General features: G+C 62.5%; 53 protein-coding genes and 3 pseudogenes (1 of these 56 cut by a window edge). 31 read left to right on the top strand and 25 right to left on the bottom strand.

Annotated features, from left to right (window positions below; all coding sequences use genetic code 11):
* Window positions 1–170 precede the first annotated feature (170 nt).
* Window positions 171–347 (top strand): hypothetical protein, encoded by a 177-nt coding sequence (locus L0U81_RS31710; protein ID WP_233809816.1) that lies wholly within the window; start codon window positions 171–173, stop codon window positions 345–347.
* 165 nt (window positions 348–512) lie between these two features.
* Here the strand turns inward: L0U81_RS31710 and L0U81_RS31705 are convergent, their stop codons facing one another.
* Window positions 513–1004, bottom strand: a complete 492-nt coding sequence (locus L0U81_RS31705; protein ID WP_233809814.1) for a MarR family winged helix-turn-helix transcriptional regulator — start codon at window positions 1002–1004, stop codon at window positions 513–515.
* A 297-nt stretch (window positions 1005–1301) separates the two neighbouring features.
* On the opposite strand from L0U81_RS31705, the gene mhpT reads away from it, so the two are divergent.
* From mhpT to L0U81_RS31690, 3 genes are all read left to right on the top strand, one after another.
* Window positions 1302–2546: a 3-(3-hydroxy-phenyl)propionate transporter MhpT gene (gene mhpT / locus L0U81_RS31700; RefSeq protein WP_233809812.1), complete on the top strand. Its 1245-nt coding sequence runs from the start codon at window positions 1302–1304 to the stop codon at window positions 2544–2546.
* A gap of 67 nt (window positions 2547–2613) precedes the next feature.
* Window positions 2614–3756 carry a porin gene (locus L0U81_RS31695; RefSeq protein WP_233809810.1) on the top strand — a complete coding sequence of 381 codons (1143 nt, stop codon included), beginning with the start codon at window positions 2614–2616 and terminating at the stop codon, window positions 3754–3756.
* Window positions 3757–3766: 10 nt separating this feature from the next.
* Window positions 3767–5491 (top strand): tannase/feruloyl esterase family alpha/beta hydrolase, encoded by a 1725-nt coding sequence (locus L0U81_RS31690; RefSeq protein WP_233809808.1) that lies wholly within the window; start codon window positions 3767–3769, stop codon window positions 5489–5491.
* A 137-nt stretch (window positions 5492–5628) separates the two neighbouring features.
* Here L0U81_RS31690 and L0U81_RS31685 read toward each other — a convergent pair.
* The 3 genes and pseudogenes from L0U81_RS31685 to L0U81_RS31675 form a co-directional block, all read right to left on the bottom strand.
* Window positions 5629–5990, bottom strand: a pseudogene (locus L0U81_RS31685) (IS6 family transposase); the annotation flags it as partial.
* A gap of 63 nt (window positions 5991–6053) precedes the next feature.
* Window positions 6054–6356, bottom strand: coding sequence for an acylphosphatase (locus L0U81_RS31680; RefSeq protein WP_233809806.1), 303 nt, complete (start codon window positions 6354–6356; stop codon window positions 6054–6056).
* Between the two features lie 529 nt (window positions 6357–6885).
* Window positions 6886–7173: a GYD domain-containing protein gene (locus L0U81_RS31675; RefSeq protein ID WP_233809804.1), complete on the bottom strand. Its 288-nt coding sequence runs from the start codon at window positions 7171–7173 to the stop codon at window positions 6886–6888.
* A 222-nt stretch (window positions 7174–7395) separates the two neighbouring features.
* Here L0U81_RS31675 and L0U81_RS31670 point away from each other — a divergent pair, with 222 nt between their 5' ends.
* Window positions 7396–9324 (top strand): WD40 repeat domain-containing protein, encoded by a 1929-nt coding sequence (locus L0U81_RS31670; protein WP_233809802.1) that lies wholly within the window; start codon window positions 7396–7398, stop codon window positions 9322–9324.
* A 205-nt stretch (window positions 9325–9529) separates the two neighbouring features.
* On the opposite strand, the gene L0U81_RS31665 is transcribed toward L0U81_RS31670, so the two are convergent.
* Entirely contained in the window at window positions 9530–10441 is a 912-nt protein-coding gene (locus L0U81_RS31665; RefSeq protein ID WP_233809800.1) for a haloalkane dehalogenase, read from the bottom strand.
* Window positions 10438–11028 carry a TetR/AcrR family transcriptional regulator gene (locus L0U81_RS31660; RefSeq protein ID WP_233809798.1) on the bottom strand — a complete coding sequence of 197 codons (591 nt, stop codon included), beginning with the start codon at window positions 11026–11028 and terminating at the stop codon, window positions 10438–10440. Before L0U81_RS31660 ends, L0U81_RS31665 begins: the two co-directional genes overlap by 4 nt.
* Window positions 11029–11336: 308 nt before the next feature.
* Here L0U81_RS31660 and L0U81_RS31655 point away from each other — a divergent pair, with 308 nt between their 5' ends.
* The gene (locus L0U81_RS31655) at window positions 11337–11603 is read left to right on the top strand and encodes a hypothetical protein (RefSeq protein WP_233809796.1); all 267 of its coding nucleotides are present in this window, start codon (window positions 11337–11339) and stop codon (window positions 11601–11603) included.
* A gap of 442 nt (window positions 11604–12045) precedes the next feature.
* Here the strand turns inward: L0U81_RS31655 and L0U81_RS31650 are convergent, their stop codons facing one another.
* Window positions 12046–12399, bottom strand: coding sequence for a hypothetical protein (locus tag L0U81_RS31650; RefSeq protein WP_442793473.1), 354 nt, complete (start codon window positions 12397–12399; stop codon window positions 12046–12048).
* Window positions 12400–12664: 265 nt separating this feature from the next.
* On the opposite strand from L0U81_RS31650, the gene L0U81_RS31645 reads away from it, so the two are divergent.
* Window positions 12665–12853 carry a DUF3008 family protein gene (locus L0U81_RS31645; RefSeq protein ID WP_233809792.1) on the top strand — a complete coding sequence of 63 codons (189 nt, stop codon included), beginning with the start codon at window positions 12665–12667 and terminating at the stop codon, window positions 12851–12853.
* A gap of 159 nt (window positions 12854–13012) precedes the next feature.
* The gene (locus L0U81_RS31640) at window positions 13013–13216 is read left to right on the top strand and encodes a CsbD family protein (protein WP_233809790.1); all 204 of its coding nucleotides are present in this window, start codon (window positions 13013–13015) and stop codon (window positions 13214–13216) included.
* Between the two features lie 121 nt (window positions 13217–13337).
* On the opposite strand, the gene L0U81_RS31635 is transcribed toward L0U81_RS31640, so the two are convergent.
* Complete coding sequence (locus L0U81_RS31635) at window positions 13338–14549, bottom strand: MFS transporter (RefSeq protein ID WP_233809788.1); 1212 nt, start codon at window positions 14547–14549, stop codon at window positions 13338–13340.
* Between the two features lie 162 nt (window positions 14550–14711).
* Entirely contained in the window at window positions 14712–15104 is a 393-nt protein-coding gene (locus L0U81_RS31630) for a DUF3175 domain-containing protein (RefSeq protein ID WP_233810093.1), read from the bottom strand.
* A 238-nt stretch (window positions 15105–15342) separates the two neighbouring features.
* On the opposite strand from L0U81_RS31630, the gene ku reads away from it, so the two are divergent.
* Together ku and ligD are read left to right on the top strand one after the other, a co-directional pair.
* Window positions 15343–16284 carry a non-homologous end joining protein Ku gene (gene ku / locus L0U81_RS31625; RefSeq protein WP_233809786.1) on the top strand — a complete coding sequence of 314 codons (942 nt, stop codon included), beginning with the start codon at window positions 15343–15345 and terminating at the stop codon, window positions 16282–16284.
* 33 nt (window positions 16285–16317) lie between these two features.
* Entirely contained in the window at window positions 16318–19014 is a 2697-nt protein-coding gene (ligD, locus tag L0U81_RS31620; protein WP_233809784.1) for a DNA ligase D, read from the top strand.
* 126 nt (window positions 19015–19140) lie between these two features.
* Here ligD and L0U81_RS31615 read toward each other — a convergent pair whose 3' ends face one another.
* Window positions 19141–19329, bottom strand: a complete 189-nt coding sequence (locus L0U81_RS31615; protein WP_233809782.1) for a hypothetical protein — start codon at window positions 19327–19329, stop codon at window positions 19141–19143.
* A 348-nt stretch (window positions 19330–19677) separates the two neighbouring features.
* On the opposite strand from L0U81_RS31615, the gene L0U81_RS31610 reads away from it, so the two are divergent.
* Window positions 19678–19833, top strand: coding sequence for a hypothetical protein (locus L0U81_RS31610; protein ID WP_233809780.1), 156 nt, complete (start codon window positions 19678–19680; stop codon window positions 19831–19833).
* Window positions 19834–19896: 63 nt separating this feature from the next.
* Here L0U81_RS31610 and L0U81_RS31605 read toward each other — a convergent pair whose 3' ends face one another.
* Window positions 19897–20208 (bottom strand): high-potential iron-sulfur protein, encoded by a 312-nt coding sequence (locus L0U81_RS31605; protein ID WP_233809778.1) that lies wholly within the window; start codon window positions 20206–20208, stop codon window positions 19897–19899.
* 318 nt (window positions 20209–20526) lie between these two features.
* Between L0U81_RS31605 and L0U81_RS31600 the strand changes: the two genes are divergently transcribed.
* Window positions 20527–20694: a Tn3 family transposase gene (locus L0U81_RS31600; RefSeq protein WP_233809776.1), complete on the top strand. Its 168-nt coding sequence runs from the start codon at window positions 20527–20529 to the stop codon at window positions 20692–20694.
* Between the two features lie 744 nt (window positions 20695–21438).
* Complete coding sequence (locus L0U81_RS31595; RefSeq protein WP_233809774.1) at window positions 21439–23403, top strand: beta-galactosidase; 1965 nt, start codon at window positions 21439–21441, stop codon at window positions 23401–23403.
* 45 nt (window positions 23404–23448) lie between these two features.
* On the opposite strand, the gene L0U81_RS31590 is transcribed toward L0U81_RS31595, so the two are convergent.
* Together L0U81_RS31590 and L0U81_RS31585 are read right to left on the bottom strand one after the other, a co-directional pair.
* Entirely contained in the window at window positions 23449–25410 is a 1962-nt protein-coding gene (locus L0U81_RS31590; protein WP_233809772.1) for an enterotoxin, read from the bottom strand.
* A gap of 431 nt (window positions 25411–25841) precedes the next feature.
* On the bottom strand, window positions 25842–26822 hold the full coding sequence (locus L0U81_RS31585) for a helix-turn-helix domain-containing protein (RefSeq protein WP_233809771.1): 981 nt from the start codon (window positions 26820–26822) through the stop codon (window positions 25842–25844).
* A 132-nt stretch (window positions 26823–26954) separates the two neighbouring features.
* Here L0U81_RS31585 and L0U81_RS31580 point away from each other — a divergent pair, with 132 nt between their 5' ends.
* The 9 genes and pseudogenes from L0U81_RS31580 (at window position 26955) to L0U81_RS31535 (ending at window position 33395) form a co-directional block, all read left to right on the top strand.
* Complete coding sequence (locus L0U81_RS31580) at window positions 26955–27488, top strand: 2,4'-dihydroxyacetophenone dioxygenase family protein (RefSeq protein WP_233809769.1); 534 nt, start codon at window positions 26955–26957, stop codon at window positions 27486–27488.
* Between the two features lie 40 nt (window positions 27489–27528).
* A pseudogene (locus L0U81_RS31575) lies at window positions 27529–27657 on the top strand (MFS transporter); the annotation flags it as partial.
* Between the two features lie 151 nt (window positions 27658–27808).
* The gene (locus L0U81_RS31570) at window positions 27809–28318 is read left to right on the top strand and encodes a MarR family winged helix-turn-helix transcriptional regulator (protein WP_233809767.1); all 510 of its coding nucleotides are present in this window, start codon (window positions 27809–27811) and stop codon (window positions 28316–28318) included.
* On the top strand, window positions 28302–29669 hold the full coding sequence (locus L0U81_RS31565) for an MFS transporter (protein ID WP_233809765.1): 1368 nt from the start codon (window positions 28302–28304) through the stop codon (window positions 29667–29669). Before L0U81_RS31570 ends, L0U81_RS31565 begins: the two co-directional genes overlap by 17 nt.
* 73 nt (window positions 29670–29742) lie before the next feature.
* Window positions 29743–30501, top strand: coding sequence for an SDR family NAD(P)-dependent oxidoreductase (locus tag L0U81_RS31560; RefSeq protein ID WP_233809762.1), 759 nt, complete (start codon window positions 29743–29745; stop codon window positions 30499–30501).
* Between the two features lie 51 nt (window positions 30502–30552).
* Window positions 30553–31056: a thiamine pyrophosphate-dependent enzyme gene (locus tag L0U81_RS33630; RefSeq protein WP_267957354.1), complete on the top strand. Its 504-nt coding sequence runs from the start codon at window positions 30553–30555 to the stop codon at window positions 31054–31056.
* Window positions 31057–31092: 36 nt separating this feature from the next.
* Window positions 31093–32544, top strand: a complete 1452-nt coding sequence (locus L0U81_RS31545) for an aldehyde dehydrogenase (protein WP_233809760.1) — start codon at window positions 31093–31095, stop codon at window positions 32542–32544.
* A 231-nt stretch (window positions 32545–32775) separates the two neighbouring features.
* On the top strand, window positions 32776–33009 hold the full coding sequence (locus L0U81_RS31540; protein ID WP_233809758.1) for a type II toxin-antitoxin system Phd/YefM family antitoxin: 234 nt from the start codon (window positions 32776–32778) through the stop codon (window positions 33007–33009).
* Entirely contained in the window at window positions 33006–33395 is a 390-nt protein-coding gene (locus tag L0U81_RS31535; RefSeq protein ID WP_233809756.1) for a type II toxin-antitoxin system VapC family toxin, read from the top strand. The genes L0U81_RS31540 and L0U81_RS31535 overlap by 4 nt, the downstream gene beginning before the upstream one ends.
* A gap of 100 nt (window positions 33396–33495) precedes the next feature.
* Here L0U81_RS31535 and L0U81_RS31530 read toward each other — a convergent pair whose 3' ends face one another.
* Window positions 33496–34536, bottom strand: coding sequence for a LacI family DNA-binding transcriptional regulator (locus tag L0U81_RS31530; RefSeq protein WP_267957353.1), 1041 nt, complete (start codon window positions 34534–34536; stop codon window positions 33496–33498).
* Between the two features lie 227 nt (window positions 34537–34763).
* Here L0U81_RS31530 and L0U81_RS31525 point away from each other — a divergent pair, with 227 nt between their 5' ends.
* The 5 genes from L0U81_RS31525 to L0U81_RS31505 all read left to right on the top strand — a co-directional run bounded on the left by L0U81_RS31525 (window position 34764) and on the right by L0U81_RS31505 (window position 41084).
* The gene (locus L0U81_RS31525) at window positions 34764–35909 is read left to right on the top strand and encodes an ABC transporter ATP-binding protein (protein ID WP_233809752.1); all 1146 of its coding nucleotides are present in this window, start codon (window positions 34764–34766) and stop codon (window positions 35907–35909) included.
* Between the two features lie 20 nt (window positions 35910–35929).
* The gene (locus tag L0U81_RS31520) at window positions 35930–37165 is read left to right on the top strand and encodes an ABC transporter substrate-binding protein (RefSeq protein ID WP_233809750.1); all 1236 of its coding nucleotides are present in this window, start codon (window positions 35930–35932) and stop codon (window positions 37163–37165) included.
* A 16-nt stretch (window positions 37166–37181) separates the two neighbouring features.
* Entirely contained in the window at window positions 37182–38129 is a 948-nt protein-coding gene (locus L0U81_RS31515) for a carbohydrate ABC transporter permease (protein ID WP_233809748.1), read from the top strand.
* A gap of 15 nt (window positions 38130–38144) precedes the next feature.
* Window positions 38145–38996, top strand: coding sequence for a carbohydrate ABC transporter permease (locus L0U81_RS31510; protein WP_233809746.1), 852 nt, complete (start codon window positions 38145–38147; stop codon window positions 38994–38996).
* Window positions 38997–39080: 84 nt separating this feature from the next.
* Complete coding sequence (locus tag L0U81_RS31505; RefSeq protein ID WP_233809744.1) at window positions 39081–41084, top strand: beta-galactosidase; 2004 nt, start codon at window positions 39081–39083, stop codon at window positions 41082–41084.
* A gap of 354 nt (window positions 41085–41438) precedes the next feature.
* Here L0U81_RS31505 and L0U81_RS31495 read toward each other — a convergent pair whose 3' ends face one another.
* Window positions 41439–41801 carry a hypothetical protein gene (locus L0U81_RS31495; RefSeq protein WP_233809742.1) on the bottom strand — a complete coding sequence of 121 codons (363 nt, stop codon included), beginning with the start codon at window positions 41799–41801 and terminating at the stop codon, window positions 41439–41441.
* An 85-nt stretch (window positions 41802–41886) separates the two neighbouring features.
* Here L0U81_RS31495 and L0U81_RS31490 point away from each other — a divergent pair, with 85 nt between their 5' ends.
* Complete coding sequence (locus tag L0U81_RS31490) at window positions 41887–42309, top strand: hypothetical protein (RefSeq protein WP_233809740.1); 423 nt, start codon at window positions 41887–41889, stop codon at window positions 42307–42309.
* Between the two features lie 248 nt (window positions 42310–42557).
* Here L0U81_RS31490 and L0U81_RS31485 read toward each other — a convergent pair.
* Window positions 42558–42749 (bottom strand): annotated as a pseudogene (locus tag L0U81_RS31485) (helix-turn-helix domain-containing protein); the annotation flags it as partial.
* A 132-nt stretch (window positions 42750–42881) separates the two neighbouring features.
* On the opposite strand from L0U81_RS31485, the gene L0U81_RS31480 reads away from it, so the two are divergent.
* The gene (locus L0U81_RS31480; RefSeq protein ID WP_233809738.1) at window positions 42882–43277 is read left to right on the top strand and encodes a DUF4280 domain-containing protein; all 396 of its coding nucleotides are present in this window, start codon (window positions 42882–42884) and stop codon (window positions 43275–43277) included.
* Window positions 43278–43325: 48 nt separating this feature from the next.
* Here L0U81_RS31480 and L0U81_RS31475 read toward each other — a convergent pair whose 3' ends face one another.
* From L0U81_RS31475 to tssB, 9 genes are all read right to left on the bottom strand, one after another.
* A complete protein-coding gene (locus L0U81_RS31475; RefSeq protein WP_233809736.1) occupies window positions 43326–43892 on the bottom strand; it encodes a toxin-antitoxin system YwqK family antitoxin in 567 nt (188 codons plus the stop codon).
* A 7-nt stretch (window positions 43893–43899) separates the two neighbouring features.
* A complete protein-coding gene (locus L0U81_RS31470) occupies window positions 43900–45888 on the bottom strand; it encodes a type VI secretion system Vgr family protein (RefSeq protein ID WP_233809734.1) in 1989 nt (662 codons plus the stop codon).
* A gap of 42 nt (window positions 45889–45930) precedes the next feature.
* Window positions 45931–48594: a type VI secretion system ATPase TssH gene (gene tssH, locus L0U81_RS31465; protein ID WP_233809732.1), complete on the bottom strand. Its 2664-nt coding sequence runs from the start codon at window positions 48592–48594 to the stop codon at window positions 45931–45933.
* Complete coding sequence (gene tssG / locus L0U81_RS31460; protein ID WP_233809730.1) at window positions 48591–49718, bottom strand: type VI secretion system baseplate subunit TssG; 1128 nt, start codon at window positions 49716–49718, stop codon at window positions 48591–48593. Before tssG ends, tssH begins: the two co-directional genes overlap by 4 nt.
* A complete protein-coding gene (gene tssF, locus L0U81_RS31455) occupies window positions 49682–51469 on the bottom strand; it encodes a type VI secretion system baseplate subunit TssF (protein ID WP_233809728.1) in 1788 nt (595 codons plus the stop codon). Before tssF ends, tssG begins: the two co-directional genes overlap by 37 nt.
* Complete coding sequence (gene tssE / locus L0U81_RS31450) at window positions 51453–51947, bottom strand: type VI secretion system baseplate subunit TssE (RefSeq protein ID WP_233809726.1); 495 nt, start codon at window positions 51945–51947, stop codon at window positions 51453–51455. Before tssE ends, tssF begins: the two co-directional genes overlap by 17 nt.
* 18 nt (window positions 51948–51965) lie before the next feature.
* The gene (locus L0U81_RS31445) at window positions 51966–52463 is read right to left on the bottom strand and encodes an Hcp family type VI secretion system effector (protein WP_233809724.1); all 498 of its coding nucleotides are present in this window, start codon (window positions 52461–52463) and stop codon (window positions 51966–51968) included.
* A 113-nt stretch (window positions 52464–52576) separates the two neighbouring features.
* Window positions 52577–54046 carry a type VI secretion system contractile sheath large subunit gene (gene tssC, locus L0U81_RS31440; RefSeq protein WP_233809722.1) on the bottom strand — a complete coding sequence of 490 codons (1470 nt, stop codon included), beginning with the start codon at window positions 54044–54046 and terminating at the stop codon, window positions 52577–52579.
* A 22-nt stretch (window positions 54047–54068) separates the two neighbouring features.
* A complete protein-coding gene (gene tssB / locus L0U81_RS31435) occupies window positions 54069–54632 on the bottom strand; it encodes a type VI secretion system contractile sheath small subunit (protein WP_233809720.1) in 564 nt (187 codons plus the stop codon).
* A 601-nt stretch (window positions 54633–55233) separates the two neighbouring features.
* On the opposite strand from tssB, the gene L0U81_RS31430 reads away from it, so the two are divergent.
* Window positions 55234–55650 (top strand): hypothetical protein, encoded by a 417-nt coding sequence (locus L0U81_RS31430; protein ID WP_233809718.1) that lies wholly within the window; start codon window positions 55234–55236, stop codon window positions 55648–55650.
* A gap of 33 nt (window positions 55651–55683) precedes the next feature.
* On the top strand, window positions 55684–56636 hold the 5' portion of the coding sequence (gene tssK, locus L0U81_RS31425) for a type VI secretion system baseplate subunit TssK (protein ID WP_233809716.1). 415 nt of this gene lie beyond the right edge of the window; the window shows 953 of its 1368 coding nt (coding positions 1–953); it begins with the start codon at window positions 55684–55686; the stop codon falls past the right edge of the window.

The following is a 56636-nucleotide window of genomic DNA, read 5'->3' as shown; positions in this document are numbered from 1 at the left end:
CTGGCATGTACGGCAAATGTATCGGGGTAGCGTCGGCGGGCGGCGGGCACCGGCCAACTGACAGAATAGACCATGCCACAGGCCAGGGCTGATGCGGCCGGTCGAATCCCTTCGACTACGTCACATGAGCAACCTGGTATCTGATCGGACTCGGCGCGGCTGCGATCATCATGGCCATGTTCTTTCCGCAGGGCCTATGGGGATTCATCTCGCGCCGGTTCGACCTGCATATCTTTCCCGTGAGCCGGCGCCTGCGTTTTCTCGAGATGCCCCAACCGGCTGCTGCGAACGACGCACAGCATCACGCGATTGCGGCGCCGGTGCACGGGCCGTCGCTCGAAAAGTGACCTTCTGGGGTTTTGTCGCGAAGAGGATCGAGGAGCGGCGCCCTGCGCCTGAAGTATTCCGGATCGATTCATCTCGACGACGTCGCCGCTGACTTTCCCGACACGGAGATGGTGCTCGCGCATGCTATCCGCCTGCTCAAACTGCAAAGGGCTGCGTAAGCGCTTTCAGCTTTGGCGCAGATTGCGCACGAAAAGTTCGAGGTTCACGCGCGTGGCGGTCGCACTCGCCGCGTCCATGCCGTTCAGCATTTGCTCCTCGACAGCCTGCACCGCTTTCATGCCCTGTCGCACCACATCGCGCCCTTCCTCGGTGAGCCGCAACACGACGATGCGTCCGTGATTGGGGTCCGGCTCACGGCTAATCCAGTTGCGCGACACCATCACACTGATCACCTCGTTGGCCGACTGCGGCGTAATGAACGAACGCTCGGCAAGCTGGGCGTTCGACGCTTCGCCGCGCATCTCCAGCACGGATAGCGCTGTGAACTGCGAAAGCGTGAGCCCAAGCGGAGCGATCGCCGCCGCCAATTCGCGGCGCAGGATCCGGTCGAGACGGCCGATCAGGTAGGTCAGCCGTGGCGCCGCGGTCTTGCGCCCCCTGGCGGATGCGCGGGCCGTGCTTACTGACGTCGTTTTTGTGGAAACCTTGTCGTTCATTGCGTCGGTTGAGGGCTGTCGATGGAACGCGCAATGTTACCGCAACGCTAACCGCCCATGGCCTGCCAGGGACCGCGACACCGCGCGGAATAACCGTTTAAGACACCACCACCTGGGGTATTCACCGAACACAATCAGCTTGCGCTATCAGGATGCCTGAGATTAAATTCGGGCTGTCACGACGGCAGGCGCGTTTTCAGCAACGCGCTTTATTTTGCCCACATTATCAGGTTTCCTGATATCAATAATGGGCCCCGCGGTGACTTCCAAAACTAAAACTACCACCAGGCGACAGATATGAGATCGACCAGAACGGCACTATCAGGAGACGACGTGGCAACGCGACCCATCGCGGGTAGCGGTATCGCCACGACATTAGCCCTTTGTTTCGCGGTTGCCCTGCTCGAGGGGCTGGACCTGCAGTCGGTCGGCGTCGCCGCGCCTCGCATGGCGCGCGAATTCGGCCTCACGGTGTCGCAGATGGGGCTCGCATTCAGCGCCGGCACGTTCGGTCTTCTGCCCGGCGCGATGTTCGGCGGCCGGCTCGCCGATCGCATCGGGCGCAAGCGCGTGCTGATCCTCTCCGCCGGCATATTCGGCATTCTCTCGATCGCTACCGCGCTCGTCAGCAGCTTCGAGATGCTGGTGCTGGTTCGCGTCCTGACTGGCATTGGTCTCGGCGGCGCATTGCCAAACCTGATCGCGCTCTGTTCGGAAGCCGTCTCGCCGAAAGCGCGCAACACGGCGGTGAGCGTGATGTATTGCGGCATTCCGTTCGGCGGCGTGATCGCCTCGCTGATTGGCATAGTCAGCGCCGGCGACGCCGAATGGCGCCATATCTTCTATGTCGGCGGCGTCGGACCGCTCATTCTGGTTCCGCTTCTGATGGCTTGTCTTCCGGAATCCAAAGCATTTCGATCGACCTCGCCCGATATGCCGATTACGCCTTCTCCGGTTGGCGAGGTGCTGTTCGGCGCAAATCGCGGGCTCTCCACGCTGCAGATCTGGATCAGCTACTTCTGCACGCTTATCGTGCTCTATTTCCTCCTCAACTGGCTCCCTTCGCTCATGGCCGCACGCGGTCTCGGCCGCGGCGACATTGGTCTCGTGCAGACCTTCTTCAATATCGGCGGCGGTCTTGGCGCGCTTTGCATTGGCATGTTGATGGATCGTCTGCGCGGCGGCCTCGTAGTTTCCGGCATGTATATCGGCATCATCGCGTCGCTCGCCGGATTGTCAGTTGCGCCGCACCTCGGTTCGCTCGTGGTGTCGGCGTTCTGCGCGGGGATGTTCGTGATCGGCGGCCAGTCGGTCCTCTACGCGCTTTCCGCAGCGTTTTATCCCACCCATATGCGCGGCACGGGTGTGGGTGCGGCAGTGGCCGTCGGACGCCTCGGCTCCGTGGTCGGGCCGCTCGCCGCCGGTCAGCTGCTGGCCATGGGGCGCAGCGCCTCCACGGTCATCGGCGCCAGCATTCCCGTCACGCTGATCGCCGCAATTGCAGCACTGATGCTGCTGCGGCGGCCGCGTGCGATGGACTGAGTTCACCGTTTGGAAGATTCACAGCCGTAGTTCAAAAAAAGTACACAACTGGTTCGGAGATACCAACATGCAATTGAAGTCGACTCACGTCCTGATCTGCGGCGCGCTATGCGCGCTGAGCACTGGAACCTTTGCGCAATCGAGTGTGACGCTGTACGGCATCGTGGACACGGGCATCGAATTTGTTTCGCACGCCAACGCCAATGGCGACCACGTGTTCCGGATGCCCGGCGTGACCGGTGAAATGCCGTCGCGCTGGGGGCTGCGCGGCAACGAAGACCTGGGCGGTGGCTACAGCGCGGTGTTCACGCTCGAAAGCGGCTTTAACATGCGCGACGGCAGCTCCGGCCAGGGTGGGCGGCTCTTCGGACGCCAGGCGTTCGTCGGCATCAAGGGCCCGTATGGAACGCTCGCGTTTGGCCGCCAATACACGATGACTTATCTCGCGGTTCAGGGCGCGGACATCATCGGACCCGACATCTATGGCATGGGCTCGCTTGACGCTTACGTGCCCAACGCGCGCACCGACAACTCCGTCACCTACCTTGGTTCCTACAAGGGCTTCACGCTCGGCGCGGGCTACTCATTCGGACGCGACGCTGCGGGCACCGGCAACTCACCGGGGCAAGGCACGTGCACGGGCTCGGTGCCCGGCCACGCCACGGAATGCCGCGACTGGTCCGTGATGCTCAAGTACGACTCGCAATACTTCGGCGCCGCGGCCTCGTACGAGGAGCAGCGCGGCGGTGCGACGGCAGCTGCCAACTTCTTCGACGGCGTGGCGCCGACGCCGCTCACCAACGCAGCCGACAAGGACGCGCGCACGCAACTCAGCGCATATGCGCAGTACGCCGGAGCGAAGATCGGCGCGGGCTGGTTGGGACGCCGCGTGGTCACCGATTCGCCAGCGGTGCCCAACGTCCGCTCGAACCTCTTCTTCATGGGCGCGTCGTACATGGTCACGCCCGCGTTCCTCGTCGATGGCGAAGTGTTCCGCATGATCAATAGCGACCACGACACGCGCGCCACGATGGGCACGCTGCGCACCACCTATCTCCTCAGCAAGCGTTCGTCGGTCTATGCGCAGGCTGCGTATCTCGCCAACAGCACGAAGGCGCGCTATTCGGTGAGCGGCGGCGGCGGCGGAACCACGCCTGCCGCTGGTGTGGGTCAGACCGGCGTCATGGTCGGCGTCAAACACCTGTTCTAGGAGAGCGCAAATGAAAAGAACCACAATAGCGATGTGCGTATCGGCAGTATCGGCGTTGCTCGCGGCCTGCGGCGGTTCCGTCTCGTCGTCCAGCGATGCGGCGCTCCTGCCCCAGCTTGCCGCGGCGCAGCCCGCGACGCTCTCTGCGACCTGCGACACGCTGGCCGCAAAGCTCTCGTATGCGAACACGACTTTCACGAGCGTCCAGGATGTGCCGGCCGGCACGCTGACCGTCGCCAGCAAGCCGGTCCCCGAACATTGCGTGATCCAGGGGCAGATGAACCAGCGCGTGAGCACCGTTGATGGTAAGACCTACGCGATCGGCTTCGAAATGCGTCTGCCCGTCGCTTGGAATGGCCGCTTCTTCTATCAGGCGAACGGCGGCCTCGACGGCAACGTGTTGACGGCGGCGGGCACCATCAGCGGAGGTGGTCCGCTCAACAACGCACTGAACATGGGCTTCGCCGTGATCAGCTCCGATGCGGGCCATTCGGCTTCGCAAAACCCGCTGTTCGGCCTCGATCCCCAGGCCCGTCTCGACTATGGCTACAACGCCGTCGCGACGCTCACGCCGATGGCCAAGCAGGTCATCAAGACGGCCTATGGCAAGGGTCCTGACCGCAGCTACTTCGAAGGCTGCTCGAACGGCGGTCGTCATGCGATGGTGGCCGCGACCCGGTCGTTCGCGGACTATGACGGGATCATCGCGGGTGACCCCGGCTTCCATCTGCCGAAGGCTGCGATCGGCCAGATGTGGAGCGCCCAGCAACTGGCGACCGTCGCCACCACCACGACGGCAGCCGGCGTAGCCGATATCACGACGAGCTTGACGAGTACCGAGCGGCAGCTCATCGCGTCGAAGATCATCGCCAAGTGCGACGCGCTGGACGGTGTCGCCGACGGCATGGTTCACGATATCAAGGCTTGCCAGGCCAACTTCAATCTCGCGACGGATGTCCCGACCTGCGCGAGCAATGTGCGCGACGGTACCTGTCTGACTACCGCGCAGAAGCAGGCGGTCGGCAACATCTTCTCAGGCGCGCAGAACAGCGCCGGTACCGCACTCTATGCGAGCTTCCCATATGACGTGGGGATCAACGGGTCCGGCTGGTCCGGCTGGAAACAGAGCAACTCGATCAGCCTCGATCCTGCCGCAGCAGCCTTCGTGTTTACGTCGCCGCCGCAAAGCGCGTCGATCCTCGGCACGATTGCGTCCTACGCGTTGAACTTCAGCATGGACAACGATGCGCCGAAGATCTTCGCGACGAGTGGTGTCTATTCGGAGTCGTCGTGGTCATTCATGACACCGCCGAATGAAACGGACCTGAGCGGCCTGAAGAACCGCGGCGCGAAGCTGATCGTCTATCACGGCACGAGCGACCCGGTGTTCTCGTCCAACGATACGACAGATTGGTATCAGCGTCTCACGACGGCAAACGGTAACGATGCGACGAACTTCGCACGCCTTTACACGGTGGCGGGTATGAACCATTGTAGTGGCGGCCCGGCGGCCGACCAGTTTGACATGCTCACGCCCATGGTCGCCTGGGTCGAGCAAGGGCAAGCACCGGATCGCGTGATCGCAACGGCTCGCGACGCGACAAACGCGATTCCGAATAGCGAGGTCCCGTCAGACTGGGGCGCGGGACGGACCCGTCCGCTGTGCCCGTATCCGAAGGTGGCCCGCTATACCAGCGGGGACGTCAATTCAGCAAGCAGCTTCACTTGCAGCTAAGCGGCTGATTGCGCGAGGGAGGTCACCGAAACCCCATCGGTCGGATTCGTTGGCATTCTCCCTCGCGCGTCAACGGCACGCGTTCCCGCAAGCGCGAATCGACGCGCTTGCGGCACTCCTCCCATACCGTGTCTCAAGTAACGCTGGGCCGCAGTCTTGTCCCGATGGGCGCGCAGCAGAAAGTCGATGGTGTTGCCGGCCTTGTCGAGGGACCGGTAAAGATATCGCCAATCGCCCTTGATGCGAATGTACGTCTCGTCCATCCGCCAGCTCTTGGCGAATTCAACTGGTTCCAGCGCTTGACAAACCCCGGCGTGTAGCGCTTCACCCAACGCAGGATCGGACTGTGGGCGAGGGATAGGCCGCGCTCAGCCATCGCCTCGACAAGATCGCGCAAGCTGAGCCTGTAGCGCAGATACCACCGCACGCAAAGGACGATGACTTCGCGCTCGAAATGACGCCCGTTGAACGACCATTCGAGATCATTCAGCTTGCTCATTGGCTCGCGGTCGTCAAAAGCTCGAGGGTAAGAGACCGACGCATCGGCATTGCACCACAACCTTTACAAGGTTGGCAGGCGGTCGAATTCATCAAAGCGGGCAAACGGCGGTGGCACTTCTGTCACCTCAAGCTCTTCGACGAGTGCCGCGGGTATTCCTTCACTGAGCCACGCGCACATGTCGGCAAGTTGCCCTGGGGCGCCCTGAAGCATGACCTCGACGGAGCCGTCCATGCGGTTGCGCACCCAGCCCGTGACAGCCAGGGCCTTGGCGCGGCGCACACACGCTTCGCGGTATCCGATGCCCTGCACCTGGCCGCGCACCCGCACGAACCTGGTCTCGAGCATTCCGTGGTCTGAGTTCATATAAGGTCTTCTGAGTCGCTGGTACTACCTTGCCGCGTCAATGTGTGGCTCCACGGGGCGGGCAGTCCGAACTTCTCCACTTTCCGGCTTCGGTAGCGTCATCCGTCACGCCGGACTGGGCCGGTACGCGCCAGATGACAATTGCTCGCGTATTCCCGGCCACGTGGTCACCAACTGGCTTACGGTTTGATAGATGTCCCAGGTCGAACCTGGGGGCAGATGGACACTGGCGCAGCGTCTCCTGAGGAAACGGGTCGTTCCGGCCATAGCTGTCTTATCCGGCAGTAAATTGCACCTAGGTGCATTGATCCCTTCCTTCCGCCTCCGCCTTTGTGGCTTCCGCATACCAGACCGCCTTGCCGCGACAGAATCGAACGCCATCCTGCATGTGACGTGTTAGGGCCGCATCTGGCACGGCGTTTCACAGGCGGGCGCGTCGACACAAACACCGTCGGTCGCGGAGGCGCCTTGTCACGAAAAGTCCCCTGAAACGAGCCGGGTCCGGTACGCCTTCAGACGAGCAGCACTGCTACAGCGCGCCGATGAAATCGTTCCACACTGTCGCATGCATCGTCTCGGTGGCGGCATGCCCATAACCCCGGATGATCAGCGCCGCGAGCTCAAGCTGTTTCAGATCGTTCGTCTCGACAATGTCCACGACGTCGAATCGCCCGAGTGTCAGATAGCTTTGTGTCCAGGTAACGGCAGGGCACTCGGCTTTGATCTTCTCCGCCACGGTGGCGGCAATCTGTTTGAGTTCCTTGGGATCCTTGAACGCGTCAGGAGCGAGGCGGCTGAGGATGACATAGGTAGCCATGGGGTACCTCCATGCAAAAATGCTCCGCGCTCAGGTACGGCAGTCACACTAAAGCCGGCAGCTACCTGTCAGGCGGCGCGTTCCTGTGCCTCTTGATTATAGTAAGGATTCCGTCCTTAACGTTTGAGGCCGCCCGCGTCGCTGGACGATTGTCGGCGAGCGCAGGTGGTCACGCCGCGGCATCCGGCGATGTGAAATGGGGCGTCAGCCACATTGAGAAATATGAGCACGTTACCAACAGGGCGCGCGCAGCGACGCATCCAGGTATTGTTGGGTGTAATCGCGCTCATTGTGATTGTGACGGGTGGGTGGATCATTCACCGGACTCGGACGGTCGCACGTCAGACTTCCCTTGTATTGGCGTCGGCCGCGACGGCCGCGAATGACGCGGGAAATTATGATCGCGGGATGCGTTTCGCCATGCTGGCGATGGGGAAGGGGTGGCTTTCACCGGGATCGGTAGAGGCAGAGCTGGAACTGATGCGCGGCGCGCAGGCATCAATGCAAACTGCGCTGCTCAGCGGGCATCAGGATGCGGTTGATTCCGCCGTCTTCAGCCCTGACGGCAAGCGGGTGGTGACCGCATCCTGGGACGGAACCGCGCGGGTGTGGGACGCGGCTACAGGCAAACAGATCGCGCTGCTCAGCGGGCATCAGGCGTGGGTTTATTCCGCGACCTTCAGCCCGGGAGGTCAGCGTGTGGTGACCGCGTCGCGGGATAGAACCGCGCGGGTGTGGGTCGCGGCGACGGGCAAGCAGATCGCGCTGCTCGGCGGGCATCAGGATCTGGTTTATTCCGCTGCCTTCAGCCCGAACGGCCAGCGGGTGGTGACCGCGTCCGCGGACAGGACCGCGCGGGTGTGGGATGCGTCGACCGGTCAGGTGATCGCGCGGCTCACCGGGCATCAGCGACCGGTTTTCTCCGCCGCCTTCAGCCCGGACGGCCGGCGGGTGGTGACCGCGTCCGCGGACAGGACCGCGCGGGTGTGGGATGCGTCGACCGGCCAGGTGATCGCGCAGCTCACCGGGCATCGCGGGCCGGTGAGTTCCGCCGTCTTCAGTCCAGATGGTAAGCGGGTGGTGACCGCGTCCGCGGACAAAACCGCGCGCGTGTGGGACGCGGTTACGGGCAAAAAGATTGTGCAGTTCAGCGGGCATCAGGATCTGGTTTACTCCGCCACCTTCAGCCCGGACGGCCGGCGGGCGGTGACCGCGTCCGCAGACGGTACCGCGCGGGTGTGGGATGCGGCCACCGGCCAGGTGATAGCGCAGCTCACTGGGCATCAGGGACCGGTGAGCTCCGCCGCCTTCACCCTCGACGGCCGGCGGGTGGTGACTGCGTCCGATGATAAAACTGCGCGGGTGTGGGATGTGGCGACGGGCCAGGTGATCACGCAGCTCGCCGGACATCAGGGGCCGGTGAACTCTGCCAGCTTCAGTCCGGACGGCCGACGGGTGGTGACCGTGTCGGTGGATCGGACCGCGCGCGCGTGGGACGCGGCGATGGGCAACCAGATCTTGCCGCTCAGCGAGCGTCAGGTTTCGGTTGTTACCACCGCCTTCAGCCCGGACCGTCATTGGATGGTGACTTGGTCCGGTGATAGGGTCGCGCGCGTGTGGGATGTGTCCACGGGTAAACAGATCGCGCAGCTCACCGGGCATCAGGGGCCGGTTAGGTCCGCCGCGTTCAGCCCGGACAGCCAACTGGTGGTGACCGCGTCCGCGGATGGGACTGCGCGGCTGTGGGACGCGGCCACGGGCAAACAGATCACGCAGCTCAGCGGGCATCAGGGGCCAGTAAATTCCGCCGCCTTCAGCCCGGACGGCCGACGGGTGGTGACCGCGTCCGATGACAAAACCGCGTGGGTGTGGGACGCGCCCACGGGCAAACAGATCGCGCAGTTCATCGGCCATGACGGGCCGGTTTGGTCCGCCGTCTTCAGCTCGGACGGTGAACGGGTGGTGACCGCGTCCGCGGATCACACCGTGCGGGTGTGGCCTATCCGATGGCTCGTGGAGAATCGAGGTCGGAGCCTCGCTGAAGCCGTTTGCAAGGAGAAACTCGTGGGCGCAAACCTGCTCACGACCGAGGATGAAGCTGCCCTTTCTCTCATACGGGGACGCAAGGGGGAGAATGTGTGCGGATCGTAACTCGCCGATCCGCACGGAGTGTCCAGTCACGATACGTGCGCCACGAATCATGGCTACCGCTACCAACCGATTCCTTTCACATGTTCACGAAGCGCTGCGGCTGGGCTCTCGTGTGCCGAAGCGCGCTGCAGCGTGCGGCTGCCGTCTTTAGGGCTCTGTCAACATGCCGGCATGTCGGCTTTCGCCCGAGACATCGGTGATGTCCTTAAAGCGCTAGCCTTTGTTTCGGGCTGGAAGAATCTGCTCCCAGTCCAATTAGCCACTCGCTTAGTTTGGCTCCGATTAAATCTGGATGATCTTCCTGCAAGTAGTGAATTCCCGCTCCAAGATCTACAACGTGGCACTCCTTAATGTTACTTGCAAAACGTTTGGCGACCGAGGGCGCTACCAAGGCGCCAGGCGTCGCGGTGAAAAGCAGCTTCGGGTAAGAAGACTGCGCTAGCGCACGGTGTGCGCTTTCCAGGGTTGAGTACACATCTGCTGGTTGCCCCTCAATTGGTAGCTCGTTCGGGAAACGCCAGATGGGTCGCCGTGAATCGGCGGTAGGAAATGGTGCGCGATAAACAGACATCTCTTCTTCCGTGAGTTTGCGTACCGTTCCTCCGGGAAGAACCTGTTCCACAAAAGCGTTGTCTTCCAGAATCATCTGCTCGCCCACCACTGGTGTCCTGAACTTCTGGAAAGTTTCCCGTGCATTCGCGTGAAAATAATCCCATGTCGGCATTGGCCAAATGAACTCCATGAAGGCAAGCCCGCGCATGAACTCCGGACGCCGAGCCGCCAGGTGAAAGGCCAAGGCTGTCCCCCAGTCCTGCGCGATGACGAATGCTGATGAGACTCCCGCTTTGGCGAGAAACGCGTCCAGGTATCGGACATGATCCGCAAATCGATACTCGATGCCTGGCTTTCCCGATTGGCCGAATCCGATGAGATCCGGTGCGATGCAGTGTGCGACGGGAGCAACCCGCGGGATGATCTTCCGCCATATGTACGACGAGGTCGGGTCTCCATGCAGAAAAAGCGCGACCGCTGCTTCCGGGTTTCCCGCTTCCCGATAGGCCATGGTGGAATCGAGAACATTCACATGGGGCAATTCAACATCAAAAAGCGGAGTCATTTCTGTTCCTTGAATATGGTCGCAAATACGATGTTCTTGAAGCGCTCGAGTGCGGCAGGTCCACGTTCGACCTTCATACGAAGAATTGCGCCTTCCCATGAGGCAAGCAGAAATTCGGCGAGATCAACCGGATCAAACGCTGAATCAATTTCACCGGCGCCTTGAGCCTCGGCGATGCACGACGAGAACGGACCGCGCCATTCCTGGAATATTGCCTCCAGCCTTTCGCGCAAAAGTTCGCTCTGCGAAACGGTCTCAAGGCTGAAGTCGCCGATCAGACAACCGCGATTCCAATTGTCGTCTGCCAATACTGCGCTGATGATGTCGAGATACTGGCGCAGCCGCTGCCGCGGAGTCAGGGCTTGGTCGCACAACGCTTGATTGACTAGCTCTTTTGTATGCGCGAAGTAGCGGTTGAGTACCTCCTCTGCAAACGCCTCCTTGGAGCGGAAGTGATTGGTGAAGGAACCGTGTGGAGCGGCCGCCGCTGCGCAGATGTCGCGCACGCTCGCTCCCTCGTATCCCGTCTGGAGCATGACCTTGAGGCCTGCATTCAGAATGTCTTCACGAATTGATCGTCTGCTCATGACGGTAATACAGTCGTGCGTATTGAGCAGAAATATAGTCGTGCGTACTCTGATGTCAAGTTGTATTTTTGGGCGATACGAGATGTCGGCTTAGGCAGGGAATGTTCGTTCGTTGCAGCGTTCAAAGCCGCGCTTCAGGTGGCTGAAATGCGGCCAGAAGCTGTAGTCGCCCGGCCGGGCCGACTCTCGCCAACAAGCCGGACGTCGCTGGGTCATCAGTTGCGGCATGATGTCGCCGAGTACCCGGCCATGAAGGCGTGTCGTGGGACAATCGGTTTCATCCACCACTAGTCTGGAGAGCGAACGCCATGGATTCGTCGTACATCAATCTGACAACCCCGATCGTCGCCGGCCAGTCAACGCTGTGGTTCTCTGCGTACGGCTTCGGGTGGGGGTATTGCGCCTTCGAAATCAGACCGGATGTTATTTGCCAGTACCTCGGAGCGGCAGACGACAGCCAGAAACAGTTGCTGCTCGCGTTCCAGTTGGGAAAGCGAAAGCTCGCGGGAGTCGCGGAACGCAAAATGCCTCCACCTGGCGGAGAGCGCATTGAGATTACCGGCCACGATCTTTAAAGCGCGCCGCAGCGGGGCTTGCTGTCCAGGAAACCGTAAAATTTCCATATGGCAGTTAATTGGTTTAATTATTGCCATATCGAACTTTTACGGTTTACTAGACAAAGTAGTAGAGGAACTCGATTGGCTTCCGGAAAATCAACCAAATAACTTCCGGTTTGGCCGAATTTTGAGGTCAAAATCCGGCCCTCGGCACCGGGTCTGTTACTCAAACAACTTGCGAGATCGACGAATTTCAACCGTAAATCTTCCATCGTCGTAAACGGTCGTCAACCGGCGCTGCGCGCTGGCCCCATGAGCGTCTTTGAGGTTCCCACGCAAGAACGTCCACGCCGAGCGTCACAAGGTCGGTGCGGACGTTCGTGCGTCGAAACTGATTGCACCGCTGACTGGTTGCGCATCCCGTGTGCGCTGCATTGTCTCGTTGCCTCTGCACTCGCCCTCACTGGCCCTTTTGTAGAGTATCCGGCTGCTGGGACGGCCCGTTCATGCCGTTGCTGTTCGCGCGGTTCGGATAGGTGGAATTCGAGCCGCCCGGCGTCATCGTGTTGGGCGAAGCACCGGTGCCGGTGCCTTGACCGCCGCCGGTCGCGGTGTCTCCGGGACTGCCGTAGCCGCCCTGATTCCCTGCTGGAGCCGTGCCAGGCCGAGCCATGGTTCCGCCGCCGGCGCCTACGCCGTTGCCTGCGCTATTGCCACCGCCTGCGCCCATGCCGCCGCCATTGCCACCGCCTGCCTGTGCAGACGCGCCGCCGGCAATTGCCATCATCAGCGCCGAAATAACCAGTCTCTTCATTGAAGTTTTCATGGTCGGATACTCCTGAAGTCAGGATTACGTTCCAGTGAACTTTTGACAACCCGTACCAGCAGGCGCGCAAGGCCTATGCCTCACCACCTTGCGCGCACGCAGTACGTTCAATCTCGCCGGAACCTCGAGCGGGCGGCAGCGGGACGCAAAACGCCCGCCGACAGGTACAGGGCTTGCGAGCCACGAGGCGTGGGCCGCCGGTGCCGCCGCGGCAGCAGGCGGGCACCACAGGTATGAACAGACGGAGGTCGAAATGCTAGCAAGATCCAAGGCACAGCAAATGGCCGCCGGCGCCGCTCTTTCCGCAAAGCGCGGCGAAAGACCCCCCGGCTCGCTGAAAGGCGCTTCGAAATCGATGTACGAGTCGATGAGCGAGGCACAACTCGAGGAATTCGCCTCAACGAAGCAGAAAGGCAAGCCTCAGCATAAATCCGGACATTGAACGAAAGAGTCATCCCAAGCTGGGTGCATCCGACGGCTGGAGTAGATTCAATTCGTCATGCAGAGCATTCATTGCGGGACCTGATAATGCGGACCAGTATTCTAACGGGGTGCCTTCCCGAGGCTTCCGCCAGGATTCAATATCTCAAAGGAGAGTAACGTGAACGACGACATCGCAGCTGGCAAGTGGAAACAACTGATCGGCAAGGCAAAGGCCGCGTGGGGCGAGCTGACAGACGACGAGCTTACCCGGGCCGAAGGGCGTGTCGAGCGCCTTACCGGGATAATCCAGGAGCGCTACGGCAAGACTCGCGAAGAAGCGCGACGGGAAGTCCGTCGCTTCTTCGATGCAAACCGGGACTAGCTGCGGCTAGGGCATTTTCGTCATCGCTCACCAGCCAGTACGATCACCTTCGAGCGCACCGGTGCCGATATCGAGCGCTGACGATCGCGGTCCCGACGAGGCACGGTGCCGGAAGGTGCGGTCACTGCGGCAGCCGAGCCTGGTGACGATCCACCGCCAGTGCGATCGCCGCAAGCACAACGGATATTGCCGAGAATGTCGCATTGGCCCAGAAGTGTCCGGCGGAGCGCGACAGCAACGCGATGCCCACCACCGGCAGCGAATTGCCGGTATAGCAGCACAGCAGATAGGCGGAGAGTAGCTCGGCTCGCCGCTCTGCGGGCGCCATCCTGTTCGCTTCCTGAAGACTGCCGCGAAAGCCGAGCGCACAGGCGACGCCGCAGAGTCCTGTCGCCGCGATCAACAGTGCGAGCGATCCTGCTGCCTGGGCCCATAGCAGCAGAGCAAGGCTTGGCGGGAGCAGCCACAGACCTGCCCTCATTGCAGTGCGCGCGGCAAGCGCCGACGTTGCGACCACGGTGATTGCGCTCGTGGCGAACAGCTCCGCCACCACAGCGCCGCTCAATGCGGCGCTGTGCGCGTGCATGCTGTTCTCGAGCAGGTTGGGTAGTAGCGCCGCGTAGAATCCGAGTAGCGAAAAGGTGGCGAAGGCCGTGACAGCGGGAGTAATGAACGGCACGCGCAGTTGGGCCGGCACACCGATACGAAAGTCGATCGACAGTTTCCCGATTCTGCGCACGCGCTGTTGCACCGTTTCCCTCGACAGTGCGGTCAGTGCGGCCATGGCGGCGAGAATCGCCAGATAGACGACAAAAACGGTGCGTAGCGGCGAGGGCGCAAACTGCGCGAGCAGACCTGCGAGCAACGCGCCCGCTGCAAGACCGGCAAGATTGATTGCTGCGGCGAGGCGGCTCGCGGGCGCTGCGTCGGTGGCCGGATGCAGCTCGGTGATCCATGCCGTTGCCGTCGCCGCGCCGACGCCAATCGCGAGGCCGCTCGCCGCCCGCGCAATGAAGAGCCACGCGGGACCCGTGGCGAACAGGAACAGTAGGCTGCTGACCATCGCAATCGCAAGCATCAGCAGGCTGACCGGTCGACGGCCTGCCTTGTCTGACACACGGCCGAACAGGAATATCGCGCCGAGATTGCCGATGACGTAGGCAGCGTAGATGAGCGTCACCGTCAGCTCGGACAGCGCGAATGCGCGCTGATAGAGGGGATAGAGCGGGGTGACCAGCGGGCTGCCGGCATATAGCACGCCAAGCAGGGCGGTCGCCGAAGTCAGCGACGCCTGGCGATCCAGCGTGACGCGCGGGTGCAAACGCGAATCCATGCCTGTCTCCCACAGTTCGCACTGCGCAAAAGCACGCAATCGACATTCCCGGGCTTCACCGCCAATGGCAAGCAGAAGCGGCCGTCATCACTTCGGGGGCCGGGCCTTCGCCCCTGCTGCCGCGCACGGTTTTCGCACCGCTCGCGCGGCCACTCGGCAGATTCATCGCGAGCCACGTCCGAACGCTTCGCGCAGCCTGCGCTTCGCCTGTTGCAGCACGTCGCGCCGTGCCTGGGGCAGATTTCTGCCGGCCCGGTTCACGTAGAAGTTCAACATCGACATTGCCGATTCAAACGGCGTGCCCTTGCGCCGCCTGCTTCGTGTAGAAGAACGCTTCAACGATTGCGCGATTTCTTCCGCGCTGCCTGACTTGAAGATTCCCGCCTCGATATCCATCGCGTCGCTGGTTTCCATCACCTGATGCGACCAGCGATTGGACGACTGGCTCGCGCTCTTCCGGCCGGGTTGGGCGTCGCCTGCGCGCGTATGGCGTTGACGTGGCGGGCGGCCAGCGCGGCGGCGTGTCGAAGGATGGGCGGACGGTGAGCGTGACATGGTGCCCTCATCTGAACCAGGGTGGCGTTGCGGGAATACCGGATACGCGCAATCCACATGCCAGAACTCGCCGGCACGTGCGTCACGGCAGGTCCGCCAAAAGCCGAAGGAGCGGCAGGCGCGGGCACCCGGTTTGCTTATCCGACAGAAAGCCGCTGCGCGACGCAGCGACAGGCCGAACCAGACAGTCGTTCGTCGTCGCCGATGAGGATGCCCGACGGACGCGGCAGGAGGCATCATGACGCGCGCAATCTGGAAGGGAGGTATCAGCTTCGGTCTCGTCTATGTGCCGGTGCAGATCTATCCGGCGACGACGACGCGGCACACGAGCTTCAACCTGCTCGACAGACACTCGATTGATCCGATTGGCTACCGGCAGATCAACAAGCGTACCGGCAAGGAAGTCGCACCCGAAAACATCGTGCGCGGCTTCGAGTACGAGAAGGGCAAGTACGTCGTGCTTGAAGACGACGAGATCCGGGCTGCAAATCCGGAATCGACGCAGAGCGTTGACATCCTTGCCTTCGTCGACGCTTCCGAGATTTCTTTTCTCTATCTCGATACACCTTATTACCTGGTACCGGAGCGCCGTGGCGAGAAAACCTACACGCTGTTGCGCGATGCGCTTTCCAGTACCGGCAGGATCGGCATTGCGAGCGTCGTGTTGCACAGCAAGCAGCATCTGGCGGCGTTGATTCCGGCGGGACGCATGCTGGCGCTCGATACGCTGCGCTGGTCCGACGAGGTCCGTCCGCTCGACGGCATGCACCCGCCGGACGAGCGTGCAACGAAGACTGGCGTGACGGCGCGCGAACTCAGCATGGCGAAGAAGCTGATCGACGACATGACGACGGCGTGGAACCCTGACGACTATCACGATACGTTCCACGACAAGATTCTTGCGCTCGTGGACAGGAAGATCAGGGCAGGCAAGACAAAGGAGGTCGGCGCCACTGAAGCGAAGGCGGCGTCCCGTACGCGGCAGACGGCGGAAATCGTGGATCTGTCGGAACTGCTCAAGCGCAGTCTGGGCCGGCGCAATGTAAAGGGCGGCGGGACTGCCAGGGATGAAACCGGAGCCGGCGAACTGTCGTCCGCGCGAGGCAAGCGCGGCGCGACACACAGTGTGCGCCGATCCAGCCACCACACGACGTCGGCACGTAGCCGCCGTGCGCAGTGATGACATGCATGAACGCAACCATGGCTTTCGATCATGACGCAAAAACTGGAAACGTACCGGCGCAAACGCCGCTTCGACGAAACGCCAGAACCCGCCGGCACAGCGCGTGGCAGGCGCATCACCGTGCGCGCGGGAGGTAACGGCAAATCGAATCGTCATGCGCTCTCGTTCGTGATTCAGGAACACGACGCACGGCGGCTCCATTACGACTTCCGTCTTGAATTGGACGGCGCACTGAAGTCGTGGGCGATCCCGAAAGGGCCGAGCCTCGATCCATCGGTGAAGCGTCTCGCGGTTCACGTCGAGGATCATCCGCTGGAGTACGGATCGTTCGAAGGCGAGATTCCCGAGGGCAACTACGGCGCGGGCACGGTGCTCGTGTGGGACCGTGGCACGTGGGAACCGGCGGACGGCGAACGCGCAGCGCACGACGCCTACGCAGCCGGCAAACTGAAGTTCCGCCTCGACGGCGAAAAGCTGCATGGTGGCTGGATGCTCGTGAGGAGCCATATGCGCGGCAGCGGCGAGAAGGAGCAGTGGCTGCTGATCAAGGAGCGAGACGACGCGGCCCGCAGCGAGGACGAGTTCGACGTACTGGCCGAGCGGCCGGGTAGTGTGCTCTCGCATGCAGAAAATAAAGGCGCCCGCAGGACTGGGAGGCAAGCAATGCAGCGCGCGGCGAAGCACAAGAGTCGCTCGACATCGTCGGCGGCTCGTTCGGATAACGGGAAATCCAGCCGCCCCGACACCGTCGCCACGCGCAACGTGTCGTCGCTGCGCGAGCTAGCGGCATCGCCGTCGGTCGAAGGTGCCGTGAAGGCCGCACTGCCGGTTACGCTCAAACCGCAACTCGCGACGCTCGTCGACACGGTGCCGCAAGGCGACGACTGGTCGTATGAAATCAAGTTCGACGGTTACCGGGTGCTCGCGCGAATCGACCGGCACGCGGCGAAACAGCCGGTACGCATTTTTACGCGGGCGGGACTCGACTGGAGCGCGAAATTTGCCAGGCAATGCGAAGCACTCGCGCAGATCGACATCGACTCGGCGTGGATCGACGGCGAAGCAGCGGTGCTCGACGAGCACGGCGTGCCGGATTTTCAGGCGCTGCAGAACGCATTCGATGCGAACCGTCCTCAGGACATCGTGCTGTTCCTGTTCGACCTGCCGTGGCTGAACGGCTATGACCTGCGCAAGGTGCCGCTCGTGCAGCGCCGGGCGCTGCTAGGCGCGGTGCTCGAGGGCACGCGCAGCGACATGCTGCGCTTTTCCGGAGACTTCGCGATCGCGGCTCACGACTTGCTGCAAAGCGCATGCGAAACGGGACTTGAGGGTATCGTCGGCAAGCGGCGCGACAGCCACTACGTGTCGAGACGAAGCCCGGCGTGGATCAAGCTGCGCTGCCGCAGACGTCAGGAGTTCGTGATCGGCGGCTATAGCGAGCCGGCCGGAAGCCGAAGCGAATTCGGCGCGCTGCTGCTCGGCGTGCATGACGCGAATCGCCGGCTGCAATACGTGGGGCGCGTCGGCACCGGTTTCGACGCGGCCACGTTGCGAACCGTCAAGCAGGAACTGGCGGCACGCGAAGTCGGGCAGATGCCGTTCGCGGATGTGCCGCGCGAGCGCAGCCGTACGCCGGTGCACTGGGTGAAACCTGAACTGGTCGCCGAATGCAACTTCGCGCAATGGACCAGCGATGGCATCGTACGTCAGGCGTCCTTTATCGGCCTGCGCCACGACAAGCCCGCGCGTGAAATCGTAAAGGAGGCCCCCGTGACGGACAGTACGAAGCCGGTCAAACGCAAGGAAAAAATGTCCGGTGAAGTGACGGTTGCAGGCGTAAGGATCTCGCATCCGGACCGCGTCATGGACAAGCGTACCGGAACGACCAAACTCGAGCTCGTTCGCTACTACGCGTGGATCGCGCCGCAGATGCTGCCGCATCTGGCAAACCGGCCCGTTGCGCTGGCGCGCGTGCCGGACGGAATCGGCGGCGAGTACTTCTTTCAGAAGCACGGCACCAGGCTCGCGTTGCCGCACGTCACCCAGCACGAAGGGCTCGACCCGGGGCACGCGCCACTGTTGACGATCGACAACACCGAGGCGCTAGTCGGCGCGGCGCAGATGGATGCGATCGAATTTCATACGTGGAACGGCGTGGTGTCGGCGCTGGAGAAACCCGACCGGATGGTGTTCGACCTCGACCCGGACCCCGTTCTTGGATGGGACGCGATGATCGAGGCCGCGCAGCTTACGCGAGATCTGCTTGCGGAGCTGGGTCTCGAGTCGTGGTGCAAGACGAGTGGAGGCAAGGGGCTGCATGTGGTGGTGCCGCTTGCAAAGGCGTTGGGCTGGGACGACATCAAGACATTCGCGCGGTCGGTCGCGCAGCACATGGCGCGGACGTTGCCCAACCGGTTCAGCGCGAAGATGGGCGAGCAGAATCGCAGGAAGAAGATATTCGTCGACTATTTGCGCAACAACCGCGGTTCGAGCACGATCGCGGCATTTTCCGCGCGTGCGCGAGCGGGTCTGGGCGTGTCGGTGCCGCTCGCGTGGGAAGAAGTCGAACATACAACGAGGGGCGATCAATGGACGGTCGGCAACCTGCGCGAACGGCTCGACACGCTCAAGCGCGACCCGTGGGCCGGCTATCCGAAGTGCCGGCAGCGCATCACTGCGGAGATGCGCAAGCGCGTTGGATCGTCATCGGACGAAGAAGACGAATGAGGGCGCTCTGTGCGCGAATGCCGACCGTGTGAGGAACGCCAGTTGTTACGACTGACCGGAATGAAGCCATGAATGTCAGTTGCTCGTGCGAGGATTTCGGGGCGCCTGCCGGGTTCGTGGCAACGCTCAATGCGAGACCATGCCGGGTCCGTCGGGCAAGTCGAGCAGATCGTCGCCAGGTGCGAGTTCGTCCGAGCAATCGTCCCGCTGCGAGCTGTCGTACACATTGGCGGTCGGCGTCTTGGCGGATTTCAAGAGATCGACCGCCGTGAGTTCGAGTTCCTCGATGCGTTGGTCCCTGTCGGTTCGGGTCATGATTCCTCCGGTCGCCGATATCTGTCATGCAGCAAACTTCACGCCGCGCTTCGAGCGAAGCCGCCGATCAGCAGGAACCAGAGGGCGACGCAGGGAATGGTCGTTGCGGGTCTGCGATACGAGTCATTGAGAGACCGTGGAGGGCGATTCGACGGAGGCCGTCCGGATTGCAGCATTGCGGGAATCCAGGGCGGGTGCGCGACCTCCACGCGATGCTCTCCGCCGACCGTGCCACTGGCGTGCGGTAGCGCATCATGGTTCCCTGAGGTCCTTGGGCTGCGTGGGCGGGGCACTGGGCTCGCCACCGAGACCAAGGGACGTGCGACTGTAGATCAGGTAATCGCGGCAATGGCATACCAGGACGACCATCGGGCCGACGCGATCGCGACGAGTATCACGGTGCGCGCGGCGGCGGGTCAACTGAAGATCATCCCGATCTGGCAAGCGTTCGGGCTGCCCGCGTCACTGAACCCAAAGCTGCCTTACATACCGATGTCGAATTGACGGCTGTCTCCAGACTGGCCCGGATTCATTCGACTACATGCGGCGAGTATCAGCGCGCCAGGTTCAGGCCTTTTTCGCGTAAGAGTTGCACCATCCCTTCGCATCGACCAGCTTGCCGCCGTAGATTGGGCAAGGCCCCATCGCAGAGCCGGGTTTGCCCTGATAAAGCTGGCAATTTGCGCAAGTTTGCCCAGTCTGATAGCGGGGGAACTTTGTCTTGTCCACTTTCGCAGCGTCCGTCTTGTAGCCAAGTGTCTGTGCAGTCGGATCGTTCTCGGCAAGCACCGGGGCATCGGCACGCGACTCAGTCGATAGAACCGTCGTCGATGCGACGGATGCGGCAAGTATCATGAAACGCCGGCGGGAGAATGGCATGACATGGATTCCTTAGAAAAAATGAAGCCGACCAATGCAAGGTGTCTCGCCCTTTGTCCGGTCACAATGACTGGATCCCTGTCGGTCCTTGAAAGAACGTCAGCATACGCCATACCTACCGGGCACAAGTATGGCCGGATACGCCCTTCATTTTTCAATGCCCGACCGGATCATGCTGCACGCTCCGCACCGGACCGTCCAGCCGCGCTAGCAGCGCGCAGACCTGCTGCTTGGGGGCAGCTGGCAGGTCCGTTGCCGCGACGTGGTTGATCCGCGCGCGAATAGTCCGGCGGCGTCACCGGCACGCTGTGGATTACAGTGTTCTTGGAGCGTGCGATCGCTGCCTTGCGGCAACAGCGCGCGATCGACGAGAGTCTGGTCTCACACGTCGCACCGCTCGGATGGAATCACTTCAACCTGACCGGCGACTACGTACGGCACGTGAACAAGGGGGCGCCTCAAGATTCGAAAATTTACGCACGTTAAGTGTTCGCGCACTGGTTGTGCGAATAACGCTGAGCGACAGTTCTAGTGCTATTCACCGGGCCAGGGCCGGCAGGATGCCAGTGTCCCTATGGCGGGCGACGTCATTGCCGGGTTACGGACTTTCTATCGCTCGCTCCGTGATGGTCGGGGAGGTAGTACTCCTCTAGAAGGTACTGACCTGAGCCACCGCGTGCTTTGATGGGCTAGGCAATGCCAACGCTCTTCGAGGCGAGTGCAAAGGGCTTTCTCCTTGCTGAATGGCCTGAATTCGCCCCGACAACATGCCGGACCCGCAAACGCTCATTGTATCTATGGCCCCGACGTTCTAATGTCTAGTGACACCGGGATTGCAGGCTGCACGAGAGTCTTCGCAGAGCAGGGGGCGTCGCATCCGGACAAGAGACACTGAGACGCCGATGACAGGTATCGCGATCGCAACCCGGGGTGCGGCGGAGATAGGGCGCAGTTCCAGTTCGAGCCGCGCGAGCCGACGATCACGGCCGCCCAGCCCTGGAACGCCTGCCGTCGTTCGTCGTGGCAAGCAGCCTCCGGACAATCGCATATGACAGCGCCAGCAACGATCCGCCTGCTGCCGGCCTCAGCGAAACCGGGCACGTCGACCCGCGACCGGCTATTGCGGACCCAGCGAGCCCTACGGCAACTGAGTGGCAGCGGCCCGTGCTCCGTCGTCGTCCGTGTATTGCGCTGCGCCACTTCCCGGTAGCTTCGAGGGAGATGCAATCAATGGACAGAAGAGAATCCTCGTCATTCACGGCGCTTCTGCCAGTGGGGTCGGCACGCGACGGCGGCAACGACCCGAAGAGCGGCCTGACTGGAATTCAGCCGGTCGACATCCCAGCCTCAACAGGCAAAGGCACACATACCTTTTCTTTCAGCCAGGACGGCGAAAACTTCCTGCTCGACGGCGAGCCTTTCCAGATCCGCAGCGGAGAGATGCATCCCGCCCGCATCCCCGCCGGGTACTGGCAGCATCGTATCCTGATGGCCAAGGCGATGGGGATGAACTGCATCGCCCTCTACGTCATGTGGAACTACCACGAAACGAGTCCAGGCATTTTCGATTTCCGCACAGGGAACCGCAACATCGAAGCATTCATTCGACTGTGTCAGCAGGAGGGCATGTGGGTGTTGCTGCGGCCGGGTCCCTATATTTGCGGCGAGTGGGATCTGGGCGGCATCCCGCCGTACCTGTTGAGTGACCCGGACATCCAGCTCAGGACCGACACCACTCACGATCCTCGCTACATGTCGGCGGTAGCTCGTTACATCAGGGAGCTGAGCCCGCGTATCGAACCACTGTTGGTGACTCACGGTGGACCGATCCTGATGATTCAGATCGAGAATGAATTCGGCTCGTACGCCAGCAACCCGGCCTACCTCGAAGAGATACGGCAGCTCTGGCTTCAGGAAGGAGTACAGGGACCGTTCTATACGGAAGATGGCATCAGGCAGCTTGAACAGAATCGCACGAACATCACCGGCGGCGCGATTGCATTGAGCAATGGCGATGCAGAGCAAATCGCGGCCGTCCGGCAGCAATTTCCGGCCGTTCCGGCGATGGCCGGTGAAGTGTATCCAGGGTGGCTCACCCATTGGGGCGACGAGACTTTCAATGGTATGGCCGCAGATATTTCCGGCACGCTAGACGCGTTCATGCAACTGAAGCTGTCGTTCAACCTCTATGTCATTCACGGCGGCACCAGCTTCGGCTTCTATGCCGGCGCAAATGTGGATGCCGATTCAGGCGAATATCAACCCGACATTACCAGCTACGATTACGCGGCACCCATCAGCGAGCAAGGCGTGGCGACCTCGAAGTACATGAAGTACCGCGGCGTCATCGCCCGCTATCTCCCGACACCGCTGCCCGATATACCCGAACCCGTTCCCACCATCAGCCGCAAAGGACACCATGCCCTGGTGCCGGAACTCTACGCGTCCGTTTGGGACAACCTGCCCGCCGCGCTCCCGGCCTTACAAACCGTCGACCCACAGCCGTTCGAGATGTATGGCCAGGCGTTTGGTTTCGTGCTGTATCGCAAGAAGCTGCAGGGCTACCGCGGTGGTGTGCTGGGTATCAAGAATGTTCACGATTACGCGACCGTTTTCATCGGCGAGCAATACGTAGGCGGGGTGTCGAGAGCTTTCATGCCGGAGCATCGCGCGCAGCCGCTGAATGTCATGCATCACGCGCCGCTGCCGCTTCCGCTTGTGTCGTCGTCGCCCGACAGCGACGTATCATTGGATATCCTCGTCGAGGGCATGGGGCGCGTCAACTATGGCCACGCGATGCTCGACCGGAAAGGCATTCTCGAACCGGTCACGCTGGAGGAGGCGGGAGATTCGAGCGCCACGCTCACTGGCTGGGAAGTCTTCCTGTTGCCGATGGATACCGCGTTTATCGAGAACTTGCACACCGTCTGCGCGAACCCTCGTAAGGCGGGGCTATTCTTCAGGGTGACTCTGTCGCTGGATACAACCGGCGATACCTATCTCGACATGCGTCACTGGACCAAAGGTGTGGTCTGGGTCAACGGGCACAATCTGGGCCGCTACTGGAATATCGGTCCGCAAACGCGCCTGTATTGTCCTGCTCCGTGGCTGAGGCTGGGTGACAACGAGGTCACTATTTTCGATCTGCACCAGCTGGAAGCCAAACCGGTAGAACTCGCGCGCACGCTTTCGTAAAGAGGGTACCGTAAGCCAATACGGGGAGGTCCGCGGTAACTTCGATTACCCTTCGCCACCGGCCGGGACCAGTTCCAAGGTGAGCACTTCGAACGGCGCGAGTGAGATAGTCTGCGGCCGGTCCGCGTCCAGCACCGGCGGAATATGCGAGGCATGGCCGTGCCATATGCGGCGCGTCCGGAATCGTCGCGACGCGCCGGCTGGCAATTCCAGTTGCCGCCGCAAATCGAGCACGAAGCGCTTCGCCTGGCTGCCGGGATTGCGCAGCGTGATGATCGCCTTGACCGGCGACCATGCGGCCCAGCCGTACACATCGAGCTCATCCGGCGCACCGCCAATCCAGTGGCTGTCGCGCAGCACCTCGGCGTTTGCCCGGGCCCATCTGGCAGATTCGGCGAGAACGTCCCAGTCGCCGTCGCCGAGCAGCGACGGCGTGATGTACAACTCCTGCAGTTGCGCGCCGCTGCCGAAGTACGAATGCACTTCATGTGCGAAGTCCTGGCCTTGAGCAGTGTTCAACCGATCGTTGAACTGCGCGTAGATGATGCCGTGGAGCATTAGCGAGTTGAGCGGAAACAGCGGACTCCTGACTACGACATTGCGGTAAGTCTGTGCGTCACGGTAGGTGATCCAGCGTTCGCGATTGCTGCCGACGCAGGCCAGGTCGTCATCCTTGCCGCCGCGCCAGATCGAATCAGCGTAGCGTAGCCAGAACGGCGATGGATAGGTGCCGACGGTGAGGTTGATGAAGGTTTCTGGCTTGGCCTCGCGGATGTCCTCGATCAACTGAATCGCCGCGTCCCAGTCGCTGTTGAACCGGCTGCCCGGGATCACCTTGTCGGCATTGCCGGTGCCATCGAATTTGAACTGATTGATGCCGTGCTGTGCGAGCAGTTCCATCACGACCTCATGGAAGCGTCGGTAGTATGTCGGCCCGGACAGCGCGAAGCAACCATCGATGATCTCGTATCCCGCGGTGTGGCCTCGCGTCACGCGTTCCTGCCGCGTCGAGCCATAGCCGCCCCACGGCGACAGCCACACGCCGGGCGACGCCCCATAGCGGGCGGCGGCGTCGCGCAGCGGTACGAATCCATGCGGAAAATCCTTGCCGAAATGCCAACTGCCGCTGTAGTCATCCCAGCCGTCGTCGAACAGGAAGGAGTCGAGTTGTACGCCACGCTTGTCGTGCAACTCGCGGCCGATGTCGTCGATGCGTTCGAGCGCTTGCCGCTGCGTGTACGGCGTGAGGTACCCGATGTCGTACCAGCAGTTGTAGTGCAGGAAAGGGCGGTACGGATGGGCTCGTTCGCGTTCGAGATAGGCCGCGAAATCGCGGCGTAGCTGGCCGTCGCGAGCCACACCAGCCACCGCCGAAAAGACGCAAGTCTTCCTCCTTTCCAGCGGCAAGGCCCTCGAAATGGTGAACCTGACAGTGTCCCCGAGTACCTGGCTCTCCGACAACGGAAGCTCGAAACCAAGGTAGACGTTGCCCGCGACCACAGGGGCGCCCTTGAACTCGCCGGTGATTTGCGCACCGGACACCTGCGTCTCCAACAGCGAAACGGTGGCAACGTGCTCGTCCTTGCTGAGCGCGGTGATCGCCACCTGCAAGCGCAAGTACTGCGAGCCTTCGCGTTGCTCCACGCTCCACTCCACGCGCAGGCGACCCGGTTCGTCTCCGAGGATGGCAAACACGCGTCGGCCCGCTATCCGTTCAGCCAGCCGGGACGCCTTTGGATTTGCCGTCAGCATTTCTTCGCGCAGCGGCGCAAGCAGTTTCAGATCGGCAATGCCCAGTGTGCGACCGTCGGCCAGCGATAGCGCAAACGGCGCGGTGACCCGCAGCGTACGCATATGCACGTGGTCGATCAGGGCGAAATCGGCAAGATGCTGGTGCCTGACGGACCAGTTCAAGGCGATGGCCGCGTTACCGAAAGAATGCCGGTCACCGTTCGTCTGGAACGCAGGCATGCCCGGATGCGCTGACGCAGTTTCTTTGGCTTGCATCGACCAAGACTCGGGATGAGGAGGGTGCCTGATCCATAGAGTACTTCGGGTGGATTCAGCAAGTGCGTGAATTTTTGCAGTCCGCAAGGCTTGCATGTCCCGAAGCAGTACCCGGCCACGCTCGATCATTTGCGAATGGGCCACCATTCTGCCGGAAGCCGGATTCACGATACCGCGTCACGAACCGCTCGACCTAATGCACCGTCAGGCCTAGCCGCTCGGCGGCACGCCCGGCTTAAGTCACATCTCCCCCCTTCAGACGGTCGAGTTCACGCATGGATGACCTTGAACCGGTCGACTTCGCGCATCGTCATCGTGATCGTCCCAGTCGCGTTCATGGCCGGTGCTCCATGTGGATGTCCGGAGCTCAACCTACACAGAACACCTGGCATCTTGATGAACTGTTTGAATCATTGCGTGGCGCTATGGCCTCAGCCGCACGGGACTCCAGCCATTTTTCGCAAGGCGTTGGGCGAGGCCCCGAAGCGATCCCGAATCACACGACTGAAGTGGGCCTGACTCGAAAAACCCCAACGAAACGCAATTTCACCGACGCTAGTCCGCGCGAGCATCGGGTTCACCAGATCCGTATGGGCGTGCGACGCGCGTTTTGACCAGATATAGGCAGAGACAGATTCATCTTCTGCCGCGAACATCCTGTTCAGATGGCGCAGCGAAATTCCGAGGGCATCGGCCACGGACTGCGATGTTAGTTCGGGTTCGCCCAGGTGATGCGCAATATATTGACGCGCTGTGAGCAGGTACGACATCGACGAGCGCGAGTGGCGCTCGCCATGAATCTCGCAATCGATCATGGCTTCGAGCAATGCACCCGCATGCTCCACGAGCAGACCCGGGTCGGCCTTGACCGGATCCTTGAAAAAGGCGTCAAGCGTTGAGTTCAATGTCCTTCCGAGCATCGCGCCGGTGCCGATGTGACGCGTGAGCTTGAGCGGTCCGCGTGACAGATCGATGCGAAAGCGTTCAGTGAACGCCGTGACCGGAATATCGATCAGAAACTGGCGCATCTCACTGAGAAAACCAAAGAGATACGGTAAGCGAGTGTCGTAGACAATCGTCTCACCGGCGTCGACGAGGGTGCAGCGTTCGTTCTGGATGAAGTAGGCAGAGCCGCGCACGATCTGGCACGCGAACACCGAGTCCTTCGGATATTGACGAACGAGTTCAGGGCTGCGCTCGATCACGTGATCGTTGCCCATGATGTCTGCCAGACACAGGTCCTTCAGCACGATATTGGTCGTCGTCGCTTGCAGGCCATGTGGCGAAAGCGACGAGCAACGCAGTCCGACCAGTGCGGCGGCGTTATACGCGTCCCAGTACTCCAGGCGCTGTCCGACAGGAATATTGGCCGTCGATCCCTGAGTGCACGAAAAAACGGTCGATGTCGTCACGGTGTCCCCTCACACGTGCGCGGTCCGAATCCGATGTCCCGTTCAGTCAATCTTTCCGTCCCGTCCGGTCAAGACTCACGCGTTGTGTCCGGCTAAAGTCAGACCCTGACGACTCAAAAACAAGGAGACACCATGGTAGACAAGGCCAACTCTGAATTCTGGAAAAACATCGCACCGATCGCCAAGCCATTCAAACCGGATGCGCTGCCTGAAGCGTATATCCACGACGCGCCGAGCGACGATGAACGGCTCTATGTGCCCTTCACGGCAACCGTGTCGTCACGTCCGCTCTGGATATCGCCGACCCAGAACAAATGGTGCGACATATTAATGGCCAAGCGTGCCGGCCTGGTCAATAGGCATTACCACCCACATGAGGTTTTCGCGTACACGATCTCGGGTAGATGGGGCTATCTCGAGCATGACTGGACGGCCACCAAAGGCGACTTCGTCTACGAGACCCCCGGTGAAGGCCACACGCTCGTGGCATTCGATCATCCCGAGCCGATGCGCGTGTTCTTTATCGTCACCGGTCCGCTGATCTGGCTTGACGAAAATGGCGAGGCAGATGGCTACTTCGACGTGCATTCGTACATCGAGATGTGCAAGGCACACTATGAAAAGATAGGCCTCGGTGCGCAAGCGATCGAAAAACTGTATCGCTGACGCGCACGTTCCTATCGAGGTCTGATATGTAAATGGCATCTTGCTTATCAGTTGCTTCTTTCTCACCTGGTTCGTCGTGGCCATCTCGTTCGCACCGACGTTTCTCGTGTCGACTCGCCATTTCTCGCGAACTGACGTGGGCCTGGTCATGAGCTGTCCCGGTGCTGCGTGAGTGGTCTGAGGCGCTGGTGTTTCCGATCTGCCCGCGGGCTACGAAAATTAGTAGAAACACCAACTGTTGGAACTCCAATCATTTGTTTCAATAGGATCGTTCATAAGTCGTACCCGGCGCGTGGCTGGGGTCAACAGGTCAACATCTCATGAGCAAAGGCAGATCGAATGTCGCGGGTAAGGCCAGGGTGCTTGAAGATCAGCCCGAGCCGCGCTACGAGCCACCCGACATCTCATTCGGCGAACTTGCACAGGCAATTGGATTCAACCTCCGCCTCGCGCAGCAGGCCTCGTTTCAGGCATTCGCGCGACGCGTCGGTTCGAGCGATCTGCGGGCCGGCTTTTACGCGACGCTCGTGTTGATTCACGAAAATCCGGGCATTTCGCAGACCGCGCTGAGCCAGGCCAATGGGCGTGACAAGTCCACCCTGACACCGGTGCTCAACGATCTCGAACGGCGTGGATTCGTGCTTCGCGAACGTCTTGCAACAGATCGGCGCAGCTATTCGCTGCGGCTGACAACGAAAGGTGCCAAAGCGTTGAAGACACTGCGGATGCACGCGCTCGAACACGACAAAATGCTGGACGAACTAATCGAGCCGGCCCACAAAGAGGAGTTTTTGCGCTCGCTGCGCAAGATCATTGCTCACCTCGCCTGACTCTCAAGAGGAGGTCCCACACAAAACTGGTCGTAGTGGAAGTCCATCGGGATTCACTGGATCTGCGCCGGGGCGCATGGCGTTGCACGACGCGGTCTTTCTACTAAAAAGAGGAGACACCATGCAGTTGTCGGACAGGCGTTCAAAGCTCGTGCTGCTTTTGCTGTTCCTGACGTGGGGGACAGTATTTCTCGACCGGATGTCGCAACTCTATCTTGCGCCGTACATGATCCACGACCTGGATCTCGATAGTGCAAAGGTCGGCAATCTGGCCGGAGTGACCGGCATCTGCTGGGCGATTTCCACGTTGCTATTCGGCGCGCTGTCCGATCGCATCGGACGTCGCAAGGTACTGCTTCCCGCGATCTTCTCGTTTTCGATCCTTTCCTGGCTGTCCGGCGTAGTCCAGACCTACGAGCAGATGCTACTCGTTCGGGCACTGCTCGGTATTGCTGAAGGGCCGTGTTTCTCGGTCATCATGGCGCTTACCGAAGAAACCGCGGAACCGCAGCATCGGGGCCGGAATGTCGGGATCGTCGTCAGCGCTGCGTCCCTGATCGGGCTCGCCGTCGCGCCCGTGCTCACGACCCAGGTCGCCGCGCACGCAGGCTGGCGTGCCGCCTTCTTCGTTGCCGGTGTGCCGGGAATTATCCTCGGGCTGTTGATCTGGAAGCTGGTGCCCGAACCCACGCGCAAAGATGGCGCTAAAAAGGAACATCTGACGCTCGGCGACTATCTGTCGGTCCTCACCTACCGCAACATATGGCTGTGTTGCCTCGGGGCGGTTGGCGTGATCTGCTGGCTCTTTGAGGTGAACGTCTTTGCGCCGCTTTATATCACGCAGGTCGCGGGTCAGAGTGGGACAACCGCGGGCTTCCTTCTGGGCGCTGCAGGCTTCGGTGCGTTCTTACTCGGGATGATTTTCCCGGCCCTCTCAGACCGGATCGGTCGCAAGGCTGCACTAATCATCATGTCCGTGCTGATTGCCGCGCTCGTCACGGCGATGCTCACTGAATCGCTCTACGCGAACCTCTGGCTGCTCGCAGGGATTTTCTTCGTGACGAATGCACAGCAAGGCATCGTCGCGCTGATGATGGTGCTCGTGCCGACCGAGACGGTTCCGTCGCGGCTCGCAGCGACAGCCATCGGTATGGTGACGATGGTGGCCGAGTTCATCGGTGCCACGGCCGCGCCTGCAATCGGTGGCGCGCTGGCGCAGCAATACGGTCTGGCGGTACCGCTCTATATGGCGCTTGGGGGGGCGGGCGTGGTGTTTATCGTTGGGCTGCTGTTGAAGGAAACGGCGCGACGCACGAGCGACGTCCATGAGCCGACTTCGTCGATTGCTTGACGCGTAGGCGGCATTGACCCTCCCGGTCCGGGGTCCGGGAGGGTTCCTTCAATTCGATGGAGACGGAGAACAGATGAGTTTGTTGAGCGGAAAGACCTGCCTGATCACCGGGGGCGCGGGCAGTATCGGTATGGCGACCGCGCGCCTCTTTCTTGAGCACGGCGCGCGCGTGATGCTGGTCGATCTGGACCCCTCGCTGATTGAGTCGGCGCTCGCTTCGCTCGCGAATCCCGACGCCGCGGGTATCGCGGCCGATGTTGGGGATGCCGACGACACAAAACGTTTTGTCACTGCGACGGTCCAGCGTTTTGGCAAGATCGATGCAGTGTTCGCCAACGCTGGCGTATTCGGGCAGGTCGCGCCGGTCACCGACTATCCGGACGAAGTGTTCGACCTGGTCATGCGTGTTGCGGTCCGCGGCAGCTTCCTGACGTGCAAGCATGCAATTCCGGCGATGAACGACGGCGGCTCGATTGTGCTGATGTCGAGTGTCATGGGACTGACGGCCGACCCAGGGGTTGCCGCCTATGCGACCTCGAAACATGCGGTGGTCGGGCTGATGCGCGTTCTCGCGAAAGAACTCGCACCGCGCAGGATACGTGTCAACTCGGTTCACCCGGGGCCGGTGGCGAATGAATTTCAAACCACGATCGAGCGCTCGCTCGATCACGTGCTGAACACTGACGCGACCGCGTTTCTCGACAATGTGATCCCACTGCATCGTCACGCGGACGCCGCGGAGATCGCCAATAGCGTGCTGTACCTCGCATCGTCGCTGAGCAGCTTCGTCACTGGAGCCACGTTGCCGGTCGATGGCGGCATGAGCAGTTGATTGCCGTGCACGGCAGACTGGAATACAAGCCTTTGTAAAAGGAGATTTGCGATGACAGTCGGCGCGCCGCAACTGAACAGCGGGCAGGACGGCAGCAACCGGGCTCCCCATTCCGGCAGCTGGACCGTGCGCGACTCGGTAATCGACTTCGCGCGCCGCGTCGGCATGACGTCAATCTTCGCGAACCCCGGGTCGACGGAATTGCCCATGTTTCGCGATTTTCCCGCGGATTTCCGCTACGTGGTCGGCCTGCAGGAAGCCGTCGTCGCGGGTATGGCAGATGGCTACGCACAGGCCCAGCTCAATCTGCCCATCACCTTCGTCATCCTGAATAACACGCGCTATGCCGCATTGCAGGACTTCGCCCCCGTTTTCGGTTTCGGACCGACCGATCCGGTTCAGGGCACCGATCTGCCTGGCCTCGATTTCGTCACGATGGCCGCGGGGATGGGCTGCCCGGGCGTGCGGGTGAGCGCGGCGGCGCAGTTGCATGATGCGCTGCGCAGCGCGCTGATGGTAAGCGGGCCGATGCTGGTGGAAACCGTCGTAGCCTGAACTGCATAACCCATTCACAAAAAGAGGAGACAGACGATGAAGACCGTATCGATGCTGATCGACGGCGAACAGGTTCAGGCGCGCAACGGCGCGACCTTCGAACGCCGCAATCCGTTAGATGGTGAAGTGGTGACGCGCGCCCCCGCGGCGAGCGTTGATGACGCCGTTGCGGCCGTCGATGCCGCTGCGCGTGCGTTCCCAGTGTGGTCGGCCATGGGGCCGGGTGAGCGGCGCGCCCTGCTCACGAAGGCCGCGCATGCACTCGAAGCAAAAGCCGACGCATTTGCCGCAGCGATGGCGGCCGAGACAGGGGCGTCTGGAATCTGGGCCGGCTTCAACGTGCATCTCGCGGCGGCGGGACTGATCGAAGCCGCAGCGATGACGACGCAGATCGCCGGCGAGCTGATTCCGTCGGATGTGCCGGGCAGCCTTGCCATGGGCGTGCGCCAGGCCGCCGGCGTCGTGCTCGGTATCGCGCCGTGGAATGCGCCGGTGATCCTGGCGGTGCGCGCGATTGCGCTTCCGCTTGCGTGTGGCAATACGGTCGTGCTGAAGAGTTCGGAGATCTGTCCGGCCACGCACGGACTCATTGTCGAGGCGATGCAGGAGGCAGGCCTGCCGCGCGGCACGGTCAACTTCGTGACGAACGCGCCAGCCGACGCGGGAGCGGTGGTCGAGGCGATGATCGCCCACCCGAAAGTGCGCCGCGTGAACTTCACCGGTTCGACCCACGTGGGCCGCATCATCGCGCAGACCTGCGCGCGTTATCTGAAACCGGTGGTGCTGGAGCTGGGTGGCAAGGCGCCGCTCGTCGTGCTCGACGACGCGGACATCGACGCAGCCGTGAATGCGGCTGTGTTCGGGGCATTTGCAAACTCTGGACAAATCTGCATGTCGACTGAGCGCATCATCGTCGACGAACGGATCGCCGATGCGTTCGTCGACCGTCTCGGCGCTCGCGCAAATGCGCTGCCGTTGGGCGATCCGCGTCAGGGACCGGTGGTGCTGGGTTCGGTAGTCGACATGAGCACCGTCGAGCGCTGTAACGCACTGATCGACGATGCACTTGCCAAGGGCGCAACGCTCGTCTGCGGCGGCAGGGCCACCAGCACCCTGATGCCCGCGACGCTGCTCGATCGCGTGACGCCAGACATGCGGATCTACCACGACGAATCGTTCGGCCCAGTGAAGGGTATCGTACGCGTGCGCGGAGAGGAAGCGGCGATTGAGTGCGCGAATGACAACCCGTACGGGCTGTCGTCGGCCGTGTTCAGTCGTGATACGGCCCGCGCGATCAATGTCGCCCGGCGCATCGAGTCGGGCATTTGCCACGTGAACGGCCCAACCGTTCACGACGAGGCGCAGATGCCTTTTGGCGGCGTGAAAGATAGCGGATTCGGCCGGTTCGGCGGCAAGGCAGGCATTGCCGAGTTCACTGAACTGCGCTGGGTCACGGTGCAAACGACGCCGCGTCACTATCCGTTCTGAGAGGGCGCAGGCGACATTTCGATGCATGCTTCCCCGCCCTCGATCTTGACCGTGTCAGTCTTAATCGTGCGTTCGGGGCGAACGACGGCGTAGCGTTTAGAAGCGCGGATGTTGGAGAGAGCTTCCTGGCAGCAATTTGAAGGTTGATAACGAACATCTGGCCGCGAACCACAAGCGTCGCGGCCAGATGCAAAAAAAATAGCCGTATAAATTAGCTGGGTGGAGACTGCAATGGAAAAGAGAGTATCGAAGGCCATTTTCAAGTCCAGGGCATGCGAGCTATTCCGTCAGGTCGAGATGCTGGGAGAAACCGTGATCGTCACGGATCGCGGGCAGCCCACCATCGAAATCCGGCCGTACCGCAGCAAGCGCGAGAATCCACTCGAGCTGCTGCGTGCCTCGATCGTGCATTTCAATCTGAAGCACGCTCCCGAGACGGTTCCACTAGAGCAGGAGGAGCGATGATCACGCTCGATACGCTTGCGCTGGTGTGCTGGCTCGGCAGGCAGAAGGCATTGAGTCAGGCCGCGCACCATGCGATCGATCGGGAACTGGACGGCGGCGAAATCCTGATTTCGGCGATCAGCGCGCTCGAAATCGCGGAGTTCGTCAAGGACGGCCGTCTGGGACTGTCGATGAACACACGCAGCTGGCTGTCGACCTTCGTGTCGATGGATCGTGTGCGGATGGTCCCGGTCGACATCGAGATCGCGCTTCGCGCGGCCACACTGCCGCTCACGCTAACGTCCCACCAGAGATTGATCGTCGCCACCGCTCGCAACTTCGGCGGCGCGCTCGTCACGTCGGATGCGAAGGTGCGCGCGTCGACTTACGTGGAAACGATCTGGTGATCTGTGCGGCGCTCCTTTGTCCGGACCGGTTCGGTGGAGTGGCGCACGACCGGCTCCGCCGGCAGCGTGATATTGCTGCAGGGCGCAATTGCGAATCTGGTTAGTTTCGCTTGACGGGTGCGGTGGAACCACGTTTGACGAGAAAGGGCTTGGACGTCTCGACTACGCTCTCGATGCCGGGGTGTCCCGACATCAACGCGAGCAACAACTCCACGCTCCTGAATGCGATCTCCTCGGTGGGGATCGCGACGGTGGTGAGCGAAGGCCGCGAGCGTTGCGCGGGCTCGATATCGGTGATGCTCACGACCGACAGGTCGCGCGGCACGTTCAGGCCGAGGTCGGCTGCCGCATTGAGCGCCCCGAGCGCGGGGAGGTCGTTGGAGACGAAGAGGGCGGTCAGGTCCGGGTGCGCCCTCAGCAATTCGAGCGCGGCGTCATAGCCGCTTTCGTAGCTGTCGCTGACGAACCGTTCGTCGGCGGCGCTGGCGCGGATGCGCGCGCTGCGCAGCGCGTCGCGATAGCCGCGGTAACGGCCTCGATGGATGCCCATCTTGGGGCTGCCGATGACGGCGCCGATCCGTCGATGGCCGAGCTCGATCAGGTGATCGGTGGCGATCCGCCCGGCCGCCTTCGAATCGAATGCAACGCATGGAATGCCGGGCGGTTCGTCGGGCAACTCCCAGATGCTGATGACGACAGGGATGCCGCGCGCCTCGACTTCGCGCAACTGCTCGACGGGCAAATCGCCATGATTGGCGACCAGCACGCCATCCGCGAGCGACCCCCCGACTTCCTCCAGAAAACGTGTGCCGCCGTCCTGCTCATGATCGGTATTGCAGACCAGCAGGTATCGTCCGTGCCGAAGGGCCGCCAGATTCGTCGCGAGAGTGTATTCCGGGTAGAACGGGTTGGTGATGCAGCCGAGCATCAGGGCCAGCGTCGGCGCTTTCCGCTCAACGAGCGCCCGCGCGGCCAGGTTGGGGCGATACCCCTGGCGCTCGGCAACCTCGAGCACGCGCCGGCGCGTTTCCTCGCTCACGCGCCCCTTGCCGCGCAACACGTTCGATACCGTCATGGGTGAAACACCCGCATGTTCCGCAACGTCCTTGATGGTCGCCGCTGCGTCTCGTTTCCTGTCCATCCGAGTGAGCCGTCCGCTGAGGGGCTGTTAGTCTGAGACGCAATATAGCGTTAGCGCGGAGGGGACGCCAGAGCCGGATATCCGGGCAAACCACGACGAAATTTACGCTTGCAACGGCGAGGCGCACGGCGTACATTCCGCAACCAGAACAGAACGTTTTCTGACGCGATGGCCCCTGGGGCCATTTTTCAGCACCGGTTGATTTAACGTTAAATCAAGGTGAAAACATGGCTGCAATCACGTTGTCGGAAGTGTCCAAGGCGTACGGCGAGCATCCGCCGGTGCTGCGCGACATCAACCTGGAAATCGGCGCCAACGAGTTTTGCGTTTTCCTCGGCCCGTCCGGCTGCGGGAAGTCAACGCTGCTGAGGATGATCGCGGGGCTCGAGGATCCGAGCGAAGGCGAGGTCAGGATCGCGGGCAAGGTCGTGAATGACGTGCCGCCGTCGCAGCGCGGCGTGGCGATGGTGTTCCAGAGCTATGCGCTGTTTCCGCACATGACGGTGGCCGAGAACATGGGCTTCGGCTTGAAGCTCGCCAGGACACCGCGCGATGAAATCGGGCGCAGGGTCGGCAAGGCGGCGCAAACGCTGCAGCTCGACGCGCTGCTCGAGCGCAAACCGGCCGCGCTGTCGGGCGGGCAGCGGCAGCGGGTGGCGATTGGCCGCGCGATCGTACGCGAACCAGGCGTGTTCCTGTTCGACGAGCCGCTTTCGAATCTGGACGCCATGCTGCGCGGGCAGACGCGCGTCGAAATCGCCCGGCTGCACAACCAGTTCGCGCAGGCCAGCACGGTCTACGTCACCCATGACCAGATCGAGGCCATGACGCTGGGCGACAAGATCGTGCTGCTGCATGCGGGCAAGGACGCCGAGCGCTTCGGCAGCATCGCGCAGATCGGCGCGCCGCTCGACCTGTATCACCGCCCGAACAGCCGCTTCGTCGCAGGCTTCATCGGCACGCCCCGCATGAATTTTCTGCAGGCCAAAGTCGTGTCAAGCGATGCGCTCGGCGTCGCGGTACAGCTCGACGGTTCTGGCGAGATGCTGCGCGTGTCGGTGTCCGGCGCCGCGTTGACGCCTTCGCAGCCGGTCACGCTCGGCATTCGTCCCGAGCACTTGCAGGCAGGAAAGCCGCCTGCGGCCGATAGCGCCGAGATGCCGCCGCAGGTCATCGCACGCAAGGTCGCGCTCGTGGAACGGCTTGGCGAGCAGAGCTATCTGCATCTCGACGACCCGGCCGGCGCGATGCTGCTGGCGAAGGTGCAGGGCGACACGGCCAGCCAGCCAGGCGACACGATTCGACTCACGGTGCCGGCGCCATGCTGTCACCTCTTCACAGCGGACGGCCGCGCCGTGCCGCCGCTTCATTAAAGACAATCCGGAGACACTTCATGAAGACGATTCGCCGACTGCCGGCGCTTGCCGCCGCGTTAGCCCTTGTCACCAGCGCTCATGCGGGCACCTTGAACTTCAACGTCGCGTTCAAGGGCGCTAATCAACGTGCCCTGTGGGAGAGCGTCATCGCCGACTTCGAGAAGGCGAATCCCGACGTGAAGGTGAAAGCGAATTTCGTCGAGGAGGAAGCGTACAAGGTTCAGCTGCCCGCATGGCTCACGACCGTCGCGCCCGATGTCGTCAAGTGGCACGAGGGCGAGCGCATGGCGTACTACGCGAGGCGCGGCCTGTTTGAAGACCTGTCCGCCGATTGGCAGAAGAACAACTGGAACACCGAGTTCGCGTCGCTGAAGCAGGCCTCGTCCTACGCTGGAAAGCAGTATGCGGTTCCGACCGACTATTTCTCGTGGGGGCTCTTCTATCGGAAGGACCTGTTTCAGAAGGCTGGCATCGCAAGCGAGCCGAAGACCTGGGACGAGTTTCTCGAAGCCTGCCGCAAGCTGAAAGCCGCGGGCATTGCGCCGATCGCCGTGGGTGGCCGCGATGCGTGGACGCTCGCGGCGTGGTTCGACTACCTCGACCTGCGGCTGAACGGCTACGCCTTCCACATGCAGCTGATGAACGGCCAGGTGCCCTACACGGACGCACGCGTGAAGAAGGTGTACCAGGCGTGGAAGACGCTCATCGACGAAAAATACTTCATCGACAACCCGCTCTCGTACAGCCTCGACTCAGTGCAGCCGCTCTATATCCAGGGCAAGGCCGCGATGATGCTGATGGGAACTTTCCTCTCAGCCGGCTTGCCCCCGTCGATCAAGCCGGAAACGGGCTACTTCCAGTTCCCGGTGGTCGACCCGAAGGTGTCTGCCGCCGAAGACGGGTCGGCGGAATGCCTCAACATCCCGGCGCGCGCGACGAACAAAGCGGACGCGCGGCGCTTTCTGGCGTACATCGCCCGGCAGGACGTGGACGGAAAGTATGCCGCCGCGTTCGGCTCGTTGCCGGCCAACAACCAGTCTCCGCTGCCGGAAGATCCGATCGCGCGCAAAGGCTTCGACATCCTGTCGAAGACCACGACCGGCATCGCGCAGTTCTACGACCGCGACATGACCAAGGAGATGGCCGACGAAGGCATGAAGGGGATGCAGCGCTTCGTGAGCGACCCGTCCCAGCTCGATGCGATCCTCGCTCATCTCGAGCAGGAGCGTCAGCGGATCTACCAGAAGTCGTAACCGGTCGAGGCTCATCATGCGCCCGTTGCAGAGCACGCAGTCCACGCGTCCCGCGGTATCCGCCCGTGCGGGCAAGACTGGACGCGCCGAATCCCGCTCACGCGCCCGCGCGCCACTTGCGCGCAGGCGCATGCGCGCAGCGTGGTTTTTTCTGCTGCCCGCGTGCGTGATGTTCGGCGTCTACGTCATCTATCCGATCGTCAGCAGCATCGTCCTGAGTTTCTACAGCTGGGACGGCATGAGCGAGAAAACCTTCGTCGGCCTGGCGAACTACGTGGAGCTTCTGCACAGCGACACGTTCTACGTCGCGCTCAGGAACAACGTGGTCTGGCTCGCGCTGTTCCTGCTCGCGCCGCCTGTCGGGCTCGCATTTGCGCTGTACCTGAATCAGAGCGTGCGGGGCATGCGACTCGTGAAGTCGCTGTTCTTCTCGCCGTTCGTGCTGTCCGGCGTGGTCGTCGGTCTCGTGTTCAGCTGGTTCTACGATCCGTCGTTTGGCTTGCTGAAGGTGTTCGTCGGTCACGGTATCCCGGTGCTCGGGGACGAGCGCTATGCGACTTTCGGCATCATCGCGGCGGCGCTCTGGCCGCAAATCCCGTTCTGCATGCTGCTCTACCTGACGAACCTCACCGGCATCAATCCGGAAATCATCGAAGCCGGACGGATGGAAGGGGCGCGAGGCTGGTCGCTGCTGTGGCACGTGGTGCTGCCGCAGTTGAAGCCGGCCACGTTCCTCTCGGTGGTGCTCACCGTCATCGGGGCGTTGCGCAGCTTCGATCTGATCGCGGTGATGACCGGCGGCGGTCCGTTCGACAGCTCGACGGTGCTCGCATATTTCATGTACGACCAGGCCATCAAATACTTCCGCTTCGGCTATTCCGCCGCGATCGCAGTGGTGCTCTTTCTCATCATGCTGGTCTTCATCGTCTATCAGCTGCGGCGCCTGCTGCATGCGGATCGCTAAAGGAAAGGAATCGACATGTATCCCATGCCCGTTGCGAAATGGAGGCCGGCCAGCCGTGGGCTGTACAAGGCATCGCTGCCGATCGCGCTTGTCGTCTGGCTGCTGCCGCTCGTCGCCGTGATGGTGACGTCCGTGCGTTCGTCGAACGAGCTGATGGAAGGCAACTATTGGGGATGGCCGCGCCAGTTCGCTCTCTTCGAGAACTACCGGACGGTGCTGGTCGACTCGCCGATGCTGCATTACTTCGTGAACAGTTGCCTCATCACGATTCCGTCGGTGGCGGGGGCGATCGCGCTGGCGTCGATGGCCGGGTTCGCGCTCGCGACCTATCCGTTCAAGGCCAACGCCGCGCTGCTCGGCACCTTCGTTGCCGGCAACTTCGTGCCGATTCAGGTCCTCATGATCCCGGTTCGACAATTGACGCTGAGCCTGGGTCTGTTCAACACCGTCGGAGGGCTCGTGCTATTTCATCTTGCGTTTCAGACGGGGTTCTGCACGCTCTTCCTGCGCAACTTCATCAAGGAGCTGCCGTTCGAGCTGATCGAGGCCGCGCGGATCGAAGGGGCGAACGAGTGGCAATTGTTCTGGCGCATCATCCTGCCGCTCATCGCGCCCGCGCTGGCGGCTCTCGCCATTCTCGTCTTCACGTTCGTGTGGAACGACTACTTCTGGGCCTTGTGCCTGACGCAGGGCGACGATGCAGCGCCGATTACCGTCGGCGTCGCCGCGTTGAAAGGGCAGTGGACGACGGCATGGAACCTCGTGTCAGCGGGCTCGCTGCTGGCGGCGCTGCCCTCGGTCGCCATGTTCTTTGCGATGCAGAAGCATTTCGTCGCCGGCCTGACCTTTGGGGCGACCAAGGGCTAGGGCGAATTTCATTTCCGCGGCGGCACGAACCTCTCTGTGCAGCCGCCCCGATCACTCAATCAGAACTCTTTCAGGACGATCCATATGAAGGTCGGAGTCGACTATTACCCCGAACATTGGGACCCCGCGATGTGGGAGCAGGACGCGCAGCGGATGCAGGCAGCGGGGATTCGCATCGTGCGCCTTGCCGAGTTTGCGTGGTCTCGGCTCGAACCGAGAGACGGCGAATTCGACTTCGGCTGGCTCGACGCCGCCATTTTGACGCTGGCGAGCCATGGCATCGAGATCGTGCTCGGCACGCCGACCGCGACGCCCCCGAACTGGCTAGTCGAAAAGCATGCGGATGTGCTGCCCGTCGACAGCAAGCGTCAGCCTGTCTATCCGGGCGTGCGCTGCCACCGCTGCTACAACAGCCCCTCGCTGCGCCGGCACGCAGAGCGCATCATCGGCCGGTTGACGAAGCACTATGGTTCCCATCCGGCGCTGATTGGCTGGCAGACCGACAACGAGCTCGCCGCGAACGATTGCCACTGCGAGCATTGCACCCGTGGCTTCCGTACGTGGCTGCAGAAGAAGTACGGCAGCCTGGAGAATCTGAACCGCGAGTGGGGCACAGTGGTCTGGAGCGGCGAATACAGCGCGTGGACGCAGGTGACGACACCGCTGGGCGGCTCTCCCTATCTGAACCCGTCGTTTCTGCTCGACTTCCAGCGCTTTTCGTCGGATTCGGTGACCGACTTCAACCGGTTCCAGGCCGAGCTGATACGCGCGAACAGTCCCGGAAAATTCGTGACGCACAACCTGTGGGGCTATCCCGTCACGACCGACTACTACGATCTGTTCGACAGCATGGATTTCGCGTCGGTCGACTACTATCCGAGCACCGATCTCGCCGACGATGCAAAGTCGAGGGTCTACCACGGCGCGCTTACGCACGATCTAACGCGCGGCGTGAAGCGGAAGAACTACTGGGTCATGGAGCAACTGAGCGGTACCCCTGGCTGCTGGCATCCGATGTCGCGCACGCCGTTTCCGGGCATGATCCGCGCCCACGCGTGGCAGAGCGTTTCGCGCGGCGCGGACGTCGTGGTGCATTTTCGCTGGCGTACGGCGCGCGTCGGGGCGGAGCAGTTCTGGCATGGCTTGCTCGATCATCACGGCGTGCCGGGCCGCCGCTTCGCGGAGTTCGAGCAATTCAGCAAGGAGGCGCAAAAGCTCACGCCTTTGCTGGAAGGCACGACGCTCAAGAATGACGTGGCCATGCTGTTCTCCCATGAGCAGCTCAATGCACTTCGTATCCAGCCGCAGTCCGACGGCTTCGACTACCTCGGCAACTTCAAGCAGATGCACGCCGCTTTCGTGCGGCTGGGGATCGGCACCGACGTCATCAATTGGACGGAGGCGATCGACGCCTACAAGCTCGTGGTTGCGCCGTCGCTTTATCTGCTCGACGACGCTGTGGCCGGCAAGCTGCGCCGCTATGTCGAGAGCGGGGGCACGCTGGTATTGACCGCGCGGACCGGTGTCAAGAACATGAATAACGTCTGTTTGCCGGGACGTCTGCCGAATCTTCTCGACGACGTGACCGGCGTGCAGGTCGACGAATACGATCCGGTGGGACGCGACGTGCAGCAAGTCGCGCTTTACGGCAACGAGCGGTTCGGCTGCGAGCAGTGGTGCGACATTCTGGAGCCGCTGTCTGCCGAGACGATCGGGACCTACGCCAGCGAGTACTTCTCCGGCCGCGCGGCAGTGACGCGCAATCGCTTCGGCAATGGCTTGTCGTACTACCTGGGCACCGTGCTGGACAGTGACGCATATCGCGTCTTTTTCCGGCGCTTGGCGGAGGAAATGTCCATCGAATTCGTGCTGGATCTACCCGAGGGAGTCGAGCTGTCCGTGCGCAGCGGCAACGGTAAGCGGCTGCTTTTTGTGCTGAACCTGACGAAGGAGCCGAAGCGTGTGTCACTGCATGCTCGCGGGGCGGCAAGCGCGCTCACGGGCGAGCGCAGTGTTGGGGTGATCGAGCTTGCTCCGGGTGGTGTCGAGATTCTCGTGGATGAGGAGGCTCACCGGCTCCATTTCTGAGGTATGCACAATGGCTTTGTCGTAGCAAGAACCGTTGCCTTTGACAGCGTCGGCCCGTGACATTCGCGCAGCTTCTCGCACGCCAGCGTCGACCCGAAATCGGCGTAGCGCTCGGGCAGCAGCGCCATGACACGGGCCCGCGGATCGACCGGCAGTTCGCGATTGCTGGGCCGGCCACGTTTGCCCGTGTCGAGTGACGCGGCAAGTGAAAACCGCGACGCTGATTCCAAAGGGCTTTTTCACTAACGGTGGCACGCATGTCCGGGCCTGTGCCGTGGAATGTGAAAATTCCCGATGGTTACGCCACAACTGGTGAGAATTTCCAACGTAGGGCAGCAGGTCTAAATCGACCGGTCAGATTGCAAATCTATGCAAGCGGCATACGGCAATATGCGGCCACAAAGAGTCATTCGACTGCGTCGCGGGAATCGTCGACAACCCACCCACCGGGGGGCGGTCTCGTGAAGCGAGCGGATTACTCAAGAATTTCCGCTGTTTGCCGATATCAAAGTCGAGCGTCTTTTCATTGAAGCCGAAACTTGTGACCCTGCGATTCAAATCATGGCCGCTGGCGTTCGCCTTGAGCGCAGCGTGTGCCCGTATCGTGGCATGTCTGAACGCCTGATTTAAGCATTCGACGTTTTCGATCTTCCGACCGCGTTCAAGATCTGGTTCTCGCGCACCCTTGTCGCGATGGCGATCGGCGCGATCGCCCACCGCTTACCACCACGTACCGCGAATTCCTGGGCCAACCATGCTACGCCACGACACCTCGAGTCTCCGACACGCTTTCACCGGCATCATGTTGGTTGCGATTTCCTGGCTGGTAACCGGCTGTAGCGACGGGATATCAGAGGCCGACGTTGCATTCGTTACCGCCGGGACGCCGCCCCAATTCGAATCATTACGGATGTACGGCGCCGCCCCGGACAACATCGCCCCGGGCAGCGGCAACGCTCATGCCGCTGGCGGGCTTCACCAGGGATGCCAGGCGATCATCCGCTCCGGGGGCCGCGTTGTGCGCGAGACGGTGATTTTCGAGGACGCGCCGGGCATCTCCTTCGATCTTGATGTCACCCGTACACCCAACGGCTGGAGCGTTACTTCGGACGGACTCACACCGCCGAGCACCGATCCCGTCGGTTTCCGCACGCGGTTCACCAACTGCGTGAACGCGATCCGAGACAAGTATGCAGCCGAACCGGAAAAGGCTCCGTTCAAATAAGCTTCGATGGTGCTGTGCGCTCGGTTTTTTTCGCAGTGTCGAGTCTTGATCTGTGTGACGGGTGGGCCGCAACAGACACCCGGCAAAGCGAGCGACCGTTTTCCGGCGACTCGAGAGATCGCTGTGGGTCGAACTGAGACAGCCACGGGCCGCGCACGCTCGGATTGAACGCCGCCCGCCCAAAACTTTTCACCAACTGTGTCAACAGTTTTTCACTTACCTGGCACAGTTTTCACTTTCTGTGGCACCCGACAGCCCGATACCAGTCCGGCCACACCAGCCGCACGATAGCGCAGCACGAGACGCTCAACCTGGCGCACGCTCAGTCCCAGCCGTTCGGCCGCCTGGCCCGGCTTGAGCCGGCACTCGGCCACTGCCTCAATGACCTTCAGCCGATCCACTTCACGCATCGTCATCGTGATCGTCCCAGTCGCGTTGATCGCCGGCGCTCACTGAGGGGTGTCGGCGATCAACCTGCAAGCGCTCGCTATAGAGCCTGCACGATCCGTTGGATATGATGGCAGCGGCCGTGCTCCATCACTGTTCCGATATCATTCCTGCCGAGGTGAATCATGCCGAGCCCCCATGTCTGCTCCGGTGCCACACTGCAATGCTCGTTTGGCGCAGCGCCCTCGGTGCTGAACGTCTTGCCCACCCATCGTGCAATGGTTGGCGGCGTACCGGCCGCGACGATCATGGATTCGATTCCAGTCGCCAACGTCAGCCCATTCGGCATGTGTCAGAGCGCGGCCAATCCGACCGTTATCGCCGCCACCGCAGCGGCGCTCGGCGTTTTCACACCGATGCCGTGCATGCCGGCCACGCCCGCGCCGTGGATTCCGGGCGGCGCGCCCACGGTGCTCGTCGGATCGATGCCAGCGCTTGATGCGCAGGCGACGCTAGTCTGCATGTGGGCTGGCGTGATCAAGGTCGTGCAACCGGGGCAGGTCACCACGCTCGTCCCCTGAGCGTCTCCTTGGTTTCCCCGCCGCGGCATGCAACCCCGCGGCCGCCCCTCAAGCCGACGACCCCGCTTGCGATCCCAAAGCGGTCTGCCACCAGTGCCTCCAGCGCGATATGGGCTTGCCGTTCGCATCGAGCGGCCTTCCATCGCTCGCGAAGCGTTCCGCCTGCGCGACCGGCTTGCCCGCATTGAACATCTGGCGTTCCGCCAGACGGCCGTTCGGATGGAACCGTTGCAGCGTGCCCTGCAGCTTGCCTTGCCGGTATACCGCGCGCTCCAGCACCGTTCCGTCCGGTAGCCGGATCCTGGATTCGCCATGCAGCAGGCCCTGCGCATAGTGGGCCTCGCGCTGCACGCTGCCGTCCTGGTGGTAATACACCGCCTTGCCGTGGAGCTTGCCATCGCGATAGTTCAACTGCGCCGAGCGGGAGCCGTCCGGATAATTCATCGCCGCGGGCCCATGCAGTACGCCATGCGCGTATCCAAGCGTCGCGACGGGCACGCCGCCGGCCTGCACGCGTGCGACACCGTGCAATTTGCCGTCGATGGTCGTTGCGTCGATCCGCGAATCGCCGCGCTCGATCGACACATTTCGGGCCTGCGCAGGAGTCTGGGTCATGGCGGGCCTAGTTGATCTGCACGATGCCGCCCTTCACGGTCAGCATGCCTCCGCCGTCCACGGTCTGCTCGGCGGAGGCCTTGTTGGACACGCTTAGTCCCTCGTTCGAGAGCGTGCCATCCGATTTGTTCGTGAGCGCGGTCCCCGCCTGATTCGTCAGCGACATGGCGGCCTTCTGTGTGATCGACCCGTCGCTCTTTGCCGTGAGGTCACCGGTGCTTTGCAGCGTGAGCGTGCCGCTCACCTTGATTGTCAAATTGCCGTCCACTGTGAGTGTCATGTTGCCTGTTACGGTCTGGTCGAGATTACCGCCCACCGAACGCGTCTCGTCGCTGCCAGCCTTCACAGTGCGCGTGCCCTTGATGTCGACGGTCTCGTTGCCCGTCTTCACGGTCATGCTGCGATTGCCCTGTTCGACGACGAGTGTATCGTCGGCGCCCTTCACCGTATGCGTGCGGGCGTTCTTGATCGTGCTCGTTTCGTCGTGGCCGATCGTCCAGGCCGCATCGTTGATCACGTTCGCGTTCAGGTCCTTTTGCGCCTGCAAAAAAACTTCTTCGCTATCCTTTTTATCTTCGAACCGCAGTTCGTTGAAGCCGTTTCCGCCCTTGCTGGTATTCGTCTTGATCCCCGATTGCGTCTGGTTGTCGGGCAGCGTGTACGGCGGCTGATTGATGCCGTTGTATATGCTGCCCGTGATGAGCGGCCGATCCGGATCGGCATCGACGAACGTCACGACCACCTCATCGCCCACGCGCGGCATGAACTGCATGCCGAAGCCCTTGCTGGCCCACGGCTGCGCGACGCGTATCCAGCACGAGCTTTGTTCGTCGTTCTTGCCGTCGCGATCCCAGTGGAACTGGACCTTCACGCGGCCTGACTTGTCGGTCCACTGTTCTTCGCCACTCTTGCCGACGACCGTTGCGGTCTGCGTCGGCATGATGGGGCGGCGCGCGGTGCGCGCGGGACGCCATGTCGTCGCGGCGGGAAAGGCTTCGAAACGGTTGCGATAGCGGTCGTGATCCGCCTCGTGTGTCACGCTGCGCACGACCCATTCGACGTTCGCGCTGTCGTCTTCGTGACCGCCGAGCGTAAAGCGATACCCAGGGGTGAGTGCGCGGCAGTCGCTCTCTCCGACGAGGAGGCGCGTCGCCGCGCGCAAGGCGTCCACGCGCTGCTTGGCGAATGTGGAGCCGCTACCGCTCGTGGCGTAGCGCCCCGGATACTCGTAGACGGTGGGCGCATCCGAAACGGACTGTGCCTGCGAATACAGCTGCGAGGAAGGTGTCGCCCACGCATAGTCGTCATGCGAGAAAAGACCCGCGGCGGTGTCTTCGACGATCTCGCAGTAGAGAATCTGCGCGGTCTCGCGTGCAGCGCTCGTGCCGGACGCGCAGTTCAAGGTCGCAAAACCGGGCAGCGTGACAAAGGCATCGTTGCTGTCGGCGATGACGAGCGTATGGGTGCCCTCGGCGTGGCGGAAGAAATAGAACCAGCCTTCCTCCTCGCACAGGCGGCTCATGAACGTGAAATCCGACTCCGCGTACTGCACGCACCATTCGCGCGTCGCGGCAGTACCCGTCAGCGAGAACGTGTAGTCCGTCATGCCGTGTCCGGCGAAAACCGCCTCGATGATTTCCTGTGCCGACTTGCCCTGGAAGACGCGATTGTTGCTCGAAAGCGTGAGCAGCCACGGCCACGCATTCAGCTCGAGCGCGAAGTGGCTCGCGTCTGTGGTCGACGGCAGGCGCGCGGCGCGCGTGCAGATCGCATCTATGAGACGGGGTGTTTCGCCCCACGCGAGTGAGACAGTCGCATGCTGTCCCGTCATCGTTGCTGGCGCAGCAGCGGGAAGACCGCCCAGCACGCGAAGACTCAGCGTCGACGGCGTGTCCAGCGCTTCGCGCGCTTCAAGTCGCGCGGGAAACATCGACGTGAAAGCGGAACCGCTCAGGCTCATGCGGGCTTGCGTATCGGCGGGAATGGGGCGGCTCATCGCGGAGTCAGTCGGCGGTTTGGGTGAGAGAGTACGGGAGCGTCATTCGAGCGCCCACTGAGCGAGCGTGCCGATCAGTTCGTTCATAAGCACGTTGTCGATCTCACGCGCGCCAGCGGCACGGCAGCGCGCGAGCACCGCGTCGATGATGCCCACGTCGAATGCGAACTGCTTGCCCGTCGCATCGCGATAGCGCGCGCGCAACTGCTCAAGCTTCTTCTCGATGATGGCGCGCAACACGGTGTCGTCGAGCGCGGCGTAGGGCACAGCGGTCATACGGGCGAGAAAAGCGGGGCGAAAAACCTGCAGCAACGCTTCGCGAAGGCTCCGCGCGAGCGCATCGGTTGAGAGCGCCGAGGCGGGCGTGTTCAGCAGCAATTCGGCGCCTACATTGCTCGTCGCGAGTATCACGGTATTGCGAAAGTCCACTACGAGCCCGGTGCCGTCTTCCATCACACCCTTGTCGAATACGTTGTAGAACGCTTCCAGCACGTCAACGTGGGCTTTTTCGATTTCGTCGAGGAGCACGACGCTGTACGGACGACGGCGCACCGCTTCCGTGAGCGTGCCGCCGCTGCCGTAACCGACATAGCCCGGCGGCGCACCGCGCAGTTGCGAGACGGCGTGCGCCTCCTGATAGGCGGCGAGGTCGATCACGATGAGATTGCGCTCGCCGCCATAAAGCGCGTCGGCGAGCGCGTATGCCGTTTCCGTCTTGCCCACGCCAGTCGGCCCGACGAGCAAAAACACGCCGACGGGACGCGACGGATCGGCGAGCCCCGCACGCCAGGCCTGGATGCGCTTCGTGATGCGATCGAGCGCGGCGTCCTGCCCGACGATGCGCTGGGCGAGGCGACCCTTGAGCGTTCGGACCGCGTGAACTTCGTCGGCGAGCATCTTGCCGACCGGGATGCCCGTCCAGTTCGCGATCACGGCGGCGATGATCTTCGAATCCACGCAGACGGGCACCATAGGGTCGTCTTCACGTATCGCTTCGAGGCCGCTTTCGAGGCGCGCCAATTCCGCGGCGAGATCTTCGGGCGGGTCGGTGCCGTCGGCCGGATCGGTGGAATCGGCTGCATCGGTGCCGTCTGTTGCGGAGCCGTCGGCCGCTGTGCCGCCGGCTGGATCGTCGCCCGGCTGCGCCGCCAGCGCGCTAATGCGCGCACGCAGCGCCAGAATTTCGCGCACGGTGGCCGCCTCTGCATGCCAACGCGCTTCAAGTTCCTTCACGTATGCAGCATTGCGCGCGTGCTCTGCGTCGAGCCCCGCAAGACGCAGCGCGTGATTCGCGCCCATCAGCATTTCCGCGCGCAGACGCAGTAGTTCGTCGGAGAGCGCGCGCTGGCGATGGCGCGCCGTCTCGAGCTGGGGCGGGGTATCGCTGTGTGCAAGCGCGACGCGCGCGCAGGCGGTGTCGAGCACCGCGATCGCCTTGTCGGGCAACTCGCGCGAAGAGATGTAGCGGTGCGAAAGCTTCACCGCGTCGACGATCGCCGCGTCTTCGATCACCACCGCGTGATGGGCCTCGAACTTCGGCGCGAGCGTGCGCAGCATCGCGACGGCGGTAGGCTCATCGGGCGCCTCGATCTGGACCAGTTGAAAGCGCCGCGCGAGCGCGGGGTCGCGTTCGAAGTACTTTTTGTATTCGAACCATGTCGTCGCCGCAATCGTCCTCAGTTCGCCGCGCGCGAGGGCGGGCTTGAGCAGGTTCGCGGCATCGCTGCCCCCCTCGGCGCCGCCCGCACCAATCATCGTGTGCGCTTCGTCGATGAAGAGCACGACCGGCCGCGGCGAGCGGCGCACTTCGTCGATCACCGCGCGCAGGCGCCGCTCGAATTCACCCTTCACGCCCGCACCCGCCTGCAGCAGCGCGAGGTCGAGCATTCTAAGCGACACGTCCGCGAGCGCTGGCGGTACTTCTCCCGCAGCGATGCGCATCGCGAGGCCTTCGACGATCGCCGTCTTGCCTACACCCGGCGCGCCGACGAGCAAAGGGTTGTTCTGCCGGCGCCGCAGCAGGATGTCCACGGTCTGGCGGATCTCCGCGTTGCGGCCGACGATCGGATCAATGCGCCCGGCCCGCGCCTCGGCGGTCAGGTCGAGCGTGTACTGGTCGAGCAGGGCCGGCGCTGCGTCGGAGGTGCCGGGCGTGGTGCTCACGCGGGCCACGCCAATTGTCGCTTCGGCCGCAGGGGGTTGCGCTGGCGGCGTGGGCGAAGCGGCGGAGGGCGCCTCGACCGGCGCGAGCCAGTTCGAAAAATTCGCGCGCAACGCGGCACTCGCCACGCGCATCAGCGACGGCGCGGACTGCGCGGTGCGCGCACGCAGCATGTCGTTTTCAAGGAGTGCGATGAGCAGCGTCGCCGCACGCACACGCGGCTGCTGGAGCACGACGCTCGATTGCACGAGCGCGTCCTGGAGCCACACCAGCAGCTCGGGCGAGAACGAGGGTGTGTCGGCATTGCCGCGCTTGAATCGTGCGATGGCAGCCCTGACTTCGACCGCGACAGCCGCGCATTCGAGTCCGAAGTGAGGCAGGACGCACCCGAAGTCGCCGCCGTCAGTCTCGACGAGCGCGAGCAGCCAGTGCTCGACTTCGACCACGAAGTGCGATTCGCGCAGGCACTGCAGCGCCGCGCGTTCGAGGGCCTCGTGAGGCTCGCGCTCGATACGTGCGACGAGCGACTTGAGATCGAGCGTCACGGCAGGGATGCGGCGTAACGTGCGCCAGACGGCGCGTCAGCTTCGTGCGGGGCGAAACGCGCCAGTCTCGCGGGGGCGGTTTCGGCGGCGCCAGCCCACGCGGTCCAGCCGAGGCGCAGCGGTGCCGCGCGCGACAGTCGCGGACGCGGCAGTTCGCCCGCCGAAAGCTGCAGTTCGAGATGCACCCGCAGTTCGGCGCCGAACCAGGCAGACGCCAGCGCATGCAAGGCCACATGCATGTTCGCGCCCGGCAAAAACGCTTCGTATTGCTCACGACGCAGTGGCCCGAGGCGCACGCGAATGCCGCGATGTTCGTCCCAGATGCGCGTTCCAGCCACGGCGTCCACACCGAGACGGCGGTTGCGGCCGGCTGAGCCGATGGCCGTGCGGCTCGCATCGGGCAGCGTTCGCCAGCCGCCCGCGAACGGTGTGGACCGCACCGTTACGCCGAAGTGATGCTGCGCCATGACGTCAAAGCCCGCGAGCGAGCGCCGGCGGTTCGCGAACAGCCCTGCGCGCGCGAGCAGCGCGCGCATGTCGAGCCCGGCCTGCGCGCGCTGCGCTGGCGCGGCCGGGAACGCCACGCCCGAAGTCGGCCAGACGAGTCCCGTGAGCGCGCGCAGCGCCACATCGGTCGGGCGCGCCAGCGAGGCTGGCAACGGTTCGGCGCTGCGGTACTTGCGCTGCGCGTGATAGAGCAGGGCGAGCAGCCGGTGCTGGAAGATATCGAGGAAGGCCGCGGGCCCGCTGTCCTTGCGTCGCAGACGATCCTGCAGCCACTCTTGCCACGCGCCGGGCAGCGGTCCATCGGGGCCGCCCAGCGCAAACGAATTGACCTGCAACTGCGGCCGCCCGGCGGCTTCGGGGCGCGCGTCCGGATCAAGCGCGAGCGAGCGCGGCATATCGCGTTTCAGCGGCCCCAGCACGCTGGCAGGAAACGCGGGCGACAGCGTACCGCTGAACGCCAGCGCCTCCTCGCGCGGATCGAGCCCCGTACCGGGCGGCCGGGCATGCGGCTTCAGCAGTTCGAGGAGTCGCACCGCCTGCGCAAACTCGAACGCATGCGGCGCCTCGAACAGCCGCTCGGTCAGAGTGCGAGCGGGCTGCCCGTCATCGGCCGCCATGTGTGGATCTCCCGACCGTCGCATACGAGCACGGTCTGCACGAAACGGTTGACGCTCGCGTAGAGCGAAAAGAAATGCGCGAGCACGCCGGAGAACAGGACCGGGCTGGCACCGACGAATTGCGCTTCGTCCAGTTCGATACGAACGCGCAGACCGTTGCGCCAACCGCGCCAGACATCCGTGCCCACGTGCGCGACGATCGCCTCGCTCGACACCCCGGCGATGCCCGCGATCTGGCGTTGCGCTGGCGCCTCGTTGCCAGGATTGTGCAGCACGAGCATCTCGCGTAGTGTCCGCAGCGCCTGAGGGCCTTCGACGAGCGAGACGTGGTTCAAGACGAGCTGAGACACGAGGCGCCACCGCGAACTGCCGTCGAGTGTGGCCGTGATCTGACGCGTCGGACGATGCGCGAGCCGCACGCTCGCGACGGGGCCCGGCACTTCGAACGAAAGCGCGGTACCCGGCGCGAGCCGGTGGGCCAGATGCCGGTTCGTACACAGCAGCTCCGCGGTGAGCGTGCGCTGCGCGGGCAGCGCAGGATCGAAACGCGTATCGACGAACGTCAGCATCACGTCGCTTCCCGGCCGGGACGGATGCAGTCCGGTGACGCGCCGGGCATGCCAGTAGACATCGGACGCCACGCCATGGCCTGCGCCGTGCCACGGCGGAACGTCGTTCACGGTGCGACCCGCGACGATGCGCACATTGCTCAACGAGTAGATCTCGGTGCTCGATTCGCGGTGCGCGTCGGGACTCACGCGCATTTCGCGCATCGTGCCGTCGGGCCTTATCGGCTCGGAGCTTCGCGAGAAGAGGTTGATAGCAGGCGTGCAGCCGAGCGTGAAATCGTGCGGATGCAGTGTCAAGCGCCCGCGCGGTGCCGCCGTGAAGCCAATAACCAGTTCGACGCGCTCGCTCGCCTGCGGCGGCGGCGCGAATGGCAAATCGAAGAAGGTAAATTTCTCGGGAAACGCGAAATACTCAACGAGCAGACGGCATGCCGGATGCGCGCCGTCTTCGAGCGGCAGCAGCGCGTCTTCCTCGCCGAAACCGACCGGAGCGGGCACGCCGAGCTGGCCGTGCAGCGTGCCATCCGGCGTTCGCAGCCAGGAAGCGGCGCTGTGCGCGCCCAGCAGATCGTAAAGCGCCGCGGCGGTCACGGGCGAACCCGCCAGCCGAACGCGAAGACGCTCGATCGGGAGCGCACCGAGCGGAAATGCTCCGGTGGCGCGCAGTGTGAGGCGCAGCGCAGATTGCAGCGAGGCATCGCCCGTGAGCGCCTGAGCTTCTTCCGCATTGAGCAGGTGCGCTGCATCGAGCGCGAGCGGCCAGAGCGTGACCTCGGAACTCGTGCGCCAGTGGATTGCCGTGCCGCTCGCGTCGACGTGCAGCAGCGGCGTGCCGCGCGGCACGCGGTAACCGGTAGCGATGCTGCCTTGCGTCGGATCCGGCTCGAAGTGCGCGATCGTCATGGACGGCACCGGCCGGGAAGCGTACGGATAAAGCTGTTCGAGCAGGCCGTCGGTGAGGGTGGCGTATTCGTCGTCGAGTGTGCGCTGGATGCGCGCCGTCAGGACTGCAAAGCTCTCAATCAGACGCTCGACGTGCGGATCGGCGCTTTCACCGGACCCCAGTTCGAGCCGGCGCGCGATCTTCGGATATCGCTCGGCAAAGCTCTCGCTCGCATGGCGCAGCCAGATCAGCTCGCGCTGATAGTAGTCGAGCAGTTCTTCGTCAAGCGAGTCGTTCATCAACAATTCCGATGGACTGCATATCGCCGTCCAAACCGGCGACGTAGGTCACGGGATGCTCCACGCCATCGTTACCGCGCAACGTTCCCATGACGCGCAGGCACAGGCGCCAAGGTGTGCCTGCTTCGGGCTCGATCTTCACGCGCGGACCGCGCAGACGCGGCTCGAACACACGGATGGCAACGGCTATCTCGCGCTCGATCACCGCCCGGTCCTCGGCGCGCGCTGCATCCTTCGCACTCCAGTCGGGCAAGCCGTAAAGCAGCACATCAGGTGCACGCGGTACGCGCGGCTTGCCACGGCGCGTGTTCAGAAGCCGCAGTAGCTCGGCGCGGACCGATGCGCGCAGTCCATCCGCATCGAGCATGCGTGCAGCGGGTTCGCCAACCCGCTCCTCGCGCTCGAATGGCGCGTCATCGGCCAGCCGCTCGAAGAGCGGCATCGGCGCGATGAGTGTGCGAGAACGGCTGTCCGGCATGGACGGGCGACCTGGACTTTACTTATCGAGCTTGTTGGCGGCCATGTCCCACGTCGATGCCGCCGTACCCTCCTTGGACCCGTCGTCTTTCTGTGCCGTCATTTCCCACTTGATCTTGGTGAAGTTCAGCGAAAGTGTTTCGACGGGCTTGCCGCCCGCACCGCCAGAAACGCTGACGTTACTCAGCACCACGTTGTCGAGGGTATAGGTGATGAACGGCATGATCTTGCCGTCGCTTTCCGCAGCGTTGCGGCCCACCACGACCTTCGCCGTGGCGATGGCTTTGCCGCCGCAGCAGTATTCGTTGAGCGTCGGCGTGGAGACGTCGATGAACTTCGTAACGGTGAACTCACCGACATGCGGCTTGCCCGACGTGCGCTCCGAATTGCTGACGTCGTTGGTCACCTGCATGGCCACATTGTGGCTGTACGACATCAACTCGATCTTGTCCTTGTAGCCCTCCAGTACGCATTCGCCTTTGATGTCTTCACCGAGATCGAGAACGATCGAATCCATGGTGTGCTGCTCCCGAAGCAGAGAGAACCGCACGGGCCGCGATGGCGGCTCCGCGCGCGTTCAGTGGATTGAGGTGGCGACTATGCGCCGATGTCCTGCGGACGACTTGCCGATCATGCGGCCGCCGGCGGCGGCAGCGTTGCGACGAGCCGGATCGACGCGGTGAGTTCCTCGAGCTGGAAGTGCGGCCGCAGGAACACCGTCGCGCGATACGCGCCTGGTTTGCCGGGCACTTCGGTCACGTCGACGCGCGCCTCTCGCAGCGGATACTGCGCCTTGATTTCTTGCGGCGCGTTATCGTTGACGAGCACGTAGTCGGCAATCCACGTGTTCAGGTAGCTGCGCACGTTATCGCGCGTCATGAAGCTGCCCACCTTGTCGCGCATGATGGCCTTGATGTAGTGCGCAAAGCGCGAAGCCGCGAGGATATACGGCAACATCGCCGAAATGCGCGCGTTCGCGGTCGCTTCCGCCGTGTTGTACGCGACCGGCTGGTTCGCCGTCTGGCCGCCGAAGAACACCGCAAGGCCTTCATTCTTCTTGTGCACGAGCGCGATGAAGCCGAGCGCGTCGAGTTCCTTTTCGCGGCGGTCGGTAATGGCCACCTCGGTCGGGCATTTCATGGCCTTGTCGCCCGAGGCCGTCTGGAAGATGTGATCGGGTAGCCGCTCGACGGCGCCGCCGCCTTCCACGCCGCGAATCGCAGCGCACCAGCTGTATTGCGCAAACGCGTTGGTGATGCGCTGCGCGAGCGTATAGGCGGCGTTGCCCCACAGGTACTTCGAGTGGTCCGTGCCGTCCACGTCCTCGAAGAAGTTCATGCCTTCGACCGGATTGCTGTCCGGATGGTACGGGCGGCGCATGAGGACGTGCGGCAGCACGAGCGCGACGTAGCGCGAATCCTCGCTCTTGCGGAATGCGCGCCAGCGATGCATGTCGATCGTTTCGAAGATCTTCGAGAGATCGCGCGGCACGCCGAGTTCCGTGAAACTCGTCATGTCGAAGAGCTGCGGATGCGCGGCCGAAATGAACGGCGCATGCGCGGCCGCCGCAACCGACGCGAGCTTTTCGAGCAGGCTGATGTCCGGGGTCTGGCGCGTGAAGTAGTAATCGCCGACGAGCACGCTAAACGGATGGCCGCCGAACGTACCGTATTCCTCTTCATAGACCTTCTTGAAGAGCGCGCTCGTGTCGACGTCGATCGCCTTCTCGAGGTCGTTCTGCAGATCCTGCTTCGAGGCGTTCAACAGCCGCAGCTTCAGGCGCGAACTCGTTTCGGATCCCTTGACGAGGAAATGCAGACCGCGCCACGTCGATTCGAGCGCCTGCATGTCGGGGTGATGCAGAACCTCGTTGAGCTGCTCGCTGATCAGCTCGTCGATCTTGCTGATATGGTGATTGATCATCGCCACCGTGTCGCGGCTGATGGTCATGTTCTTGTCGAGCACCTGCAGCGCGAACTCGGCGAGCAGTTCGCGCGCATGCTGCTGCTGTTCTTCGTATTGCGCCATGTGGCCATCGTGCACGATGCGATCGAGCAGCGTGACCTGTGCCGCCTGCGGGGCGGCCTGTATATCAGACATGTTTTTCTCCTCGCGTGACAGCTCAGGCAGACGGCGTTTCGCCGGGCGATTCCGGCGCGGCGCCGGGCGACGGCAGTTGTGCCGGCGCGGCATCCTGCGGATGGGCCGCGCGGATTTCGCTCAAGCCCTTCGGGTCGTTCACGACTTCCTGCAGCAGTTGGTCGAGTTCGTCGTTGCCGTCGAGCTTGGTGAGGAGGTCTCGCAAACGCAGGCGCGCATCATATAGCTGCTTGAGCGGCGCGATTTGCTGGACGATGTTGACGGGATCGAAGTCGTCGATGTTCGCGAAGTTGAGCTCGACATTCATCTTGCTGCCGTCGGCGGCGAGCGTATTGTCGACCTGCAATGCGAGACGCGGCGCGACCGACCTCATGACGTCGTTGAAGTTATCGCGGTCGATATCGACAAAACGCCGCTCCGTCATTTTCGGCAGCGGCTCAACGGGCTTTCCGGAAAGATCGGCAAGAATGCCGACAACAAGCGGCAACTCACGCTTTTCAATGGCATTTCCCGTCTCGACGTCGTACGTGATCTGCACACGCGGCGGTCTGTTTCGTTCGAACCAGTGCTGGGTACTGTCGGCCATGCTCACCTCCAAAACGTTCGTTTTTTTATTGCGTTGGATAGCGAAATGAGGCAGTGCGTTTGTCGGATGCGATACAGCACGCCCCGCGCGTGCCTGGCGAAGGGGGAATTGCCGCGTTCATGGTTGGCGCGATGACAGAGGCCCCGTGTCATTGCCGCACTTGACTCGCAGATCGACCGTGAGGACTTTATGCCAGGAAACAGGAAAATTCAAACGATATTTATCGCGCATCGAATTGGATTACCTTCACACGGCTTTAATAATTTCTATGATCATTTGGATTCCTTTCACATTGCCTTAGTGATTCGCCGAATAACCACGGCGTAATAGTCGTTGTTGCGCTAATGCCATTTGCGCTTGTAGACTAGGCGACGCGCGAATTTGCGAGTACGAAAAAGAATGCGTAACGATTAGAAATACGAATCGGAGCGAGACGATTCACATAACGTCTGCGATCATGGCAGACCAGAGACGACGCACACACAATGGGGTTGGCGTAGTGATCACCAGGTTATCGGTCGGCACATCGGCGGTCCGGGGGGCGGGCACACGCGTGACGCCATGCGGCGCTTTACGCGGCTGGTGTCTTGCCGGACTCGCAGTGCTGGGCCTGGCCGCCTGTTCCTCGGCGCTGCCGAAGGTGCAGGTGGACACGCTTGCGATCTCCGTATCGGACCAGGCCAATATCGACACGCCCTTAGCAATAGATGTCGTGCTCGTGCACAATCCGCAACTGCTTGAGGCGCTGCTCAACCTGCCTTCCGCGAAGTGGTTCTCGCAACGTGATCAGTGGCGGCGCGATCATCCGGATGACTTCACCGTCGTGTCCTACGAGGTCGTGCCAGGCCAGCAGATTCCGTCGGCGCCATTCGCTTTTGGCGGCAAACGCGGCGCCGGCGTCGTGGTTTTCGCAAACTATCAAACGCTGGGCGCACATCGCGTGAGGCTGGACACGGGTCCACCTAAAGCGTTGCTGCAACTGGGCGATCAGGACCTGAGCGTGCAGGCCGCACGCTGAAGCAGGGCACTTCGAGGGGACTCAGACTCCGCCATGCGCATCCCATTTCCCGACGCAGTCTGCTGGTTCGACGGCATGCCCTTGCTGCCGCAGCATTTCCAGACCCAGGCGCTGCACGCGGCCGGCCATGCCGCATGGCTGGCCGGTGCCGCGCGCCCGCATTTTTGGGGCGTGCTGACGCTTGAGCACGACGCGGCCGGATTGGCCCAGGGGCTCGTGCGCATCAGCGCGCTGGAAGCGATCCTGGCCGACGGCCTCGTGATTCGCCATACGCCGCACGATCCGATTCTGGAGGTGGACGTGACTCGCGCCTTCAGCGAGCCGGACGAAGCCGTCACGATCTATCTCGCGGTTGCGCCGCTCTATCGCGGCGGACAGATCGACCCGCAGGCAGGACGCTACCGGCAGGCCGAAAGCGCCGATGTGCCGGATCTGGTCTCGGGCGGCGAGCCGGCTTCGATCACGACTTGGTCGCCACGTTTGCATCTGATGACGGATCTCGGGCGCCACGAGTTCGACCGCTTACCGCTCCTGCGTGTCAAACAACAGGGCGGCGGCGTGGCCATCACGGAATTTGCCGCGCCGTGCCCGTTCGTGCAGCCCGATTCATTGCTCGGGCAACGCGTGATGCGTCTCTTGATGCAGATCCGCGAAAAATGCGTTTTTCTGGCTGGACGTCTTCAGGCGGCCCAGCGCGCGGAAGAACTCGACGACGTCGCGCAGATCGAGCGGCAGCTCTGCGCGCTCTGGAGCCGGTTGCCGGAGGTCGAAGCGACGCTTGCCTCGGGCGTCTCGCATCCGGTCGAGCTGCACCGTGTGCTGGCTGGCATGAGCGGCGCGCTCGCGGCGCTGCAACCCGCGCGCGGCGTGCCGGCCTTCCCGGCGTTCGATTACATGGAACTGCTCGCTTCGTTCGATCCGCTGCTCAACTGGCTCAACGAAGCATTGGCGACGATACGGCAAGGTTATCGCGTCCGCGCATTCAA

Origin of the sequence: Paraburkholderia sp. HP33-1 (assembly GCF_021390595.1) — a bacterium.
Lineage (GTDB): Bacteria > Pseudomonadota > Gammaproteobacteria > Burkholderiales > Burkholderiaceae > Paraburkholderia.
Note: the sequence above shows the minus strand (reverse complement) of the source record. Positions and strands in the feature narration are given on the sequence as shown.

Coding starts and splice junctions, on each gene's coding strand:
- L0U81_RS31710 (WP_233809816.1), top strand. CDS start 171: ATGGCCATGTTCTTTCCGCAGGGCCTATGGGGATTCATCTCGCGCCGG.
- L0U81_RS31680 (WP_233809806.1), bottom strand. CDS start 6,356: ATGAACTCAGACCACGGAATGCTCGAGACCAGGTTCGTGCGGGTGCGC.
- L0U81_RS31445 (WP_233809724.1), bottom strand. CDS start 52,463: ATGGATTCGATCGTTCTCGATCTCGGTGAAGACATCAAAGGCGAATGC.
- L0U81_RS31470 (WP_233809734.1), bottom strand. CDS start 45,888: ATGAGCCGCCCCATTCCCGCCGATACGCAAGCCCGCATGAGCCTGAGC.
- L0U81_RS31655 (WP_233809796.1), top strand. CDS start 11,337: ATGGATTCGTCGTACATCAATCTGACAACCCCGATCGTCGCCGGCCAG.
- L0U81_RS31535 (WP_233809756.1), top strand. CDS start 33,006: ATGATCACGCTCGATACGCTTGCGCTGGTGTGCTGGCTCGGCAGGCAG.
- L0U81_RS31705 (WP_233809814.1), bottom strand. CDS start 1,004: ATGAACGACAAGGTTTCCACAAAAACGACGTCAGTAAGCACGGCCCGC.
- L0U81_RS31560 (WP_233809762.1), top strand. CDS start 29,743: ATGAGTTTGTTGAGCGGAAAGACCTGCCTGATCACCGGGGGCGCGGGC.
- ku (WP_233809786.1), top strand. CDS start 15,343: ATGACGCGCGCAATCTGGAAGGGAGGTATCAGCTTCGGTCTCGTCTAT.
- L0U81_RS31605 (WP_233809778.1), bottom strand. CDS start 20,208: ATGCCATTCTCCCGCCGGCGTTTCATGATACTTGCCGCATCCGTCGCA.
- L0U81_RS31635 (WP_233809788.1), bottom strand. CDS start 14,549: ATGGATTCGCGTTTGCACCCGCGCGTCACGCTGGATCGCCAGGCGTCG.
- L0U81_RS33630 (WP_267957354.1), top strand. CDS start 30,553: ATGACAGTCGGCGCGCCGCAACTGAACAGCGGGCAGGACGGCAGCAAC.
- L0U81_RS31675 (WP_233809804.1), bottom strand. CDS start 7,173: ATGGCTACCTATGTCATCCTCAGCCGCCTCGCTCCTGACGCGTTCAAG.
- L0U81_RS31650 (WP_442793473.1), bottom strand. CDS start 12,399: ATGAAGAGACTGGTTATTTCGGCGCTGATGATGGCAATTGCCGGCGGC.
- L0U81_RS31615 (WP_233809782.1), bottom strand. CDS start 19,329: ATGACCCGAACCGACAGGGACCAACGCATCGAGGAACTCGAACTCACG.
- L0U81_RS31505 (WP_233809744.1), top strand. CDS start 39,081: ATGAAGGTCGGAGTCGACTATTACCCCGAACATTGGGACCCCGCGATG.
- L0U81_RS31695 (WP_233809810.1), top strand. CDS start 2,614: ATGCAATTGAAGTCGACTCACGTCCTGATCTGCGGCGCGCTATGCGCG.
- ligD (WP_233809784.1), top strand. CDS start 16,318: ATGACGCAAAAACTGGAAACGTACCGGCGCAAACGCCGCTTCGACGAA.
- L0U81_RS31545 (WP_233809760.1), top strand. CDS start 31,093: ATGAAGACCGTATCGATGCTGATCGACGGCGAACAGGTTCAGGCGCGC.
- L0U81_RS31525 (WP_233809752.1), top strand. CDS start 34,764: ATGGCTGCAATCACGTTGTCGGAAGTGTCCAAGGCGTACGGCGAGCAT.
- L0U81_RS31540 (WP_233809758.1), top strand. CDS start 32,776: ATGGAAAAGAGAGTATCGAAGGCCATTTTCAAGTCCAGGGCATGCGAG.
- L0U81_RS31520 (WP_233809750.1), top strand. CDS start 35,930: ATGAAGACGATTCGCCGACTGCCGGCGCTTGCCGCCGCGTTAGCCCTT.
- L0U81_RS31670 (WP_233809802.1), top strand. CDS start 7,396: ATGAGCACGTTACCAACAGGGCGCGCGCAGCGACGCATCCAGGTATTG.
- L0U81_RS31530 (WP_267957353.1), bottom strand. CDS start 34,536: ATGGACAGGAAACGAGACGCAGCGGCGACCATCAAGGACGTTGCGGAA.
- tssC (WP_233809722.1), bottom strand. CDS start 54,046: ATGTCTGATATACAGGCCGCCCCGCAGGCGGCACAGGTCACGCTGCTC.
- L0U81_RS31570 (WP_233809767.1), top strand. CDS start 27,809: ATGAGCAAAGGCAGATCGAATGTCGCGGGTAAGGCCAGGGTGCTTGAA.
- L0U81_RS31665 (WP_233809800.1), bottom strand. CDS start 10,441: ATGACTCCGCTTTTTGATGTTGAATTGCCCCATGTGAATGTTCTCGAT.
- L0U81_RS31630 (WP_233810093.1), bottom strand. CDS start 15,104: ATGTCACGCTCACCGTCCGCCCATCCTTCGACACGCCGCCGCGCTGGC.
- tssE (WP_233809726.1), bottom strand. CDS start 51,947: ATGCCGGACAGCCGTTCTCGCACACTCATCGCGCCGATGCCGCTCTTC.
- L0U81_RS31475 (WP_233809736.1), bottom strand. CDS start 43,892: ATGACCCAGACTCCTGCGCAGGCCCGAAATGTGTCGATCGAGCGCGGC.
- L0U81_RS31595 (WP_233809774.1), top strand. CDS start 21,439: ATGGACAGAAGAGAATCCTCGTCATTCACGGCGCTTCTGCCAGTGGGG.
- L0U81_RS31510 (WP_233809746.1), top strand. CDS start 38,145: ATGTATCCCATGCCCGTTGCGAAATGGAGGCCGGCCAGCCGTGGGCTG.
- L0U81_RS31645 (WP_233809792.1), top strand. CDS start 12,665: ATGCTAGCAAGATCCAAGGCACAGCAAATGGCCGCCGGCGCCGCTCTT.
- tssB (WP_233809720.1), bottom strand. CDS start 54,632: ATGGCCGACAGTACCCAGCACTGGTTCGAACGAAACAGACCGCCGCGT.
- L0U81_RS31580 (WP_233809769.1), top strand. CDS start 26,955: ATGGTAGACAAGGCCAACTCTGAATTCTGGAAAAACATCGCACCGATC.
- tssF (WP_233809728.1), bottom strand. CDS start 51,469: ATGAACGACTCGCTTGACGAAGAACTGCTCGACTACTATCAGCGCGAG.
- L0U81_RS31490 (WP_233809740.1), top strand. CDS start 41,887: ATGTTGGTTGCGATTTCCTGGCTGGTAACCGGCTGTAGCGACGGGATA.
- mhpT (WP_233809812.1), top strand. CDS start 1,302: ATGAGATCGACCAGAACGGCACTATCAGGAGACGACGTGGCAACGCGA.
- L0U81_RS31660 (WP_233809798.1), bottom strand. CDS start 11,028: ATGAGCAGACGATCAATTCGTGAAGACATTCTGAATGCAGGCCTCAAG.
- L0U81_RS31610 (WP_233809780.1), top strand. CDS start 19,678: ATGGCATACCAGGACGACCATCGGGCCGACGCGATCGCGACGAGTATC.
- L0U81_RS31590 (WP_233809772.1), bottom strand. CDS start 25,410: ATGCAAGCCAAAGAAACTGCGTCAGCGCATCCGGGCATGCCTGCGTTC.
- L0U81_RS31515 (WP_233809748.1), top strand. CDS start 37,182: ATGCGCCCGTTGCAGAGCACGCAGTCCACGCGTCCCGCGGTATCCGCC.
- L0U81_RS31480 (WP_233809738.1), top strand. CDS start 42,882: ATGCCGAGCCCCCATGTCTGCTCCGGTGCCACACTGCAATGCTCGTTT.
- L0U81_RS31690 (WP_233809808.1), top strand. CDS start 3,767: ATGAAAAGAACCACAATAGCGATGTGCGTATCGGCAGTATCGGCGTTG.
- tssG (WP_233809730.1), bottom strand. CDS start 49,718: ATGGCGGCCGATGACGGGCAGCCCGCTCGCACTCTGACCGAGCGGCTG.